Below are 57,054 nucleotides of genomic sequence, written 5' to 3'. Positions count from 1 at the left end.
GCTGATCATGGCGGTGATGGTGCTGGTCTGGGGTGCCGACATCGGCGCGTACTTCTCCGGGCGCAAATTTGGCAAACGCAAACTGGCTCCGCACGTCAGTCCCGGCAAAAGCTGGGAAGGTGTCTACGGCGGTCTCGCGCTGAGCCTGGTACTGACCGCTATCGTCGGTGTGTTTCGTGACTGGAGCTTCGGCCAGATCCTCACCGGTCTGATCGGCGCCGCGATTATCGTGTTCATCTCGGTGGTTGGCGATTTGACTGAAAGCATGTTCAAGCGTCAGTCCGGCATCAAGGACAGCAGTAATCTGCTGCCCGGTCACGGCGGCGTACTGGATCGCATTGATAGCCTGACGGCTGCGATTCCGGTCTTCGCTGTGTTGTTGTGGATGGCGGCGCCGTGAGTCGCCCTCAGCAGGTTACGGTTCTTGGCGCCACCGGTTCGATTGGTCTGAACACGCTCGATGTCATTGCCAGGCATCCCGATCGTTACCAAGTGTTTGCTGTGAGTGGCTTCACTCGCCTCAGTGAGTTGCTGGCATTGTGCGTGCGCCATGCGCCGCGCTTTGCGGTGGTGCCGGAGTTGGCTGCTGCTCGTACTCTTCAAGACGATTTGCGCGTTGCCGGCCTCCCCACCCGGGTGTTGGTTGGAGAGGCAGGTCTGTGTCAGGTGGCGTCTGATCCTGAAGTCGATACGGTAATGGCGGCCATCGTCGGTGCGGCGGGTTTGCGTCCGACATTGGCTGCGGTCGAGGCCGGAAAGAAAATCCTGCTGGCCAATAAAGAAGCACTGGTCATGTCCGGTGCCTTGTTCATGCAGGCCGTGCGCAAAAGCGGCTCGGTATTGCTGCCGATCGACAGCGAGCACAACGCAATTTTTCAATGCATGCCGCCGGACTTTTCCCGCGGTCTTGGCGCGGTGGGTGTCCGGCGGATTTTGCTGACAGCCTCGGGCGGTCCGTTCCGGCAGACGCCCTTGGCCGACCTGGAGCATGTTTCCCCCGAGCAGGCCTGCGCGCACCCGACCTGGTCGATGGGCCGCAAGATTTCGGTCGATTCGGCGAGCATGATGAACAAGGGCCTGGAACTCATCGAAGCCTGCTGGCTGTTCGATGCAAAACCGTCGCAGGTCGAGGTTGTGATTCATCCGCAGAGCGTGATTCATTCGCTGGTCGACTATATCGACGGCTCGGTTCTGGCGCAGTTGGGTAACCCCGACATGCGCACACCTATATCAAATGCGCTGGCCTGGCCGGAGCGTATTGATTCGGGGGTGGCGCCGCTGGATCTGTTTGCCATCGCCCGTCTGGATTTTCAGGCGCCGGACGAGCAGCGTTTTCCTTGCTTGCGCCTGGCGCGGCAAGCAGCCGAGGCGGGCGACAGTGCCCCGGCAATGCTCAATGCCGCCAATGAAGTGGCGGTCGCCGCGTTTCTCGACGGGCGGGTTCGCTACCTGGAAATCGCGAGTATCATCGAAGAAGTCTTGAATCTCGAGCCGGTGGTTGCGGTGGATGACCTCGAGGCAGTGTTTACGGCCGACGCGAAAGCGCGGGTTCTTGCCGGACAATGGTTGAGTCGCCACGGGCGATAGCATGCAGCACTCGACAAGAATGCGGAGAAAGTAAATGAGCGCGCTCTATATGATTGTCGGCACCCTGATAGCCTTGGGTGTGCTGGTTACCTTCCACGAGTTCGGCCATTTTTGGGTCGCGCGTCGCTGCGGGGTCAAGGTGTTGCGTTTCTCCGTAGGTTTCGGCATGCCGTTGCTGCGCTGGCACGACAAGCAAGGCACCGAGTTCGTGGTCGCCGCCATCCCGCTGGGCGGCTACGTGAAGATGCTCGACGAGCGCGAGGGTGAAGTCCCGCTCGATCAGCTCGACCAGTCTTTCAATCGCAAGTCGGTGCGCCAACGCATCGCCATTGTCGCGGCCGGCCCGATTGCCAACTTTTTACTGGCACTGATTTTTTTCTGGGTTTTGGCGATGCTCGGCAGCGAGCAGGTGCGTCCTGTCATTGGTGCCGTCGAGTCCGGCAGCATTGCCGCCAAGGCCGGTTTGAATGCCGGCCAGGAAATCGTTGCCATCGACGGCGAAGCGACCACTGGCTGGAGTGCGGTCAACCTGCAGTTGGTTCGTCGGCTTGGTGAGAGTGGTTCGCTGCAAGTGTTGGTGCGCGAACAAGGCTCCACGGCAGACACGCCTCGAGAGCTGGTGTTGAATGAATGGCTCAAAGGCGCCGACGAGCCGGATCCGATTCGCTCGCTGGGGATTCGCCCGTGGCGTCCGGCATTGCCGCCGGTGCTTGCAGAGCTCGACCCGAAAGGTCCGGCCCAGGCTGCTGGCCTGAAAACCGGTGATCGCTTGCTCGCGCTCGACGGCAAGGCCGTGGATGATTGGCAGCAAGTGGTCGACACGGTGCGGATGCATCCCGATACCAAAATCATGCTGCGAGTCGAGCGCGACAGTGCTCAAATCGACGTCCCTGTGATGTTGGCTGCTCGTGGCGAGAGCAAAGCGCCGAGCGGTTACCTGGGCGCTGGCGTAAAAGCGATCGACTGGCCGCCGGAGATGATTCGCGAGGTCAGTTACGGTCCGTTGGCTGCAATTGGCGAAGGGGCTCGACGCACTTGGACCATGAGCATCCTGACCCTCGATTCGCTCAAGAAAATGTTGTTCGGCGAGCTCTCGGTAAAAAACTTGAGTGGACCGATAACCATTGCTAAAGTGGCGGGCGCTTCTGCCCAGTCGGGTGTCGCTGATTTCCTGAATTTCCTTGCTTATCTGAGTATTAGCCTGGGTGTTCTGAATTTGCTGCCCATTCCAGTACTGGATGGGGGGCATTTGTTGTTTTATCTGATCGAATGGGCGCGTGGTCGTCCCTTGTCGGATCGGGTGCAGGGTTGGGGGATACAGATCGGTATCAGTTTGGTGGTCGGGGTGATGTTGCTTGCTCTGGTCAATGATCTGGGTCGACTGTAACGCTTCGCCGAATTGCGAATCTGCCGCATTTTGCGGCAGTTTGTTTATTGCCAGTTGGAATAAGAAAGGACTTCATGAAACGTCTGCTGCTAACTGCGGTTCTCACCGTATTGATGATCGCCGAAGTTCACGCCGAGTCCTTCACTATCTCTGATATTCGCGTCAATGGCCTCCAGCGGGTCTCCGCGGGTAGCGTCTTTGGTGCCTTGCCGTTGAACGTCGGTGAACAGGCGGATGATCGTCGCCTGGTGGAATCCACTCGTGCGTTGTTCAAAACCGGTTTCTTTCAAGATATCCAGCTGGGCCGTGATGGCAACGTCCTGGTCATCACGGTGGTCGAGCGCCCATCCGTTGCCAGTATCGAGATCGAGGGTAACAAGGCGATCTCTACTGAAGACTTGATGAAGGGTCTCAAACAATCCGGTCTTGCCGAAGGCGAGATCTTCCAGCGCGCCACGCTCGAAGGCGTGCGTAACGAACTGCAGCGTCAGTACGTCGCTCAGGGCCGTTACTCGGCGACCGTCGATACCGAAGTGGTATCGCAGCCGCGTAACCGCGTGGCGCTCAAGGTCAACATCAACGAAGGCACGGTTGCCGCTATCCAGCACATCAACGTGGTGGGCAACACGGTTTTCCCGGATGACGACCTGATCGATCTGTTCGAACTGAAAACCACCAACTGGTTGTCGTTCTTCAAGAACGATGACAAGTATGCGCGTGAAAAGCTGTCCGGTGACCTGGAGCGTCTGCGCTCCTACTACCTGGACCGTGGCTATATCAACATGGATATCGCTTCGACCCAGGTCTCAATCACCCCGGACAAGAAACACGTCTATATCACTGTCAACGTCAACGAAGGCGAGAAGTACACCGTTCGCGACGTCAAACTCAGTGGTGACCTGAAAGTCCCTGAGGACCAGGTCAAATCGTTGCTGCTGGTGCAGAAAGGCCAGGTGTTCTCGCGCAAGCTGATGACGACTACGTCCGAACTGATCACCCGTCGTCTGGGTAACGAAGGCTACACCTTTGCCAACGTCAACGGCGTGCCTCAGCCTCATGATGAAGACAACACCGTCGATATCACGTTCGCTGTCGATCCGGGCAAACGTGCTTACGTAAACCGTATCAACTTCCGTGGCAACACCAAGTCGGAAGACGAAGTGCTGCGCCGTGAAATGCGTCAGATGGAAGGGGGTTGGGCGTCGACCTACTTGATCGACCAGTCCAAGACCCGTCTTGAGCGTTTGGGCTTCTTCAAGGAAGTCAACGTCGAAACGCCAGCAGTGCCGGGTGTCGACGACCAGGTTGATGTGAACTACAGCGTAGAAGAGCAGGCGTCCGGCTCGATCACTGCGAGTGTCGGTTTTGCCCAGAGCGCCGGTCTGATTCTTGGTGGCTCGATCACTCAGAACAACTTCCTCGGTACCGGTAACAAGGTCAGCATCGGCCTGACCCGCAGTGAATACCAGACTCGGTATAACTTCGGTTATGTGGACCCGTATTGGACTGCTGATGGCGTCAGCCTCGGTTACAACGCGTTCTATCGCACCACTGACTATGACGAGCTTGAAACCGATCTCGCCAGCTATGCAGTGGACAGTCTGGGTGCCGGCGTCAACGTGGGTTATCCGATCAGCGAAACGTCGCGCCTGACCTTCGGCCTGACAGCGCAACAGGACACGATCAAGACGGGCGTTTACACCGTCGACGAGATTTTCGATTTCGTGAACAAGGAAGGCGACAAGTACCTGAACTTCAAGGCCTCGGCCGGTTGGTCCGAGTCGACATTGAACAAAGGCGTGCTGGCCACTCGCGGTCGCTCTCAGAGCCTGGTGCTGGAAACCACGACGCCGGGCAGCGACCTGTCGTTCTTCAAGCTTGATTACCGTGGCCAGTTGTTCCAGCCATTGTCCGAAAACTACACCATGCGCCTGCACACCGAGCTGGGTTACGGTGACGGATACGGTTCGACCGACGGCTTGCCGTTCTACGAGAACTACTACGCAGGTGGTTTCAACTCGGTACGTGGCTTCAAGGACAGCACGCTGGGTCCACGCAGTACGCCGAGTACCGGTCGTAACCCGGGTACATCGGTTGACCCGGACCAGGATCCACTGCCATTCGGTGGTAACGTCCTGATCCAGGGTGGTGTAGAGCTGCTGTTCCCTCTGCCGTTCGTGAAAGATCAACGTTCCCTGCGCACTTCGGTCTTCTGGGATGTGGGTAACGTGTTCGACTCGTCTTGCTCGGATACCACCAACGCCGATGGCACGAAGTCCAACACCAAGTGCAACGAAATCAGCCTGAGCAACATGGCAAGCTCCGTCGGTGTCGGTGTGACATGGGTCACCGCCCTGGGTCCATTGAGTTTCGCGTTGGCCATGCCAATCAAAAAACCGGATGAGGCTGAAACACAAGTGTTCCAATTCTCCCTCGGCCAGACGTTCTAAGCGTCTGACCCAAGATAACGACAATGGATTTTGTAGGAGTGCATCGTGCGTAAGTTGACTCAATTGGTTCTCCTGGCAACCGTACTGGTAGCAGGTCCGGCTTTTGCCGACATGAAAATCGCCGTTCTGAACTATCAAATGGCCCTGCTGGAATCTGACGCGGCGAAGAAATACGCCGTGGATGCCGAGAAAAAGTTCGGCCCTCAGCTGAGCAAGCTCAAAACACTGGAAAGCAGTGCCAAAGGCATTCAGGATCGTCTGATGGCCGGCGGTGACAAAATGCAGCAAGGCGAGCGCGAGCGTCTGGAGCTTGAATTCAAGCAAAAGGCTCGTGACTTTCAGTTTCAGTCCAAGGAACTGAACGAAGCAAAAGCCGTTGCCGACCGTGAAATGCTGAAGCAGCTGAAGCCGAAACTGGACAGCGCTGTGGAAGAAGTCATCAAGAAAGGTGCTTTTGACCTGGTCTTCGAGCGTGGCGCAGTGATTGATGTCAAACCTCAGTACGACATCACCCGCCAGGTCATCGAGCGCATGAATCAGCTGAAGTAATCCATGACAGCGACCATGAAACTCGGCCAGTTGGCCGAGTTCCTCGGCGCCACCCTACGTGGCGACGCGGAGAAAGAAATTACTGGGCTAGCCACTTTGCAAGAGGCTGGCCCAGCTCAGTTGAGCTTCCTGGCAAATCCCCAATACCGTAAATACCTGGTGGACTGCCGGGCCGCTGCCTTGTTGCTGAAGGCCGCCGATGCCGACGGGTGTAAGAGTGATGTGCTGATCGTTCCCGATCCGTACCTTGCGTACGCACGCATCTCCCATCTGTTCGATCCCAAACCCAAGGCAGCTCCCGGCATCCACCCGACTGCGGTGGTGGCGGACAACGCCGTGATTGATCCTGCGGCGAGTATCGGTGCCTTTGCGGTTATTGAATGCGGAGCGCGTATCGGCGCAGGCGTGACAATTGGCGCGCACTGCTTTATTGGTGCGCGCAGCGAGATCGGCGAGGGCGGGTGGCTGGCCCCGAGAGTCACGTTGTATCACGATGTGCGCATCGGCAAGCGGGTGGTGATCCAATCCGGTGCAGTGCTCGGTGGTGAAGGCTTCGGCTTTGCCAACGAGAAAGGCATCTGGCAGAAAATCGCCCAGATCGGCGGTGTGCTGGTCGGCGACGATGTGGAGATTGGCGTCAATACCGCCATCGACCGCGGTGCGCTGGCGGATACCGTCATCGGTAATGGCGTCAAGCTCGACAATCAGATCCAGATTGCCCATAACGTGCAGATCGGTGATCACACCGCCATGGCTGCTTGTGTGGGTATCTCTGGCAGCACCAAAATCGGCAAGCATTGCATGCTCGCCGGTGGTGTCGGGCTGGTGGGGCACATCGAGATTTGCGACAAGGTTTTCATCACCGGGATGACCATGGTTACCCACTCGATTACCGAGCCAGGTTCCTATTCTTCCGGCACGGCCATGCAGCCGGCTGCCGAATGGCGCAAAAGCGCGGCACGTCTGCGTCAGCTCGATGACATTGCTCGACGGTTACGACAGCTGGAAAAGCGAGTAGGGGAAGTGACCCCTGACGGTAATGCTTCATCAGATGGCTGATACCATTTCCATATCAAGTGTGCACAGCCGTTAGACTGCCCCCTTGATTTGCTAGAGGGGCGCGCGTCAGTCGCGCGCTCCCAATCTTTACATAGGCTTCCCCCCGAAATGATGGACATCAACGAGATTCGCGAATACCTGCCTCACCGTTACCCGTTCCTGCTGGTGGATCGGGTCGTGGATCTGGATGTGGAAGGCAAGCGCATTCGCGCGTACAAGAATGTCAGCATCAACGAGCCGTTCTTCAATGGTCACTTCCCTGCGCATCCAATCATGCCGGGCGTATTGATCATCGAAGCGATGGCTCAGGCTGCCGGGATCCTTGGTTTCAAAATGCTCGACGTGAAGCCCGCCGATGGCACGCTTTACTATTTCGTCGGCTCCGACAAGCTGCGCTTCCGCCAGCCGGTCCTCCCGGGCGATCAGTTGATCCTTGAAGCCAAGTTCCTGAGCTGCAAGCGTCAGATCTGGAAATTCGAATGCCAGGCTTCGGTCGACGGCAAGCCAGTCTGCTCGGCTGAAATCATCTGCGCGGAACGCAAACTATGAGTTTGATTGACCCTCGCGCAATCATCGATCCGACGGCCGTTCTGGCCGCCGACGTCGAGGTCGGCCCATGGTCGATCGTCGGCGCAGGTGTGGAAATCGGCGAGGGAACAGTGATCGGGCCGCATGTAATTCTCAAGGGCCCGACACGGATTGGTAAGCACAATCGCATCTACCAGTTTTCTTCGATCGGCGAAGATACGCCGGACCTCAAATACAAAGGCGAAGAAACCCGGCTGGTCATTGGTGACCACAACGTCATTCGCGAAGGCGTGACGATTCATCGTGGGACTGTTCAGGACCGTTCGGAAACGACCCTGGGGGATCACAACCTCATTATGGCGTACGCGCACATCGGGCACGACAGCGTCATCGGCGACCACTGCATCCTGGTCAACAACACTGCGTTGGCCGGGCATGTGCACGTTGCCGACTGGGCGATCCTGTCGGGTTTCACTCTGGTTCATCAGTATTGCCATATAGGCGCCCACAGCTTTTCCGGCATGGGCACAGCCATTGGCAAGGACGTCCCAGCGTACGTTACGGTATTCGGCAACCCGGCCGAAGCGCGCAGCATGAACTTCGAAGGCATGCGCCGCCGGGGTTTCAGCGAAGAAGCAATCCATGCGTTACGTCGAGCTTATAAGGTGGTTTACCGCCACGGACTGACGGTTGAACAAGCGCTCGGCGAGCTGGCCGAGTCGTCGGCGCAGTTCCCGGAAGTTGCGATATTTCGCGACTCCATCCAGTCTTCGACCCGCGGCATCACGCGTTAATCATGGCTAATCTGCGTATTGCGCTGGTGGCGGGTGAGGCTTCCGGTGACATTCTGGGCGCCGGTCTCATGCGCGCGCTCAAGACACGGCATCCGGCTGTCGACTTCATCGGGGTAGGTGGCCCATTGATGCAGGCCGAAGGCCTGACCTCGTATTTCCCGATGGAGCGTCTTTCGGTCATGGGCCTGGTCGAAGTGCTCGGTCGGCTGCGCGAGTTGCTCAAGCGCCGCAAGACGCTCATTGCAGACCTGATCGCCGAGAAACCGGACGTGTTCATCGGCATCGATGCACCGGACTTCACCCTCAACATCGAACTCAAACTGCGTCAGGCCGGTATCAAGACCGTGCATTACGTCAGCCCGTCCGTCTGGGCATGGCGGCAGAAGCGAGTGCTGAAGATCCGCGAAGGCTGCGACCTGATGCTGACGCTGTTTCCGTTTGAAGCCAAATTTTATGAAGACAAGGGCGTGCCGGTGCGGTTTGTCGGGCACTCCCTCGCGGACGCGATTCCACTGCAGGCTGATCGCGCCGCCGCGCGCGCTGAACTCGGTTTGCCTGACGGGCCGCTGGTCGCCCTGATGCCCGGCAGTCGCGGCGGTGAAGTCGGGCGTCTCGGTGCTCTGTTCCTCGATACCGCCCAACGTTTGCGCGCCATGCGTCCCGGGGTCCGGTTCGTCATGCCGTGCGCCAGTCCCGAGCGTCGTAAACAGCTTGAAGAATTGCTCGCCGGTCGCGATCTGCCACTGACCCTGCTGGATGGCAAATCGCATCTGGCGCTCGCCGCGTGCGATGCGGTGCTGATTGCTTCCGGAACAGCTACGCTTGAAGCGTTGTTGTACAAGCGGCCGATGGTAGTGGCCTATCGTCTGGCGCCGCTGACGTTCTGGATTCTCAAGCGCATGGTCAAGAGCCCATACGTGTCGCTGCCGAACCTGCTGGCCCAGCGTCTGTTGGTACCGGAATTGTTGCAGGACGATGCGACGGTCGAGGCGCTGGCACAGACGTTGTCCCCCCTGATCGAAGGCGGCGAGGAACAGACTCGCGGCTTCGATGAAATTCACCGGACCTTGCGTCTGGATGCCTCCAATCAGGCGGCGGACGCGGTGTTGAAGTTGATTGGCGAAACAAAATGATAAAAAACAGCGTTCAGATGGGGCTGGATTTCACCTTGGTCGCCGAGCTCGAAGACATGGTTGCCGGTGTCGACGAAGTCGGCCGCGGCCCGCTCTGTGGTGCAGTGGTCACGGCGGCGGTCATTCTCGATCCGAAGCGGCCTATTTTAGGCCTGAATGATTCGAAGAAGCTCACCGAAGCCCGCCGTGAAAAGCTTTATGACGAAATTTGCGAAAAAGCGCTGAGCTGGAGCATTGCTCGTGCGGAAGTCGATGAAATCGATCAACTGAATATCCTGCACGCCACCATGCTGGCCATGCAGCGCGCGATCGAAGGCCTGCATATTCAGCCGAAACTGGCGATGATCGACGGCAATCGTTGTCCGAAATTATCCATGCGCGCCGAGGCGGTGATTCAGGGCGATGGCAAGGTTCCAGCCATCGCCGCGGCGTCGATTCTGGCCAAGGTCAGTCGCGACCGCGAGATGGCTGCCTTCGAACTGATTTACCCGGGCTACGGCATCGGTGGCCACAAGGGTTACCCGACCCCCGCGCATCTCGAGGCATTGGCTCGGCTGGGCCCGACCCCGATTCACCGGCGTTCGTTTGCGCCTGTTCGCATGGCGTATGAAGCGCGGGAAATCCTGATCGAGGGTTAGTCGCAAGGCTGATGTTTTCGCCAAGGCCCGGTACAATCCGGGCCTTGTTGTTTTCATGCTCACAGACAGGATCACCATGCCGGCTTCATTCGTTCATCTACGCCTGCACTCTGAATACTCCCTGGTCGACGGTCTGGTGCGGATCAAGCCGCTGGTCAAGACCCTGGTCGGCATGAACATGCCTGCCGTGGCGGTCACTGACCAGAACAACATGTGTTCTCTGGTCAAATTTTATAAAGCGGCGATGGGCGCGGGGATCAAACCGATCTGCGGCGCCGACCTGTGGCTGTCGAACAAAGACCCGGACAATGCGCTGAGCCGGATCAGCCTGCTGGCGATGAACGCCGTGGGTTATCGCAACCTGACCGAACTGATATCCCGCGGTTTCATCGACGGCCAACGCAATGGCTCGATCATCATCGAGCGCGAGTGGGTAGCCGAGGCCAGTGAAGGCCTGATCATGTTGTCGGCGGCGAAGGAAGGCGAAGTCGGCCAGGCCCTGCTTGGCGGCAATCCTGCCGAAGCGGAAACCCTCGCCCGCGAATGGATGGCCGTGTTCCCGGACCGCTTCTATCTGGAAATCCAGCGTACCAGCCGCCCGAATGATGAAGAACAACTGCACGCTGCCGTGGCCTTGGCCGATAAAATCGGCGCGCCGCTGGTGGCGACCAACGATGTGCGCTTCATCAAACAGGAAGATTTCGAGGCGCACGAGACCCGCGTCTGCATCGGTGAAGGCCGCGCCCTCGACGATCCGCGGCGCTCGAAGAATTACAGCGATCAGCAATACCTCAAGAGCGCTGAGGAAATGGCCGAGCTGTTCAGCGACATTCCCGAGGCGCTGCAGAACACCGTCGAAATCGCCAAGCGATGCAATATCGAAGTGAAGTTGGGCAAGCACTTTCTGCCTAACTTCCCGATTCCGGATGGCATGACCATCGACGAGTATTTCCGCAAGGTGTCGTTCGACGGTCTGGAAGATCGCCTCAGCGTCCTGCTGCCCAAGGACACGACCGAAGACTACGAAGCCAAGCGACAGGTGTACGTCGATCGACTGAATTTCGAGCTGGACATCATTATCCAGATGGGCTTCCCGGGTTACTTCCTGATCGTGATGGACTTTATCCAGTGGGCCAAGAGCAATGGCGTACCAGTTGGTCCTGGCCGGGGGTCGGGTGCCGGTTCGTTGGTAGCCTATGTGCAGAAGATCACCGACCTCGATCCGCTGGAATATGACCTGCTGTTCGAACGTTTCCTCAACCCGGAACGGGTCTCCATGCCCGACTTCGACGTCGACTTTTGCATGGACGGCCGCGACCGGGTGATCGACTACGTGGCCGAGAAATACGGCCGTAACGCGGTGAGCCAGATCATCACCTTCGGTTCCATGGCGGCCAAAGCTGTGGTGCGTGACGTGGCGCGGGTGCAGGGCAAGTCTTACGGTTTGGCCGATCGTCTGTCGAAGATGATTCCGTTCGAAGTCGGCATGACCCTGGAAAAGGCTTACGAGCAGGAAGAAATCCTGCGTGACTTCATCAAGGTCGATGAAGAAGCTGCGGAAATCTGGGAAATGGCGCGCAAGCTCGAAGGCGTGGTGCGTAACGTCGGCAAGCACGCCGGTGGCGTGGTAATCGCCCCGACCAAACTGACCGACTTTTCGCCGATCTATTGCGATGAAGCCGGCGATGGCCTGGTCACCCAGTTCGACAAGGATGACGTTGAAGCCGCGGGTCTGGTGAAGTTCGACTTCCTCGGTCTGCGCACCCTGACGGTCATTGACTGGGCGCTGAAAACCATCAACCGCGACCGCGCCAAGGTCGATGAGCCGCCGCTCGACATCGCCTTTATTCCGCTCGACGACAAACCGACCTATCAGCTGCTGCAGAAAGCCGAAACCACGGCGGTGTTCCAGCTCGAGTCCCGGGGCATGAAGGAGCTGATCAAAAAGCTCAAGCCCGACTGTCTGGAAGACCTGATCGCACTGGTAGCACTGTTCCGTCCCGGCCCGCTGCAGTCGGGCATGGTTGACGACTTTATCAATCGCAAGCACGGGCGTGCCGAACTGGCGTACCCGCACTCGGACTATCAATACGAAGGCCTCAAGCCAGTATTGGCACCGACCTACGGCATCATCCTGTATCAGGAACAGGTGATGCAGATTGCCCAGGTCATGGCCGGCTACACCCTTGGCGGTGCGGACATGCTGCGTCGAGCCATGGGCAAGAAAAAACCCGAAGAAATGGCCAAGCAGCGCGGGGGGTTCATTGAAGGTTGCGCGACCAATAATATTGATGCCGACCTGGCCGGTAACATTTTCGACCTGGTGGAAAAATTCGCCGGCTACGGCTTCAACAAGTCTCACTCCGCCGCTTACGGACTGGTGTCGTACCAGACTGCATGGCTGAAGACACACTACCCGGCGCCGTTCATGGCGGCGGTGTTGTCGGCGGACATGCACAACACCGACAAGGTCGTGACCTTGATCGAAGAAATTCGCACCATGAAGCTGCGTCTCGACGCACCGGATGTGAATACCTCCGAATTCAAGTTCACGGTGAACGACGAAGGCCGGATCATCTACGGCCTCGGCGCGATCAAGGGTGTCGGTGAAGGGCCGGTCGAAGCCATTACCGAAGCGCGCCAGGACGGACCGTTCAAGGACCTGTTCGACTTCTGCGCGCGGGTCGACCTCAAACGGATCAACAAGCGCACCCTCGACGGTTTGATCCGCAGCGGCGCTCTGGATCGTCTGGGACCTTGTTTCCATGACGAACCGAAAGCCTATCAAGCGAGTATCGACCAGAATCGCGCGATCCTGCTCAATGCGATGGAAGGGGCGATCAAGGCCGCCGAGCAAACCGCGCGCACCCACGACAGTGGGCATGCCGACCTGTTTGGCGGACTGTTCGTCGAGGAAGACGCGGACGTCTACGCCAACCACCGCAAGGCGAAAGAGCTGACGCTCAAGGAACGCCTGAAAGGCGAGAAAGACACGCTGGGTCTGTACCTGACCGGGCACCCGATTGACGAATACGAAGGCGAAATTCGCCGCTTTGCCCGTCAGCGCATCATTGATCTCAAGCCCGCTCGCGATACACAGACCGTCGCCGGCATGATCATCGCGCTGCGGGTGATGAAGAATAAAAAGGGCGACAAGATGGGGTTCATCACCCTGGACGATCGCTCCGGCCGCATCGAAGCTTCGCTGTTCGCCGAGGCGTTCCATTCGGCGCAGTCGCTGCTGCAGACCGACGCGATGGTGGTGGTCGAAGGCGAGGTCAGCAACGACGATTTTTCCGGCGGTTTGCGCTTGCGGGTCAAGCGCGTCATGAGCATGGAAGATGCGCGCACCAATCTTGCCGAGAGCCTGCGTCTGAAATTGCAGACCAAAGACCTCAAGGGCGATCAGCTACGCTGGCTGGGTGAGTTGTTCAAACGCCACCGCGGCGCGTGCCCGATTACCATGGAGTACACGAGCCCCGATGCGAAAGCCTTGCTGCAGTTCGGCGAGACCTGGCGGATCGACCCGGCGGATGCGTTGATTCAAGCCCTGCGTGACCAGTTCGGGCGAGACAACGTCTTCCTCCAATACCGTTGACGGTCAGGCTTCATTCTTTGCCATGAAGAGCGGAAGCTGATCTCGACCACATTTTTTAATCTCGACCTGAACGCGCCTGTCCCTTAAGGTAGGGCGCGAATAGACAACCGGCCGGCCCAAGCTCTCTTGGACGTCGACCCTAGACGGACGCCTATGAACCCGAATTTTCTAGATTTCGAACAGCCGATCGCCGACCTGCAAGCCAAGATCGAAGAGTTGCGCTTGGTCGGTAATGACAATTCGCTGAATATCGGCGAAGAGATCTCCCGCCTGCAGGAAAAAAGCAGCACGCTGACCGAAGACATCTTCGGCAAGCTGACCAGCTGGCAGATCGCGCGTCTGGCGCGTCATCCGAAACGTCCTTATACCCTGGACTACATCGAACACATCTTCACCGAGTTCGACGAGTTGCACGGTGACCGTCACTTCTCCGACGACGCTGCGATCGTCGGTGGCGTCGCCCGTCTCGACGACCAGCCGGTGATGATCATCGGTCACCAGAAAGGCCGCGAAGTACGCGAGAAAGTTCGTCGCAACTTTGGCATGCCACGTCCTGAAGGCTACCGCAAAGCGTGCCGCCTCATGGAAATGGCCGAACGCTTCAAGATGCCGATCCTGACCTTCATTGATACCCCGGGCGCTTACCCTGGTATCGATGCCGAAGAACGCAACCAGAGCGAAGCCATCGCCTGGAACCTGCGCGTCATGGCTCGCCTGAAAACGCCAATCATCGCCACCGTGATTGGTGAGGGTGGTTCTGGCGGCGCACTGGCGATTGGCGTGTGCGATCAGCTGAACATGCTCCAGTACTCGACGTACGCGGTGATTTCGCCGGAAGGCTGTGCCTCGATTCTGTGGAAGACCGCCGAGAAAGCGCCGGATGCCGCTGAAGCCATGGGCATCACCGCCGAGCGCCTGAAAGGCCTGGGTATCGTTGACAAGGTGATCGGCGAACCACTGGGCGGCGCTCATCGCAATCCGGCCGTTGCCGCCGCTTCGATCCGCGCGGAATTGAGTTCGCAATTGGCGATGCTCAAGGAATTCGATACCGAAGCGCTGTTGACCCGTCGTTACGAGCGCCTGATGAGCTACGGTCTCTGATCTGACCTCGGCTTCAATGTGGGAGCGAGCCTGCTCGCGATGGCGGTTCAACATTCAACTGATCGGTTGAGTGTGTGACTGCAATCGCGAGCAAGCCCGCTCCCACATTTGATTTGTGCAAAGGGAAAGATATGGATCGGGCCACGATTGATTTGCCTTCCCGGCTTTTGATGAGTCTGAAGCTATGGCGCAACGTCAAAACCTGGCGCGTCGCGTTCTCCGGTGGCCTTGATTCCACCGTCCTGTTGCATCTGCTTGTACACCTCGCAAAAACCACATCCCTCCCAGAACTCAGAGCCATCCACGTTCACCATGGTCTTCAGGCGGCGGCGGATGCGTGGCCGCAACACTGTCTGTCGGTCTGTGACGCATGGGGCGTACCGTTGCAGGTAATCCGCGTGCAGGTTCGGCCTGGCGCCAGCCTCGAACGGGCAGCACGGGATGCGCGGTATGACGCCTTCGATGCAGCAACTCAGGCCGGTGACGTACTGCTCACCGGTCAACACCGGGACGATCAGGCGGAAACCTTGTTGTTCCGGTTGCTGCGCGGGGCAGGGGTGCGTGGGATGGCAGGCATGCCGGGTCAGCGCTCGTTGGGCCGCGGGCATTTGCTGCGTCCGTTGCTGGATGTCACACGCGCGGAGCTGGAAGCCTACGCCGCGGAGCACGGGTTGAGCTGGATCGAAGACCCGACAAATGAAGATCGGCGCTTCTCGCGCAATTACCTAAGGCATCAAATCTTTCCTGAACTGACCGAGCGCTGGCCGCAAGCCACCGCCAACATGGCTCGCAGTGCGGCGCATTTGCGGGAGGCACAAGGGTTGCTCGATGAATTGGCGCTGATCGACCTGAGCGCTGCACAGACCGTCAGTGATCTCCCTTGGCTCGGCGTGCCGTCCCTCGAACTGGCGCCGCTCGCACTATTGTCCGCCGCTCGACAGCGCAATGCGCTCAGTCACTGGCTCTCGCCAGTGACCAGCCTGCCCGACAGCGACCATTGGTCGGGGTGGGATGATCTGCGTGATGCCTCGGGCGACGCCCGGCCAATCTGGCGTCTGGCCGATGGCGAACTGCATCGGGCCGGGGGGCGAATCTGGTGGTTGTCCGGCGCCTGGTTGCGCGATCCGCTGGCATCGAACGAATGGCTGGAGCAAGCGAAAGCTCTGACGTTGCCGGATAATGGCGTGCTGACGATCAGCGGCAGCGTCCCAAATGGACCGCTGCAGGTGCGCTATCGTGAAGGTGGCGAAGTCATGTATCTGCCTGGGCGTGGGCATCGCGATCTCAAGCGCCTGCTCAATGAAAGTGCCGTTCCCGCGTTCGTCCGTGGCAGATTGCCGCTGCTGTATCAGGGCGAGCAATTGCTGGCGGTCGCCAATCTGCGGGGCTTGAATGGCAGTGATCCGCATGGCTGGCATTTGCATTGGCAGCCGCCAACCGAAGATCAAGGTTTGAGCTGATAGGGGCTTTCCGGTAGACTACGCTCCCTTCTTGATACAACTTCTGTGGATTCGCCTGAATTGCAGCAGTTGCCGATTACCAAGCAGTCTTTGCTGGGCGATTCCAAAAAATGTGTAGCGAGCAACGTACCGGTGTTTCATTTCCCGGTCTGTCCCAACGCGGCGGTTTTTTCGAAGGTTGCACTGTGATTAATGCAGGTGATCGGGGGCTTCGGCCTTCCTTCGCTTTCCCCGGCGGCTCGTACCGCTTTAACGCAGACTTCTAGGGTTTTTCATGACGCGCTACATATTCGTCACGGGCGGTGTTGTTTCTTCATTGGGGAAAGGCATTGCCTCGGCTTCATTGGCGGCCATCCTGGAGGCGCGGGGACTTAAGGTCACCATGCTGAAGCTGGACCCGTACATCAACGTCGATCCGGGCACCATGAGCCCGTTCCAGCACGGTGAAGTGTTCGTCACCCACGACGGCGCCGAGACCGACCTGGACCTGGGTCACTACGAGCGGTTCATCCGCACGACCATGACCCAGAACAACAACTTCACCACCGGCCGTGTCTACGAGCACGTGCTGCGCAAAGAGCGCCGTGGTGATTACCTGGGCGCGACCATTCAGGTCATTCCGCACATCACCGACGAGATCAAGCGCCGGATCATCAAGGGCGCCGGCGATGCCGACGTGGCCATGGTCGAGATCGGTGGCACGGTAGGCGACATCGAGTCGCAACCGTTCCTCGAAGCGATTCGTCAATTGCGTTTCGAAGTCGGCGCCAAGCGCGCGATGCTGATGCACCTGACCCTGGTGCCATACATCGCCACCGCCGGCGAAACCAAGACCAAGCCAACCCAGCACTCGGTCAAGGAACTGCGTTCCATCGGCCTGCAGCCTGACGTGCTGGTGTGCCGCTCTGATCACCCGATCGACATTTCCTCGCGTCGCAAAATCGCGCAATTCACCAACGTTGAAGAACGTGCGGTGATTGCGCTGGAAGACGCCGACACCATCTACAAGATCCCGGGCATCCTGCATTCGCAGGGTCTGGACGATTTTGTCGTCGAGCGTTTCGGCCTGCAATGCGGCGGCGCCGATCTCTCCGAGTGGGAAGCCGTGGTGGACGCCAAGCTCAACCCTGAGCACGAAGTCACCATCGCCATGGTCGGCAAGTACATGGAGCTGCTGGACGCTTACAAGTCGCTGATCGAAGCGATGAGTCACGCCGGCATCAGCAACCGCACCAAGGTCAACCTGCGCTACATCGATTCCGAAGACATCGAAAACCAGGGCACTGCGCTGCTGGAAGGCGTCGATGCGATTCTGGTGCCGGGCGGCTTCGGTCTGCGTGGCGTGGAAGGCAAGATTACTGCCGTGCAGTACGCTCGCGAAAACAAGGTGCCGTACCTCGGTATCTGCCTGGGCATGCAAGTGGCCGTGATCGAGTTCGCTCGTAACGTCATGGGCTGGAAAGACGCCAACTCCACCGAGTTCGATCGTGCAAGCGGTCACCCGGTCGTGGGCCTGATTACCGAGTGGGAAGATGCCACCGGCGCGGTCGAAACCCGTACCGAAACCTCCGACCTCGGCGGCACCATGCGCCTCGGCGCGCAGGATTGTCTGCTGGAGCCGGGTTCGCTGGTTCACGACTGCTACGGCAAGGACGTGATCGTCGAGCGTCACCGTCATCGCTACGAAGTGAACAACAACCTGCTGCCGCAGATCATGGAAGCCGGCCTGAAAATCTCCGGTCGGTCCGGCGATGGCGCGCTGGTTGAAGTGGTCGAAGCGCCGGATCATCCATGGTTCGTCGCGTGCCAGTTCCACCCTGAGTTCACTTCGACGCCGCGCGACGGTCACCCGTTGTTCAGCGGTTTCGTTAAAGCAGCTTTGGTCCAACACCAGAAGAAGGCGTAATTCCAATGGCGCAGAAGATCATCCGCGTAGGCGACATCGAGATTGCCAACGACAAGCCGATGGTGCTGTTCGGTGGCATGAACGTGCTGGAAAGCCGCGACATGGCGATGCAGGTCTGCGAAGAGTACGTCAAGGTGACCGCGAAGCTCGGCATCCCTTACGTGTTCAAGGCCAGCTTCGACAAGGCCAATCGTTCCTCCGTGACCTCTTACCGTGGCCCTGGCCTGGAAGAAGGCATGCGGATTTTCCAGGACATCAAGCAAGCCTTTGGCGTGCCGATCATTACTGACGTCCACGAGCCGGATCAGGCTGCGGTCGTTGCTGAAGTCTGCGACATCATCCAGCTGCCTGCTTTCCTGTCGCGCCAGACCGACCTCGTGGTCGCGATGGCCAAGACCGGCGCGGTCATCAACATCAAGAAAGCCCAGTTTCTCGCTCCTCAGGAAATGAAGCACATCCTGAGCAAATGCGTTGAAGCGGGTAACGATCAGTTGATCCTCTGCGAGCGCGGTTCAAGCTTTGGCTACAACAACCTGGTCGTCGACATGCTCGGCTTCGGCATCATGAAGCAGTTCGAATACCCGGTGTTTTTCGACGTGACCCACGCCCTGCAAATGCCCGGAGGTCGTGCCGATTCCGCTGGCGGTCGTCGCGCCCAGGTCCTCGATCTGGCCAAGGCCGGCATGAGCCAGTCGCTGGCCGGCCTGTTCCTTGAAGCGCACCCGGATCCGGACAATGCCAAATGCGATGGTCCTTGCGCGCTGCGTCTGGACAAACTGGAGCCATTCCTGGCCCAGCTCAAAGCCCTGGACGAGTTGGTGAAAAGTTTTCCTGCCGTGGAAACCGCGTAACTGCGGATTTCCACCGTAGGAGCCGGCTTGCTGGCGATAGCGATCCTGAACACGCTACCGCCAGCAAGGCGGCTCCTACAGGATTTGATCCAAAAGTATAAATCGATCGGTAAAGCGTCTTCGTCAACTTTGGAGTGTTTACAACAATGGCAAAAATAGTCGACATCAAAGGTCGTGAAGTTCTCGACTCCCGGGGCAATCCCACCGTGGAAGCGGACGTGCTTCTCGATAACGGCATCATCGGCAGTGCTTGCGCGCCGTCCGGTGCTTCCACTGGCTCGCGTGAAGCACTCGAGCTGCGTGATGGCGACAAGAGCCGTTACCTGGGCAAGGGCGTTCTGAAAGCGGTCGCCAACATCAACGGTCCGATCCGCGACCTGCTGTTGGGCACTGACCCAAGCGACCAGAAAGCGCTCGATCACGCGATGATCAAGCTGGACGGCACTGAAAACAAAGCCACCCTGGGTGCCAACGCCATCCTCGCCGTTTCCCTCGCCGCCGCCAAGGCAGCTGCTCAGGATCAGGATCTGCCGCTGTACGCGCACATCGCCAACCTGAACGGTACGCCGGGTGTCTACTCGATGCCGGTGCCGATGATGAACATCATCAACGGTGGCGAGCATGCCGATAACAACGTCGACATCCAGGAATTCATGGTGCAGCCGGTTGGCGCTAAGTCCTTCTCGGAAGGTCTGCGCATGGGCACCGAGATTTTTCATCACCTCAAAGCCGTACTGAAGGCCCGTGGACTGAGCACTGCTGTAGGTGACGAAGGTGGTTTCGCGCCAAACCTGGCTTCCAACGAAGACGCTTTGAAAGTGATCTCCGAAGCCGTGGCCAACGCCGGTTACAAGCTGGGTACTGATGTGACTCTGGCACTGGACTGCGCCGCCAGCGAATTCTACGAAGACGGCAAGTACAACCTCTCCGGCGAAGGCCAGGTGTTCACGGCTGAAGGGTTTGCCGACTACCTGAAAGGCCTGACAGAGCGTTACCCGATCATCTCGATCGAAGACGGTCTGGACGAGTCCGACTGGGCTGGCTGGAAAATCCTCACGGACAAGATCGGCGAGAAAACCCAGCTGGTGGGCGACGACCTGTTCGTAACCAACACCAAGATCCTCAAAGAAGGCATCGATAAAAAGATCGCCAACTCGATCCTGATCAAGTTCAACCAGATCGGCACCCTGACCGAAACCCTGGAAGCCATCCAGATGGCCAAGGCCGCTGGTTACACCGCCGTGATCTCGCACCGCTCCGGCGAAACCGAAGACTCGACCATTGCCGACCTGGCAGTGGGTACGGCGGCTGGCCAGATCAAGACCGGCTCTCTGTGCCGCTCGGATCGCGTGTCCAAGTACAACCAACTGCTGCGTATCGAAGAGCAGTTGAACGGCAAAGCCAAGTACAACGGCCGTAGCGAGTTCCGCGGTTAAGCGTTGACTGTTTAAAAGTCAGCGGATAGTGTCGGCAAAATCGCGACAGCGATGGATTTGCCAAATCTGATGCCTTATCAGCACAAGCCTGGGTCTTCCAGGCTTCGTGCTATCAGATGCTAAGTTTTGGCATGGCTGTCTTTTTTCCACTGGATACCTGATATTCGATGCGCAGTCCCAATTGGTTGTTCCTCGTTCTGCTCCTGTTGCTGGCAGGTCTGCAATACCGCCTCTGGGTCGGTAATGGCAGCCTTGCGCAAGTGGCGGAGTTGAGTCAGCAGATTGCCGATCAGCACGCTGAGAACGAAGGTTTGCTGGAACGCAATCGAGTGATGGGGGCCGAAGTCAGCGAGCTCAAAAAAGGCATGGAGACCGTGGAAGAGCGGGCTCGTCACGAGTTGGGTATGGTCAAGGACGGTGAAACCCTTTACCAGCTTGCACAATGAATTCCTCGATACCGGCCTTTTGGGCCGTGATCCCCGCCGCAGGCGTCGGTGCCCGGATGGCCGCAGACCGTCCCAAGCAGTACTTGCAACTGGGCGGACGCACTATTCTTGAACACAGCCTCGGCTGTTTCCTTGATCATCCTGCCCTGAAGGGTTTGGTGGTCAGTCTTGCGGTTGATGATCCTTACTGGCCGAATCTGGCGTGCGCCGGCGATTCGCGTATTCAACGCGTTGACGGCGGTGAGGAGCGTTCCGGGTCGGTGCTCAATGCCTTGCTGCATCTGCATGCGCTGGGTGCGGACGATGAAGATTGGGTATTGGTGCACGATGCTGCGCGGCCCAATCTGAGCCGTGATGATCTGGACAAGTTGCTGAGTGAGTTGGCGGACGACACGGTCGGTGGACTGCTGGCCGTTCCGGCTCGCGATACGCTTAAACGAGTCGACAAGCACGGTCGCGTACTCGAAACCGTGGATCGCAGCGTGATCTGGCAAGCTTATACGCCGCAGATGTTTCGCCTCGGCGCCTTGCATCGGGCCTTGGCCGATAGCCTGGTGGGTGACGCAGTCATCACCGATGAGGCTTCCGCTATGGAGTGGGCAGGGCTGGCGCCACGTCTGATCGAGGGGCGATCAGATAACCTCAAGGTCACTCGGCCTGAGGATCTTGAATGGCTGCGTCTGCGTTGGGCTAATCGCCGCTAAAGATCGCAGCCTCGTTGCACTCGACAGCTCCTACCTTGTCGGTTTGCACCGTAAGGCACCTGTAGGAGCTGTCGAGTGCAACGAGGCTGCGATCTTTTGATCTTCAAACCTCAAACCCTGTACTCCGGCCTGGACGCCAACCCTTCCTTCAAATAATCCACCAACTTTCTCACCTTCGGTGACAAATGCCGTTGTTGCGGATACAACGCCCATACCGCCGTGTTGGGCGGCTGATGCGCCTCCAGCAAAGAAATCAGTTCCCCGCTTTTCAGATGTCCCAGCACGTAATAATCCGGCAGCTGACACAATCCGACGCCTTGCAACGCCGCATCCAGTACCGCTTGCCCACTGTTGCACCGCCAGTTTCCCTGCACCCGTTGGGAAAATTCCTTGCCGTTCTGTTCCAGCTGCCAAACATCCGTGCTGCCGATCAGGCAATTGTGCTGGCTCAATTCCGACAGACTGTGTGGCCGACCGTACCGCTCAACGTAGGACGGTGACGCGCACAGGTACATCCGTCGTGGTGCCAGGCGTGTCGCGACCAGTCTTGAGTCCTGCAAGCGGCCTAAGCGAATCGCCAGGTCCAGGCCTTCGTGCACCAGATCCAGCTGACGATTGCTCAGTTCGATATCAATGCGAAGCTGCGGGTAAAGCCCCATGAAACGCGTCACCAACGGCACGATAAAGCGTTCGCCATACGCCACGGCACAGGTCATGCGCAGCATGCCTTTCGGTTCGCTCGTCAGGTCACCCACTGCGCGCAATGCTTCTTCACGACCATCCTGTAAACGCTGACAGTGCTGCAGAAATGTTTGCCCTGCTTCCGTGAGCGTGACCCGCCGGGTGCTCCGATAGAGCAATCGTGTCTGAAGACGCTCTTCGAGGCGTACGATCTGACGACTGATGTGCGAGGAAGAAACACCAAGTCGGTCTGCGGCTGCGGTGAACTGGCTGCATTCAGCCACGGCGACGAACTCGTCGATGCCTTCCCAGCGGTTCTCTGACATAAGTGATTATCCCTGTGCAGCAATAATGTTTTGCTTTCCTCCGGATTATTCATCGTTAAGCGCTGTATTACACTCACTGTCTTGTTTATATCCACTGGAGATACCCATGATCAAGTCGCGCGCTGCCGTTGCCTTCGAGGCTAAAAAACCGCTCGAGATCGTTGAAGTCGATGTCGCCATGCCCAAGGCCGGTGAAGTGTTGTTGCGTGTGATCGCCTCCGGTGTCTGCCATACCGATGCCTACACGCTGTCGGGCGCGGATCCGGAAGGCATCTTCCCGTCGATTCTCGGTCACGAAGGTGGCGCGGTGGTTGAGGCGATCGGTGAAGGTGTGACCTCGGTTGCCGTCGGCGATCACGTTATCCCGCTTTACACCCCGGAATGCCGCCAGTGCAAGTTCTGCCTGTCGGGCAAGACCAACCTCTGCCAGGCGATTCGTTCGACCCAGGGTAAAGGCCTGATGCCAGACGGCACTTCGCGCTTTTCCTACAAGGGGCAGCCGATCTTCCACTACATGGGTACTTCGACTTTCTCCGAATACACCGTGCTGCCGGAAATTTCCGTGGCCAGAATTCAGAAAGAGGCGCCACTGGAAAAAGTCTGCCTGCTGGGCTGCGGTGTCACTACCGGTATCGGCGCAGTGCTGAATACCGCCAAGGTGAAACCGGGTGATACCGTGGCCATTTTCGGCCTCGGCGGTATCGGTCTGTCGGCAGTCATCGGTGCAGTCAAAGCCAAGGCTGGACGGATCATCGCCGTGGACATCAATCCGGCGAAATTCGAGATTGCCAAGCAATTGGGTGCAACCGACTGTGTCAACCCGAAAGACTTCGATCGCCCGATCCAGGAAGTGATCGTCGACATGACCGATGGCGGCGTCGACTTTTCCTTTGAATGCATTGGCAACGTCCAGCTGATGCGGGCCGCACTCGAGTGCTGCCACAAAGGTTGGGGCGAATCGGTAATCATCGGCGTCGCCGGTGCCGGTCAGGAAATTGCCACCCGCCCATTCCAGTTGGTCACCGGTCGCGTCTGGCGTGGTTCGGCGTTCGGCGGGGTGCGCGGTCGTACCGAGCTGCCAAGCTACGTCGACATGGCCGAAAGTGGTGAAATCCCGCTCGATACCTTCATCACACACACCATGGGTCTGGAAGACATCAATAGGGCATTCGATCTGATGCACGAAGGCAAGAGCATCCGTTCCGTCATTCATTTCTAAGAGAAAGCTGCAAGCTGCAAGCGACAAGCTGCAAGGGGCACGGTACTTCTCTTGCAGCTTGAAGCTTGGGGCTTGTAGCTGAGGAAGCCCATGATCCTGGAAAATATCTCCTGCCAGAAAAGCTTCGGCGGCTGGCACAAACGCTACAAGCACCGTTCCGACGTGCTCGGATGCGACATGGTGTTCGCCGTGTACCTGCCGCCGCAAGCAGAGCAGGGCGGCAAATTGCCGGTGTTGTACTGGCTGTCCGGTCTGACCTGCACCGACGAAAACTTCATGCACAAGGCTGGCGCGATGCGCATGGCCGCCGAGCTCGGGTTGATTATCGTTGCGCCGGACACCAGCCCGCGCGGGCCTGATGTGCCGGATGATCCGGAGGACGCCTGGGACTTCGGCCTCGGCGCTGGTTTCTATCTGAATGCCACGCAGGAACCGTGGTCGCGGCACTATCGCATGCATGACTATGTGGTGCAGGAATTGCCGGCCTTGGTCGAAGCCCATTTCCCTGCGTCCGACAAACGTGGCATCAGCGGCCATTCCATGGGCGGCCATGGCGCGCTTGTCTGTGCATTGCGCAATCCGGGCCGTTATCAGTCGGTGTCGGCATTCTCGCCGATCAACAATCCGATGGATTGCCCTTGGGGTCAGAAGGCCTTTTCCCGTTACCTGGGTGAAGACCGCTCGAAGTGGCGTGAATGGGATGCCTGCGCGTTGATCGCCGAGGCAGAGGAGAAGTTGCCGCTGCTGGTCGATCAAGGTGATCGCGATGACTTCCTCGCTACCCAGCTCAAGCCCGAAGCCTTGCAGCAAGCCGCGAAACAGGCCGGCCATCCGCTGACGTTGCGCCTGCAACCCGGCTACGACCACAGCTATTTCTTCATCGCCAGTTTCATTGACGAACACTTGCAGCATCACGGACGCGCCCTAGGCCTCTAATGCAGGTAGAATCACGCCCTGACAAAAATCGGGGCGTTTTTTTATGCGTATTGGCCACGGCTATGATGTGCACCGTTTCGCTGAAGGCGATTTCATTACTCTGGGCGGCGTGCGTATCGCACACGGCTTCGGGCTGCTCGCTCACTCCGACGGTGACGTCCTGCTGCACGCCTTGAGCGATGCCTTGCTTGGCGCGGCCGCGCTGGGTGATATCGGCAAACACTTCCCGGACACCGACCCGACATTCAAGGGGGCAGACAGCCGCGTGCTGTTACGCCATGTTGTCGCGCTGATCCACGGCAAAGGCTGGATAATCGGCAACGTCGATAACACCATCGTTGCCCAGGCGCCAAAAATGGCCCCGCATATCGAATCGATGCGCGCTCTGATTGCCGCGGATCTTCAAGTTGAGTTGGATCAAGTGAACGTGAAAGCTACCACCACCGAAAAGCTTGGTTTTGTCGGGCGCGAAGAAGGCATTGCGGTGCACTCCGTTGCCTTGTTGCTGCGCGCATGAATGAGGCGCAACTGCTTGGCCCGCGCGCATACGGTGAGGCACTCGGCACTGCGGTATTAAAAGCGACCGCAGAGGATTTTCAGGTCGACGAAGTACTCGATATTCCCCTCAGTGGTGATGGCGAGCACCTGTGGATCTGGGTGGAAAAACGCGGGCTTAATACTGAGGAAGCGGCCCGGCGGATAGCCAAGGCGGCGGGCGTGCCGCTGCGCACGGTCAGCTACGCCGGGCTGAAGGATCGCCAGGCACTCACGCGGCAGTGGTTCAGTGTGCAACTGCCAGGCAAGGCGGATCCCGATCTGTCGGCGGCGGAAAACGAAACGCTGAAAATCCTCAAGACCGGTCGGCACAGACGCAAGCTGCAGCGCGGGGCTCATTCGGCGAACGGTTTCACCCTGCGGCTGACACAATTTTCGGGCGATACGGCCGCAATCGAAGAACGCCTGCAACTGATCGCTAAACAAGGTATTCCGAATTATTTCGGCGCTCAACGTTTTGGCTTTGACGGCGGGAACGTCGTCGATGCCCGCGGGTGGGCGGCGCGCAAGGCGTTGCCGGAGCAGCGCAATGTGCGCTCGCGGCTGCTGTCCACGGCGCGCAGTTTCCTGTTCAACCAGGTATTGGCGGCGCGGGTTGCCGATGGCACCTGGCAGCGTGCGCAAGTGGGTGACCTGCTGGCTTTCACTGACAGTCGCAGCTTTTTCCCGGCCGGCGAAGCCGAGTGCAGCGATCCGCGCCTGGCGATTCTCGACCTGCACCCGACCGGACCGCAGTGGGGCGAAGGTGACTCGCCGACCACGGGCGCTGTCCATGTACTGGAGCAGGCAATCGCCGCGCGCGAAGCAGACTTGCGCGACTGGTTGATTAACGCCGGTATGAGCCACGAACGTCGCATCCTGCGACTGCCCATTGCCGGGTTGACGTGGCATTATCCCGAGCCTGACATTCTGCAACTGGAATTCGTCCTGCCGGCCGGATGCTTTGCCACCGTACTGGTGCGCGAACTTGTCGATCTGGTGCCGGTGGGGCAGACGGACAGCCCATGCGTATTCTGATTTCGAACGACGATGGGGTAGCCGCACCCGGTCTCGCCGCGCTTCATGCTGCGCTGGCGGATTACACCGAGTGCGTGGTTATCGCCCCTGACCAGGACAAAAGTGGCGCCAGCAGCTCGCTGACGCTTGACCGTCCGTTGCACCCGCAAACTCTTGCCAACGGTTTCATCAGCCTCAATGGCACGCCAACCGATTGCGTGCACCTGGGGCTTAACGGCTTGCTGGAAGTGGTGCCGGACATGGTGGTTTCCGGGATCAACCTGGGCGCCAATCTGGGCGACGACGTGCTGTATTCCGGTACGGTGGCAGCGGCGCTCGAAGGGCGTTTTCTCGAGCGGCCCTCGTTTGCTTTTTCGCTGGTCTCACGGCAGGTCGACAACCTCTCCACGGCCGCCCATTTTGCGCGCAAACTGGTGGAGGCTCACGCCGCCCTCGATCTGCCACCGCGCACGGTGCTGAACGTGAACATTCCCAATTTGCCGCTTGACCATATCCGCGGTATTCAGCTGACCCGCCTGGGGCACCGCGCCCGTGCGGCGGCACCGATGAAGGTGGTCGACCCTCGGGGCAAATCCGGTTACTGGATCGCAGCTGCCGGTGATGCCGAAGACGGCGGCCCGGGCACCGATTTCCATGCTGTGATGCAGGGTTATGTGTCAATCACGGCATTGCAGCTGGACCGCACCTTCAATGATGCTTTCAGAAGTCTCGATGGCTGGCTGGAGGGACTTCGATAATGGCCCGTGAACAAGACCACATGCTGCATCGCGGCATCGGGATGACTTCTCAAAGAACCCGTGAACGACTGATCCAGCGGTTGTACGAGGAAGGCATTTCCAACGCCAAGGTATTGGAAGTGATCCGCCGGACGCCGCGTCATCTGTTCGTCGACGAGGCGCTTGCGCATCGCGCCTACGAAGATACGGCTTTGCCGATCGGCAATAACCAGACGATTTCCCAGCCTTACATGGTGGCCCGCATGAGCGAGCTGCTACTGGAGGCGGGACCGCTGGACAAAGTGATGGAAATTGGCACCGGTTCCGGTTATCAGACCGCAATCCTTTCGCAACTGGTGGAGCGGGTGTTTTCGGTAGAGCGCATCAAGGTCTTGCAGGACCGGGCCAAGGAACGGCTGATCGATCTGAACCTGCGCAACGTGGTGTTTCGCTGGGGAGATGGCTGGGAAGGGTGGCCGGCGCTGGCGCCTTATAACGGCATCATCGTGACCGCAGTAGCGACCGACGTGCCGCAGGCATTACTCGATCAACTGGCGCCAGGCGGGCGCCTGGTGATCCCGGTCGGGTCAGGGGAGGTCCAGCAACTGATGCTGATCATTCGTGAAGAGCACGGTTTTTCCAGGCGCGTACTTGGCTCCGTGCGATTCGTCCCTTTACTGAATGGGCCTCTGGCCTGAGCTTTTGTTGCAACGCGCTGAATTCTCATCGATCAGCTTTGTCTTACAGCGACGTCAGGCAGTTAAACGGATTGTATCGCTGGCGCAAACCTGCGCCCTGCTCGATTAAAAGTAGAGGCTGCACGGCCCGTTATACTTGCGACACTTCATGCCGAATTTCGGCAAGCCAATTTTAGCCACCACAAAGGGAGCGGCGGGTGAGTCTCACAGTCATTGCGCAGCGAATGGGTACAACGAGCTTTCAGCGCCTGGTGACTGGCCTTGTCTTGAGCGCCTTGCTGGTTGGTTGTTCCAGCAACAAATCCAGCGATGTGCGCGTTGTTGACCGCAACAAGGCCGCGGCCCAGCGCCCGGCAGTCACCACGGGGCAATACGTGGTTCGACCAAAAGACACCCTGTTCTCAATTGCTTTCCGTTACGGCTGGGACTACAAAGCCCTGGCGGCAAGAAACAATATCCCGGCGCCTTACACCATCCGTCCGGGTCAGACGATTCGCTTCGACGGGCGCACCGGTTCAACGCCGACTACAGTGACCAGTTCAACGACTTCAACGCCTTCATCTTCGAGTAAAACCACCGTATTTCGTCGCCCGGCATCGGGTGCGAGCGGAGCCACCACGGTGGTTGTACCGTCCGTCGCAAACAAATCCTCTACCGCACCGATGCCTCCCGCCGGGCCAGCCCCGACCGGCTGGGGATGGCCTTCTAATGGCATTCTTATTGGAAAATTCTCTTCAAACGGCAGTTTGAATAAAGGAATTGATATCGCCGGAGATTTGGGACAGCCTGTTTTAGCTGCGTCTGATGGGACGGTGGTATACGCCGGGAGTGGCTTAAGGGGCTACGGCGAGTTAGTCATCATCAAACACAGCGATACCTACGTCAGTGCCTACGGACATAACCGCAGGCTGTTGGTTCGGGAGGGGCAGCAGGTCAAGGTCGGGCAAACAATTGCCGAAATGGGGTCAACGGGTACAGACCGGGTGAAACTGCATTTTGAGATTCGCCGACAAGGTAAACCTGTAGATCCGCTGCAATTCCTGCCGCGTCGTTGATTGCTTTCCAGCCTGTTCCGTCGCGTAGAGGGGACAGGCTCCAGCGTTGCCAAGGATAAAGGCGTCGCTTGAGCTTGAGGTCGAACTCACCAAAGGACTATAACAATGGCTCTCAGTAAAGAAGTGCCGGAGTTTGACATCGACGATGAGGTTCTCCTGATGGAGACCGGTATCGGTACGGATTCGATGTCGAATGATGAAGGGGCTGCTCCACCTTCCGTTCGCGCCAAATCCAAAAACTCCACGTCGTTGAAACAACACAAATACATTGATTACACACGTGCGCTCGACGCTACGCAGTTGTATCTCAATGAAATCGGCTTTTCCCCGCTGCTGTCCCCCGAAGAAGAAGTTCACTTTGCGCGTTTGTCGCAAAGTGGTGATCCGGCCGGGCGCAAACGCATGATTGAAAGCAACCTGCGGCTGGTGGTGAAAATCGCCAGGCGCTATGTCAATCGCGGACTGTCGCTGCTGGATCTGATCGAGGAAGGGAACCTCGGACTGATTCGGGCGGTGGAAAAATTCGATCCTGAACGTGGGTTCCGTTTCTCGACTTACGCGACATGGTGGATTCGTCAGACCATCGAGCGCGCGATCATGAATCAGACCCGGACGATCCGGTTGCCGATCCATGTGGTCAAGGAGCTCAACGTGTACCTGCGCGCCGCGCGCGAGCTCACACAGAAGCTGGATCACGAACCTTCACCGGAAGAAATCGCCAACCTGCTGGAAAAACCGGTAGCCGAGGTCAAGCGCATGCTCGGCCTGAATGAGCGGGTTTCTTCAGTCGACGTCTCGCTGGGGCCGGATTCGGATAAAACCCTGCTGGACACCCTCACTGATGATCGTCCGACCGATCCATGTGAGCTGCTGCAGGACGACGACCTGTCGCAGAGCATCGATCAATGGCTTTCGGAGCTGACCGACAAGCAACGCGAGGTGGTGGTGCGCCGCTTCGGCCTGCGCGGGCACGAGAGCAGCACGCTTGAGGATGTGGGCCTGGAAATCGGCCTGACCCGTGAGCGGGTCAGACAGATCCAGGTTGAGGGGCTTAAACGTCTTCGGGAAATTCTCGAGAAGAATGGCCTGTCGAGCGAGTCATTGTTCCAGTAAGAACACGCGCCAAACAACAAAAAGCCCCGACTGGTTCGGGGCTTTTTGTTGCCGGAAATAGCACCGAGTGAACTTTGTCATTTGGAGTCTGAAGATGTAAGCCTCAGCCTACTCTTGTGTAAGTGTTCGCTATTTCTCCACATCGGAGCACTGCTATTTACCCTCGGCGAATTAGTTCAACCTTCTGATTACACTCTATATTTTCGTGCGGACCCGATTTCATGGACTGCCTGCTGCAGTCTTCGTGATCGATTGCTCTTGCCTGAAAACCCACTAGTATCCGGGGTGTGTCGACGGACAGACACAACCTTCAGGGATGAGGGATAAGGACATGGCAGGAAGCGATTCATCAGGAGGATGAAAAGGAACACAGGGATAGGGAAAAATGTGGGCGGGTCAAACCGCCCCTTTTTTTGTCTGCAGAAAAGTAAAAAGGCCCGCAAGGGGCCTTTTTGGAACGCGGGGAAGATCAGCGTTCGAGGTGCTCGAGCTTGCCGGGTTTACCGTCCCAGGCGGCGGACTCAGGCAACGGGTCTTTACGTTCAGTAATGTTCGGCCAGATTTCAGCCAGCTCGACGTTCAACTGAATGAAATTCTCCATACCGGCAGGCACTTCATCTTCCGAGAAGATAGCCACGGCAGGGCATTCCGGTTCGCACAGTGCGCAGTCGATGCACTCATCCGGGTGAATCACCAGGAAGTTCGGGCCTTCGTAAAAGCAGTCCACCGGACAGACTTCTACGCAGTCGGTGTACTTGCACTTGATGCAGTTGTCGGTGACGACGAAGGTCATTTCTAATTCTCTCCTCAGGCGGCTGCAGCGGAGCCCCTTCACGTTGGGGTCGCCGGGTTTGGGAGCGATAGTCTGCAAGCCAGGCTGTAGCTTGCAGCATCCCAAACCGCGCGAGATTCTAACAGCTTGCAGGCAAGTGCGTTAGATCCGTGTCTTCAGTGTATAGAGCATTTCCAGCGCGCGGCGCGGCGTCATGTCATCCAGGTCGAGTCTGGCCAGGTCATCCAGCACCGGATGGGGCAGGCTGGCAAACATGTCGCTCTGCTGCGGCGCGGCCGGTTTGCCTTTGACTGGCTTTGGCACGTCATGTGGCAGCGCCGTAGCTTCCAGCCGACCGAGGTGCTCTCGGGCACGCACGATCACTTCGCTGGGTACGCCGGCCAGTTGCGCAACCGCCAAGCCATAACTCTGGCTGGCCGGTCCCGGCAATACGTGGTGAAGGAAGACAATGCGCTCGTTGTGCTCCGTAGCGTTGAGGTGCACGTTGGCCACCAACGGCTGGGCTTCCGGCAATACCGTCAGCTCGAAATAATGGGTGGCGAACAACGTATAGGCGCGTAGATGCGCCAGCCGCTCCGCCGCTGCCCATGCCAGGGACAGACCGTCGAATGTGCTGGTACCGCGCCCGACCTCGTCCATCAACACCAGACTGCGCTCGGTAGCATTGTGCAGGATGTTCGCGGTTTCGCTCATCTCGACCATGAACGTCGAGCGCCCGCCCGCCAGATCGTCACTGGAGCCGATCCGGGTGAAAATCCGGTCGACCAGCGACAGTTCGCAACTCGCCGCCGGCACGAAGCTGCCGATGTGCGCGAGCAGCACGATCAACGCGGTCTGCCGCATATAGGTGGATTTACCGCCCATGTTAGGTCCGGTAATGATCAGCATTCGGGTGTTGTCGTCGAGGCTCAGATCATTAGCCACGAACGGTGTGGTCAGCACTTGCTCGACCACCGGGTGGCGACCCTGGCTGATGCGCATGCACGGTTCATCGACAAAGCGTGGGCAGTTCAGGTCGAGGTTCAGTGCGCGCTCGGCGAGGTTACTCAAAACATCCAGTTCGGCAAGTGCAGCCGCGGTGTCCTGTAGCGGAGGCAACTGGGCGATCAGGTCTTCGAGGAGCGCCTCATAGAGCATTTTTTCGCGGGCCAGTGCCCGGCTTTTCGCCGACAGGGCCTTGTCTTCGAACGCTTTCAGCTCCGGCGTAATGAAACGCTCGGCACCTTTAAGCGTTTGCCGACGGATGTAATCGGCCGGCGCCGATTCGGCCTGTTTGCTCGGTAGCTCGATGAAGTAACCGTGAATGCGGTTGTAACCGACTTTCAAATGCGACAGGCCGGTGCGTGCCTTCTCGCGCGCTTCCAGGTCGATGAGGAATTGCCCGGCGTTTTCGCTCAACGATTGCAGATCATCGAGTTCGCTGTCGTAACCGGTTTTCAACACGCCGCCATCGCGGATCACCGCTGGCGGGTTGTCGATGATGGCTTTTGCCAGCAGTGCTGCCAGTTCCGGATAGGTGCTGGTGGTCGCTGCCAGTTGAATGATGTGCGGCGCTTCCAGCTCGGTCATTGCCTGTTGCAACTCGGGCAGTGCGCCCAGGGCATCGCGTAGCCTTGCCAGGTCACGGGGGCGGGCATTGCGCAGACCAATCCGCGCCAGAATCCGCTCGATGTCGCCGATTTCCTTGAGCTGCGGTTGCAGTTTTTCGAACCGATAGCGGTCGAGCAGGCAGGTGATCGACGTCTGTCGTGCCAGCAGCACCGTCAGATCCCGCAGTGGCCGGTTCAGCCAGCGCGTCAACAAGCGGCTGCCCATGGCGGTCTGGCAGCGATCGACCACCGATTGCAAGGTGTTGTCGCGGCCACCGGCGAGGTTGGTGTCCAGCTCCAGGTTGCGACGACTCGCACCGTCCAGAACTACGGTGTCGTCCAGGCGCTCATGGCGCAGACTGCGCAAATGCGGCAGGGCGGTGCGCTGGGTTTCCTTGGCGTAACTGAGCAGGCAACCGGCTGCACCGATGGCCAGCGTCAGATTCTCGCAGCCGAAACCTTTGAGGTCCTGAGTCGAGAATTGCTGGCAGAGACTTTTCAATGCCGAGTCGCGCTCGAAATCCCACGGCGCACGACGCCGAACCCCACGGCGTTTCTCCGCGGGAAGATCTTTTGGCCAGTCATCCGGGATCATGAGCTCCACCGGATTGACCCGCTCCAGTTCCGCCAGCAGGTTTTCCCAGCCCTTGATCTCCAGCACCGTGAAGTTGCCACTGGTGATGTCCAGCACCGCAAGACCGAACAGGCGCTCATCACCCAGGACCGCCGCAATCAGGTTGTCGCGGCGTTCGTCGAGCAATGCCTCGTCACTGACCGTACCCGGGGTGATGATCCGTACCACCTGACGATCGACCGGCCCCTTACTGGTCGCCGGATCGCCGACCTGTTCGCAGATCACCACCGACTCGCCGAGCTTGACCAGTTTCGCCAGATAACCTTCCGCTGCGTGGTAAGGAATCCCACACATCGGAATCGCCTGACCGGCAGATTGCCCACGGGCGGTCAGGGTGATGTCGAGCAACTTGGCGGCTTTCTTCGCATCTTCGTAGAAGATCTCGTAGAAGTCGCCCATGCGATAGAACATGAGCTGGTCGGGGTGCTGGTTCTTCAGGCGCCAATATTGCTGCATCATTGGCGTGTGAGAGGACAGGTCGGAGGAGAGTGCTTTATTCATCGGGTATCAGGCAATTCGTTGAAAGGTGTAGGGCAAAGGAGGGACGTTGGCCCGGCTTTTCCGCGATGGGCGCAAGGTTACCATGGGCAGTCGAAGTGACGCAGGCATCAAAGCCTGCCAAGCGCAAAGGCTTGGCTGAAGTAAGACGTGATGATGCGGCTGGTCGGTCAGAATTCCCGGTTTCTGCGCTTCGTGCACTCTGCGTTTTCCCGCTAACATTTTGATCGACCCTGTGCCTTGCAAGCGCGATTTGCTCGTGTACGGTAGATCGCATTCCGCACGCTCTGGAGATGACCGTGAAAGAAATCACTCAGCTCGCCGCTGAACTTGGCAGACGCCTGCAGGTTCTCAATGCTCATGTCACCGCAGCGGAGTCCTGTACCGGGGGCGGAATCTCGGAGGCGATTACCCGCATCCCGGGGAGCTCGGCGTGGTTTGAGGCTGGCTATGTCACCTATTCCAATCGGCAGAAAACCGAGCAATTGCAGGTCCCGCCCGAATTGTTTGCGACGGTGGGAGCGGTCAGTTGCGAGGTGGTAGAGGCCATGGTTCGAGGCGCCCAGGAGAAAAGCCGTGCACATTTCGCCGTTGCCGTCAGCGGTGTCGCCGGCCCGGATGGAGGCTCGCCGAACAAACCGGTGGGCACCGTATGGCTGGCCTGGGGCGTGGGCGAGCGGGTATTCAGCGAGGTTCAGCATTTCCCCGGTAACCGTGACGAAGTTCGCCGACAAACGGTGAAGGCCGCGCTAGAGGGGCTGCTGCGGCACGCGGCGGGAGAAATCTCAAATCAGGGGTAGGCGATCTTGAAGTGCTGTGGAATAATACTGTCTACTTATACAGGTGTTGGCCGTCAGGCCTTATTGATTACGTGAGGACTTTAATGGACGACAACAAGAAGAAAGCCTTGGCTGCGGCCCTGGGTCAGATCGAACGTCAATTCGGCAAGGGTGCCGTAATGCGTATGGGCGATCAGGACCGTCAGGCGATCCCATCCATTTCTACTGGCTCTCTGGGTCTGGACATTGCGCTGGGCATTGGCGGCCTCCCAAAAGGCCGTATCGTTGAAATCTACGGTCCAGAATCCTCCGGTAAAACCACACTGACATTGTCCGTGATTGCCCAGGCTCAAAAAGCCGGCGCGACCTGCGCATTCGTCGATGCTGAACACGCCCTCGACCCGGAATACGCTCTCAAGCTTGGCGTCAACGTTGATGACTTGCTGGTTTCTCAGCCCGACACTGGCGAGCAAGCCTTGGAAATCACCGACATGCTGGTGCGTTCCAACGCGGTTGACGTGATCATTGTCGACTCCGTAGCAGCGCTGGTGCCAAAGGCTGAAATCGAAGGCGAAATGGGTGACATGCACGTGGGCCTGCAGGCTCGTCTGATGTCTCAGGCGCTGCGTAAAATCACCGGTAACATCAAGAACGCCAACTGCCTGGTTATTTTCATCAACCAGATCCGTATGAAAATCGGCGTGATGTTTGGCAGCCCTGAAACCACCACCGGTGGTAACGCGCTGAAGTTCTATGCATCGGTTCGTCTGGATATTCGCCGTACTGGCGCGGTGAAAGAAGGTGACGAAGTTGTCGGTAGCGAAACCCGCGTCAAGGTTGTAAAGAACAAGGTCGCTTCGCCGTTCCGTCAGGCAGAATTCCAGATTCTTTATGGCAAGGGCATCTACCTCAATGGCGAGATGATCGACCTTGGGGTTCTGCATGGTTTCGTCGAGAAGTCCGGTGCCTGGTATGCCTATGAAGGCACCAAGATCGGTCAGGGCAAGGCCAATTCGGCCAAGTTCCTGGCAGACAATCCGGAAATCGCCACCAAGCTTGAGAAGCAGTTGCGCGACAAGCTTCTGACACCTGCGCCGGACGTTAAAGCCTCGGCAGACCGAGTCAAAGCAGATGATCTGGTTGATGTGGATGTCTGATTGATCCGATGACCGCCGTACTCGATACACCCGTCGCAGTGCGGCGGACCGCAATGGACCTGCTCGCGCGACGCGAGCACGGTCGAGTCGAACTGACGCGTAAACTGCGTCAGCGCGGTGCACTCCCCGAGATGATCGACGCAGCACTCGACCGGTTGACGGAAGAGGGTTTGCTGTCCGAATCCCGTTACCTCGAAAGCTTTGTTTCCTATCGGGCGCGCTCCGGCCACGGCCCTTTGCGTATTCGCGAAGAGTTAAGTCAGCGCGGTCTGCAGCGTGCAGATATCGAACTCGCTATTCGCGAGAGCAGTATCAACTGGCAGGAGCAACTGGAGGATACCTGGCGACGCAAGTTCTCCGGGCATCTACCCATAGACGCACGGGAACGCGCCAAGCAAGGCCGCTTTCTGAGTTATCGGGGTTATTCCATGGAAATGATCAGCCGCTTGTTCAGTGGTCGAGGGATGGATGATTAATCAAAAACGGCCCGCTATTTGAATAGCGGGCCGTTTTTTTCTGCTTCACGAAACGTGTATCGGATCCCGCGAAAGCTGGTGGGCAATGGGTTGGGCCGTCGCCCAGTTCTCGGGCAGATTGATAAAGTCCACCAATTCGCGCAGGCGTCCATGATTACGGGCGTTAAAGGTGAAGGCCAAACGCGCCAAATGACTGAACTGCTGCTCGTCGTGTTCTTCACCGTCGTAGGCATGCTGATGAAAGTGATCGCTCAGGCACAGGTCGGCAAAACTCTCCTGCATCTGCTCAAGCGCATCGTCGCTTAGCTTATGGTTCATCCGGATCACGAATTGATGCTTGAGCCAGCGGCTCGAGTGAAAGTTGCTGTAGAACTGATTGATCTGCTCAACCGCCTCTTCGGCGCTGTAAACCAGGCTGACAAGCTTCATGTCGGTCGGCAGGATGTAGCGGTTTTCTTCCAGTTGATTGCGAATGAAATCCAGCGCGCTTTGCCAGAAATTACCGCCAGGTGAATCCAGCAGCACCACCGGTACCAGCGGACTTTTCCCTGTTTGAATCAGTGTCAGAACTTCCAGCGCTTCATCCAGCGTGCCAAAGCCGCCGGGGCACAGAACCAATGCGTCGGCTTCCTTCACGAAGAACAGCTTACGGGTGAAGAAGAAGTGGAAGGGCAGCAGGTTGCTGGTGCCATTGACGGTCGGATTGGCGTGTTGCTCGAACGGTAGAGTGATATTGAACCCTAGGCTGTGTTCGCGGCCGGCACCTTCGTGGGCCGCAGCCATGATGCCGCCTCCGGCCCCGGTGATGACCATCAGGTCGGAGCGCGCCAGTGCAGCGCCGAGTTCTCGGGCCATTGCATACAGAGGATGCTCGATCGGTGTTCGGGCCGAACCAAAAACCGTGACCTTGCGTCGTCCGCGAAACTTTTCGAGCACGCGGAATGCTTGCTCGAGTTCGCGCAAGGCCTGCAGGGTGATTTTGGCGTTCCAGCGGTTGTGATCTTCCTGGGCCATGCGCAGCACGGTGAGGATCATGTCGCGGTAGATCGGGATGTTCTGGCTGTTGGGTGAAACAAGCTTGAGTTGATCTTCAACCTTGCTGATGAGGTCGTGGCCGCTTTCTTCGAAATGACGGCTGAGGAGGTCATTCGGTTGGTAAGGCATTCAACTTCTCCTTCTGCACAAAGCCCTTGGCTACGACGAGGCAGTCGTCGGCGCCGCAATACCTCGTGTGTCACTGACAGCCCAGGCTGGCGCCTGGACGGTCCAACTGAGTCGTAATCCGGACCCTCATGTGTTGATCGTCGCTGCGATGATCATTGCGCCGCAAAGTCTTTCCTGGCAACTGCTTATTGACGATTTAAGGCGGGTTTCACCGCTCGTCTGAAGGCATACCGCAAGCCCCACACTCTGATTTACTGAATCACAGGCGTTACACCACATATTTGAGTCCCGCGGGACGCACGGACAAGCAGGTAAAGGATTTTTTTTCGCTCAAGCGAGGGCGACGAGCAGGGAGCCGAAGCAATGGCCAGAGTCATTCTGGAGATCGATACGCAACTGTATCGATTGCTCAAATCATCCGCCGAGACCAATAACCTGAGTCTTGAAGAAGAGTGCTGCCGACGTCTCGAGGGTGCCGATCGGCGCTCCAGATATTTGCAGGCTTTGTTGGCAGAGCTGCGCGCCGAGGATGAACAGCGACGCGCGAATGCTCAGTCGCGTTGATTACTTCTTTTTTGCGGGCGTTGCCTTGGGGCAATCCGATTCCTGATAGCTGGCAGAACCGACCGAGCGGTTGGTTTTCACTTCAGTGAAGTCATAACGCATGACTGCTCCCTTGGCCATCAGCTTGCGGAAGGAAGGATTGTTGCAAACAGAGGCGCCAAGCTGGAAATACACGGCTTTGGGATCGGCGCGCATTTTGTCGGCATGACTGCTCTGCACGCTCAGGTGATTGATCAGCACGTTGCCTTCGGCTGTATAGCCTTGATCAAGAATGTCTTCGTTGATGGCCCGTGGAGTGCCAGCGCTGCTTTGTGCGGCGACGTTTCGCAGTTCCCGATTCAGATTCTGCTCACTCAAGGAAGCAGCCTGAGCGCTGAAAGACGATGCGAGCAAAATGGCCGCGGTGGGAACGATAAGGCGCAGCATGAAACTCTCCTGATTCAGTGACGGGTGCTCAGTGACAGGTGGTTCGACCCCTCACATGACTGTGCGTTCAGTGGCGGCAAATTATAGGGGACGGGGCCTGTACGGTACAGGCTTGCGCCGGCTGCTCTGATAAACTGCCGATACTTTCTACCCTACCGAGTGTTGTTCGTGTCGATTTTCCTTCCCCGCAGGATGTGCCTGCGATGAGCCAGTCCTTTGCATCGAACGCCGTCGCCCGCCTGCGCGATCAGCGCGAAGAAGAGGGTATCAAGCCCATTCAGGCCCGTGGCTGGCGTGCACCGCGATGCCGCGCTTGTCGTGTGATCGAGAGCCACTGCCTGTGCGCCTGGCGTCCACAGGTTGAGGCTCGCGCCGGCGTGTGTCTGATCATGACCAACAAGGAAGTGTTCAAACCCAGCAACACCGGTTGGTTGATTGCCGATGTGGTGCGCGATAATCACGCGTTCATCTGGTCGCGCACTGAAACAGATCCGCAACTGTTGGCGTTGCTCGCGGACCCGCAGTGGCAACCTTACCTGGTATTTCCCGGCGAATACGTTGAGCCAGAGCGTGTAACCCACAGCGTTGACACCGCCAGCACCAAGCGGCCGCTGTTTATCCTGCTGGACGCCACCTGGACCGAGGCACGCAAGATTTTTCGCAAGAGTCCTTATCTGGACAAATTGCCGATTCTCAGCCTGCTGCCGGAAAAACTGTCCCGCTATCGATTACGCCGGTCGACCCGCAGCGAGCATCTGTGCACTGCAGAAGTGGCCGCGTTATGCCTCGATCTTGCCGGCGATAGCGCGGCGGCGTCGGCACTGGACGCGTATTTCGATGTGTTCAGCCAGCACTACCTGGACGCCAAACATCAGCTCGATATGAACGTGTCCACTGCGGCGCATGCCGAGCTTGAGCCTTTCCTGCAAAACACGGCTGTCGTCATCTGCTGATTGTCGCCCATACTGCAAAAGTGTCTACCGAGCACGTCGCTTGACCACCCTGACTTCGCTGGGCATGCTTGGCGCCGATTAGGGCGCGGCCGCAGTTTGAAACGCCGTTTTTTGACGTGATTGGCGTTGATCGTGCTCTGTTGGCGCAGTTGCGTGGCTGCACCTCCAGTTGTTTGAAAAACAGGATCAATAGAACAATGGCCACATACGAAATCCTGATTGCCGATGACCATCCGCTGTTTCGTTCCGCTTTGCATCAGGCGCTAACCCTGGGCCTCGGCCCTGACGTTCGTTTGGTGGAAGTGGCGAGCATTGCCGAGCTGGAGACCCGTCTGGATGAGAAGGCCGACTGGGATCTGGTCTTGCTCGATTTGAACATGCCCGGCGCCTACGGCTTTTCCGGGCTGGTGCTGCTACGCGGGCAGTATCCGCAGATTCCGGTGGTGATGATTTCCGCTCAGGAAGAAGCGACGATCATGGTGAAGTCCCGCGAGTTCGGGGCCAGCGGATTCATTCCCAAGTCGAGCGACCTGACTGTCATTCAAAAAGCCGTGCGGGCCGTGCTCGATGGCGATGTGTTCTGGCCGCCTCAGGCGTTCGAAGCCGTCATTGTTTCCGCCGAAGCGAAAGCCGCCAGTGAAGGCCTTGCCAGCCTGACGCCGCAACAGTTTCGAGTACTGACCATGGTCTGTGAGGGCTTGCTGAACAAGCAGATCGCATACGAGCTGAGCGTTTCCGAAGCGACCATCAAAGCTCATGTCACGGCGATATTCCGCAAGCTGAATGTGCGCACCCGTACCCAGGCTGCTTTACTGCTGCAACAGCTTGAGTCAATTTCCAGCCACTAGGGTTTGGCGTCTTCACGCTTTTTTGACTTTGATTGATCTAGCTTTCCCACTTTCTTTTGGTCAGTTGCCCACTCTATGTCTCCTTTCAAAGGCCAGACCGGCCTGAAACGCATCCTCAATGCCTCCGGTTATTCGCTGGATGGTCTGCGCGCCGCCTTCACCGGTGAAGCCGCTTTTCGGCAGTTGGTGTTGCTCAACGTCGTTTTGATTCCGCTGTCGTTTTTTCTGGATGTCAGCCGCGTCGAGCAGGCGCTGCTGATCGCCGTGTGTCTTCTGGCGCTGATTGTGGAGTTGCTCAACTCTGCGGTCGAAGCGGCGATTGACCGTATCTCGCTCGAGTTGCACCCTCTGTCGAAAAACGCCAAGGACATGGGCAGCGCTGCTCAGTTTGTGGCGCTGACCATGATCGGTCTGGTGTGGGCAGTGATTCTGCTTTAAGCAATATTAGGCAATACGATCTCGTCGCTGCGCTGAACCCCAGCGGTAAAAGCGCGGCACAGGTCGAGGAATTCGCGCATCGCCGAGGTCTGATATTTCTGTTTGTGCCAGATGAAGTAGAACTGCCGGGCGAGATCCAGGTCCGGTGTTTCCACCGGCACCAGGCTGCCACGGCGAAACGCGTCGCGTAGCGCCAGGCGCGATATGCAGCCAATCCCCAAACCTGATTCCACCGCGCGTTTGATCGCTTCGGTGTGCTCCAGCTCAAGACGAATGTTCAATCCGCTGCGATGATGACGCATGGCCTGATCAAAGGTCAGCCGAGTACCTGAGCCCTGTTCACGCAAGATCCAGGCTTCCTGACTGAGTTCGTCCATCGTTGCCGCACCGCGGCTGGCCAGCGGATGTTGCGGTGCGCAGAACACTACCAGCTCATCTTCCACCCAGCTCTGCACCTCGATGTCCGGGTGGCTGCAATCGCCTTCAATCAGACCCAGATCAATTTCATAGTGAGCGACTTGTTGCACGATGTTGGCGGTATTTTGCACGTGCAGCTTCACCTGGCTTTCCGGGTGACGTTGCATGAAGCTGCCGATCAGCAAGGTCGCCAGATAATTGCCGATGGTCAAGGTGGCGCCGACCGCCAGCGAGCCGAAACCTGACTTGCCGTTTAGCAAGTCTTCGATCTCCTTGGCCTGATCGAGCAGTGCCACCGCTTGCGGCAGTAACTGTTTACCGAGGGCGTTGAGGCTCAGCCGTTTGCCGGCGCGATCAAACAGCTGGCAGCTGGATTGGCGCTCGAGTTCGGTGATCGAGGTGCTCGCCGCCGATTGTGAGAGGTTGAGCGTCAGCGCGGCACGGGATACGCTTTCCTGCTGGGCGACGGCGACGAATACTTGAAGTTGACGGAGAGTAAATCGCATATCTATATAACCGATAACCCTTATCTTAATAATCCATTTAACAGATATTGTTACTGCTATTAGAATGCGATGCAATTGCGCACAACTGTTTTTTTCAAGCAGCAGGCGCCAAGCACGCGCAGACCAAATTCCCAGGAGTCCCACGTACATGAGCAACATGAACCACGAGCGTGTCCTCAGTGTTCATCACTGGAATGACACTCTGTTCAGCTTCAAGTGCACCCGCGATCCGGGCCTGCGCTTCGAGAACGGTCAGTTCGTGATGATCGGCCTGCAACAACCCAACGGCCGGCCGCTCATGCGGGCTTACTCGATTGCCAGCCCGAACTGGGAAGAGCATCTCGAGTTTTTCAGCATCAAGGTGCCTGACGGTCCGCTGACTTCCCAGTTGCAGCATCTGAAGGAAGGCGACGAGATCATCATCAGCAAGAAGCCTACCGGCACGCTGGTTCTGGATGACTTGAAGCCTGGCAAACATTTGTACCTGCTCAGTACAGGTACCGGTCTGGCGCCGTTCATGAGCGTCATCCAGGACCCGGAAACCTACGAGCGTTTCGAGAAAGTGATCCTTTGCCACGGCGTGCGTTACGTCAACGAAGTCGCTTACCGCGAGTTCATCACCGAGCACCTGCCGCAGAACGAATTTTTCGGCGAGTCCCTGCGTGACAAGTTGATCTACTACCCGACCGTGACCCGCGAACCGTTCGAGAACGAAGGCCGTTTGACCGACCTGATGCGCAGCGGCAAGCTATTCAGCGACATCGGTCTGCCACCGATCAACCCGCAGGACGACCGCGCCATGCTGTGCGGTAGCCCGAGCATGCTCGACGAAACCAGCGAAGTCTTGAACAGCTTCGGCCTGAAGGTTTCGCCGCGTATGCGCGAGCCGGGTGATTACCTGATCGAGCGAGCATTTGTCGAGAAGTAAGAAACCACTGCACTGCTCTACTTGTGGGAGCGAACCTGCTCGCGATAGCGGACTGTCCGTCAACGTCATCGTTGAATGTTACGCCGCCATCGCGAGCAGACTCGCTCCCACATGGGTTTGATGGTGACCATCGAAAAGCCCGCGTTGCCTTCAGAGGTAGCGCGGGCTTTTGCGTTTTTGGCGTTCAACCCTTAACGGTAATAACTTCCAGGACCCGGATCAGACCCACCTCGGGGTAATGCCAACGCACATCCACATCCCACAATTGCGCGCCGTATTCACGCTCCGGGACCGTGGTTTGATACGCCGGGCGCGGATCCTGCGCCAGACATTGCTCAATCAGGGCAACCAAGGGCTCGTCAAGGCGCTGAGCATGCTCGTGAGCCTGGATCAGCGCCGTATCCGTCCACTGCACAGCAATCAGCTGCGGCGCTGCGCTGGCGATGGTGTTGGAGGCCGAGTCGATGATGTCGGCGTACGGCACGTAGGGCTTGATGTCGAGAATGGGTGTGCCATCCAGCAGATCAATGCCGGATATCCACAGGCGATCGGCCTCCACCTTATCCAGCTTGACCACGGATTGACCGATGCCATTCGGCCGGTGCGTGGCTCGGGTGGCAAAAACGCCCATGGATTTGTTGCCACCCAGGCGAGGAGGGCGGACTTTCAAGCGCGGCTTGTCCTCCAGCGCCTGATGAAACAGAAACAGTAGCCAGACGTGGCTGACCTGCTCCAGACCTTGCACGGCTTCGCCCTGATTGAAGGGTGCGACCAGTTCCAGTACACCGCGAGCGGCCGGGGCCAGTTGTGGCTGGCGCGGGATGGCGAACTTCTCCTTGAAGCAGGAGCGCACGAAGCCGATCGGGGAAACGCTGTAGGTCATGGTCTGGGGTCGAGGCGGGAATCTGGGCGGGCATGATAACCCGATCAAACTGAATTCAGGGGTGCTTGTGCCGGCCACTTCGCGAGCAGGCTCGCTCCCACAGGTGATCTATGGTGCACAGGAGATCCAGTGTGGGAGCGAGCCTGCTCGCGATGGCCGCAACGCGGATTACAGACTGAACCCACCATCCAGAGGAATAATATTCCCGGTCATATACGCTCCCGCCGTACTCGCCAGACTGATCGCCAGCGCCGCCATTTCTTCCTCACGCCCCCAACGTTTCATCGGAATCAACGCCGTATCCTCCGCCAGCGCCTGCTCATCGTTCCCGATATGCTGGGTCATCTTGCTCGGAAACCGTCCTGGTGCAATCACGTTGACGTTGATGTGCTGACCCACCAGTTCTCGCGCCAGAATCCGCGACAATTGATGCAGCGCTGCCTTGCTCGGCCCATAGGCGTAAGCCTGTTCGCCGAAGGACGAAAATACCCGCCACTGAGCCGATGTTGATGATGCGCGCCGGATTTGCGGCCGAGCCGGCTTTGCGCAGCAGGGGCAGAAACTGCTGGATGCAGTTGAACACTGAGGTCACGTTGAGCTGCATGACTTTTTCCCAGCCCTTCACCGGATAGCTTTCCAGCGGGGCACCCCATGTGGTGCCCGCGTTGTTGACCAGGATGTCCAGATGCGTGATCTGTTGTCCCAACCGCGTCGCCAGTTGCTGTACGCCCGCTTCAGTGGCGAGGTTTGCTGCGACCCCGTGGCATCGGCCAAGCGCACTGAGTTCGTCAGCCGTTTGCTGGCAGGCTTCGGCATCGCGGGAGCAGACGTAGACGGTGGCGCCGGCCTCGACATAAGCCTTGGCAATCATTTTGCCAATACCACGGGTGCCGCCGGTCACCAGAGCGGTGCGGCCTTGCAGGGAAAAGTATGGGTGCATGGCAAATCCTGAGAGCTGAGGGTGATTACACCCTAGTCGTCAGCCGCATGAAGCGGAGCCACTATTTTTGCGAGGAATGGGGGGCCATTCGGCCCAGATACAAGCTGCAAGCTGCAAGCTGCAAGAGGATCGGGTTCCGCTTCAAGCTTGCAGCTTGCAGCTTGCAGCTTTTTTACGCTCTCACTCGCAGAGTGAGCCCCTTGAGGAAGTTGCGCAGCAACTGGTCGCCGCACGGGCGATAGTTGGTGTGGCCGAACTTGCGGAACAGTGCGCTCAGTTCCGGCTTGGAGACCGGGAACTCGGAAGCTTTGAGAATGGCGTGCATGTCGTCTTCCTTCAGTTCGAAGGCCACACGCAGTTTCTTCAGGATGATGTTGTTGGTCACTGGCGTTTCGATCGGCTGCGGCGGACGGCTTTCGTCCTTGCCGCGTTTGAAGGTCACCAGGCCATCAAGGAAATGCGCCATGACCTCGTCCGGGCAACGTACGAAGCCTTCTTCGTCCTCCTCTTTCTTGTCGAGGTACGTCTGCAAATCCTCGAGGCTCACGTCCATGCCGCCGAGCTTGATGATCTCGATGACTTTCTTGTCGCTGATGTCGAGCATGTAGCGCACGCTGCGCAGTACGTCGTTATGAATCATGGTGTGCAATCCTGATATTCAGCAGTGGGCGCCGCTTACACAGCGACGCCGAAAAAGTGGGGCGGCGTGACAAGTCTTAAAACTTTTCTTTGCCGGACAGGTAGCGCCATTGGCCCAGCGGTACTTTGCCGATGGACACGCCGCCTATGCGGATGCGCCGAATCGCAACGACCTTGAGGCCTACGGCCTGGCAGAACAGGGCGATGACCCCCGGTTGCGGGTTCTTCATCGCAAAGCGCAGACGGTTTTCGTTCTGCCAGCTGGCTTTCACCGCCGGCAGTTCCTTGCCCTTGTACGTCAGGCCGTGATTCAGACGGTTGAGGCCGTGAGCCACCATCTCGCCTTCAACCTCGACCACATACTCCTGCTCGATTTTTGCGGCATCGGCGGTCAGCTTGCGCAGGATCTTCCAGTCCTGAGTGAACACCAACAGACCGCTGGCGTTGGCCTGCAGATCAGTGCTGGCGGTCAGGCGCAGGAAGTGGCCCTTGAGCGGGCGTTTGCTGAAGCGATGTTCTTCGCTCAGGGTTTCGGCGCTGATGGTAGCCATGGCCGTTTCCGCGTCCATGTCAGCAGGAACGTTGAACAGAATAGTCACCGGCTCTGGCGCAGTAGCCTGGGCTTGCGGATCGAGCTCGACCTTCTGCGTGTCGACCTTGAATTGCGGCTCGTCGATGACCTCACCGTCCACGGTGACCCAGCCGCCCTCAATGAACAGCTCAGCCTCCCGACGGGAACAGCCGACGAGTTCGATGAGGCGTTTGGAGAGACGAATCGGGTCAGTCATGACAGGGCCGTAACAAAAAAGGGGTAGGCATTGTACCTGCCTGGCGCCGGTTAATCGCGGGTCCATTTCAGTACGGCTGAATTTCCTGTGGGAGCTGGCCTGCCAGCGATTGCATCACCTCGGTGTATCTGACAAACCGTAGCGTCTGCATCGCTGGCAGGCCAGCTCCCACAGGGGTTCTATGGCGTCAGGCATGTTGTGAACGCTGCTGGTTTTGGCGCAACCGCATGTGCAGCAACGGATAAGGCTGATCCATCCCGTCCACCTCCGAGCGGCCGACCACCTCGAAACCCTGCTTGAGGTAAAACGCCAGCGCCTGGGTATTCTGCTCGTTGACGTCCAGCTGATCGGCGTTGAACTGCTCCATGGCGTAACGCAGCAACTGCTTGCCCAAACCCTGACCCCGATGGGCCGGATCGATGAACAGCATTTCAATCTTGCCCACCGCGACCCCGGCAAAACCGGTGATGCGTTGCCGCGAATCTTTGGTGCAGACCAGCATCACCGCATCCAGGTAGCGGGTCAGTACCAGATTTTTCAGCAGTTCAATGTAGCTGTCGGGCAGAAAATCATGGGTGGCGCGCACCGAGGCTTCCCATACCCGCGTGAGTTCCACGTAGTCGCGCTGTCTCGGCGTGTGAATGACCGAATGTTGGCCCATGGCCGGGGCTCCTTGAGTCGTTGGTGTCATGCGTCCTTTTCACCCTCAAACGATAGACCTAAAAAAGCCCCGCATCTCGCCAGGAGAGCAGGGCTTTCGTATTTTTTGCTTTTAGATCTGTTCAGCCCACAGGTCGTATTCGTCGGCATCGGTCACTTTGCACCAGACTTTATCGCCCGGTTTCAGGTTGCTGCCGTTGTCGATGAACACGTTGCCGTCGATTTCCGGGGCATCGAAGAAGCAGCGGCCGACCGCGCCTTGCTCGTCGACTTCATCGACCAGCACTTCGATTTCACGGCCAACGCGCATTTGCAGACGTGCCGAGCTGATCGCTTGCTGATGCGCCATGAAGCGGTCCCAGCGATCCTGCTTGACGTCGTCCGGCACGATCTCCAGGTCCAGCAGGTTGGCCGGCGCGCCTTCAACCGGCGAGTACTGGAAGCAGCCGACGCGGTCGAGTTGGGCCTCGGTCAGCCAGTTAAGCAAATACTGGAAGTCTTCTTCGGTCTCGCCAGGGAAGCCGACGATGAAGGTCGACCGGATGATCAGGTCCGGGCAGATCTCGCGCCAGTTCTTGATGCGCGCCAGGGTCTTGTCTTCAAACGCCGGGCGTTTCATTGACTTGAGGACTTTCGGGCTGGCGTGCTGGAACGGGATGTCCAGGTACGGCAGGATTTTCCCGGCAGCCATCAGCGGAATCAGCTCGTCGACGTGCGGATACGGGTAAACATAGTGCAAGCGCACCCATACGCCGAGGCTGCTCAGGGCTTCGCAGAGTTCGGTCATGCGGGTTTTCACCGGCGCGCCGTTCCAGAAACCGGTGCGGTATTTCACGTCGACGCCGTAGGCGCTGGTGTCTTGCGAAATCACCAGCAACTCTTTGACGCCGGCCTTGACCAGGCGCTGGGCCTCGTCGAGCACGTCGCCGACCGGACGGCTGACCAGTTTGCCGCGCATCGAGGGGATGATGCAGAAGCTGCAGCTGTGGTTGCAGCCTTCGGAAATCTTCAGGTACGCGTAGTGACGCGGCGTCAGCTTGATCCCTTGCGGTGGCACCAGATCGATCAGCGGGTTGTGATCCTGGCGCGGCGGCACGGCGTCATGCACGGCATTGACCACTTGCTCGTACTGCTGCGGACCGGTCACGGACAGCACGCTTGGGTGAATCTTGCGAATGTTGCCTTCTTCCACGCCCATGCAGCCGGTAACGATGACCTTGCCGTTTTCCTTGATCGCTTCGCCGATCACTTCCAAAGATTCAGCCTTGGCCGAATCGATGAAGCCGCAGGTGTTCACCACCACGACGTCTGCGTCCTGATACGTGGACACCACGTCATAGCCTTCCATGCGCAGCTGGGTAAGGATGCGCTCGGAGTCGACCAGTGCTTTGGGGCAACCCAGGGATACGAAACCAACCTTTGGATTGGCCGGCGCAGGAGCTGTGGACATGTCTAACCTCGGTATTTGTGACGCCTGATGCCGAGGGCGGCAAGGCGGCTGACGGGCACTTGGTATGCCTCTGATCAAAAAGTGCGCAATTCTAGCGATGGGACGCGCACTTGACCAGCTTTATGCGGGGAAATACGACGAGTGCTGCGCTATGCTTCGCGGTTTTGAGCTTTATCGATTTTTCGCAGTCAACAAAACGTCTGTAACAGTTAGTAAAACAGCGCATGCTGCGCAGCTAAGCATAGTGCTTTTTCCGAAGAAGTCCGGTCTGGGTATCAGGAGTGTGGGATGGGTCAGGCAAGTAGTCAGACGGCGGGCGCGGAACATTCGGCGGCGAAGCCGATCGGCATGTTGGTCGCAGCGGTCGGGGTAGTTTATGGCGACATCGGCACAAGCCCTCTGTACACCCTCAAGGAAGTGTTCTCAGGAGGTTACGGCGTGCCCGTCAATCATGACGGCGTGCTGGGGATTCTGGCACTGATCTTCTGGTCGCTGATTTGGGTGGTCTCGATCAAATACATGATGTTCGTGCTGCGGGCCGACAACCAGGGCGAGGGCGGCATCATGGCCTTGACCGCGCTGGCTCGGCGCGCGGCGGCAGGGCATGCGAAGTTGCGTAGCCTGCTGGTGGTTTGCGGTCTGATCGGCGCGGCGCTTTTTTACGGTGACAGCATGATCACCCCGGCGATTTCCGTACTGTCGGCGGTAGAGGGCCTGGGCCTTGCGTTCGATGGCATCGACCATTGGGTGGTGCCATTGTCTTTGATCGTGCTGGTCGCGCTCTTTTTGATTCAACGTCACGGCACTGCGCGAATCGGCATTTTGTTCGGCCCGATCATGGTCACCTGGTTTTTGGTGCTGGGCGCGTTGGGCGTCTACGGCATCCTGCAACACCCCGAAGTGTTGCAAGCGATGAACCCGGCCTGGGCCGTGCGCTTTTTTGTCGTGCATCCGGGCATGGGCGTAGCGATCCTTGGCGCCGTGGTGCTGGCCTTGACCGGCGCCGAGGCACTGTACGCCGACATGGGCCACTTCGGCCGCAAGCCGATTGCCCGCGCTTGGTTCATCCTCGTGTTGCCGGCGCTGATGCTGAATTACTTCGGGCAGGGCGCACTGCTGCTCGGCGACCCGGAAGCAGCACGCAACCCGTTCTATCTGCTGGCGCCAAGCTGGGCGCTGATTCCGCTGGTTGGTTTGTCGACCATGGCCACGGTGATTGCCTCGCAAGCGGTGATCTCCGGTGCGTTTTCCCTGACCCGTCAGGCGATCCAGCTCGGCTATATTCCGCGCATGCACATCCAGCACACCTCCAGCGCCGAACAGGGTCAGATCTACATTGGCGCGGTTAACTGGTCGCTGATGGTCGGCGTGATCCTGCTGGTGCTGGGTTTCGAGTCTTCCGGCGCGCTGGCTTCGGCTTACGGCGTGGCCGTGACCGGCACCATGCTGATGACCACCATCCTGGTGTCGGCGGTGATCCTGCTGCTGTGGAAGTGGCCGCCTATTCTGGCGGTTCCGCTGTTGCTCGGTTTCCTGCTGGTGGACGGTCTGTACTTCGCCGCCAATGTGCCGAAAATCATTCAGGGCGGCGCGTTCCCGGTGATCGCCGGTATCGCACTGTTCGTCCTGATGACCACCTGGAAGCGCGGCAAGCAGCTGCTGGTCGAGCGCATGGACGAGGGCGGGCTGCCGCTGCCGATTTTCATCAGCAGTATTGCCGTGCAACCGCCGCATCGGGTTCAGGGTACCGCCGTGTTCCTCACCGCGCGCCCGGACGCTGTGCCCCACGCGTTGCTGCACAACCTGTTGCATAACCAGGTGTTGCACGAACAAGTGGTGCTGCTGACGGTGGTATACGAAGACATCCCGCGCGTACCTCCGACCCGTCGCTTCGAGGTCGAGTCCCACGGTGAAGGCTTCTTCCGGGTGATCCTGCACTTCGGCTTCGTCGACGAGCCGGATGTGCCGCAAGCGCTGACATTGTGTCACCTGAGCGACCTCGATTTCAGCCCGATGCGTACCACCTACTTCCTCAGCCGCGAGACGGTCATTGCCTCCAAACTGGAAGGCATGGCCCGCTGGCGCGAGGCGTTGTTCGCGTTCATGTTGAAGAACGCCAATGGCAATTTGCGTTTCTTCAATCTGCCGCTGAATCGGGTGATTGAGTTGGGGACGCAGGTGGAGATGTAAGGCTGCGGCATCAAAAAGCCCCCGTTGCCGTGAAGGTGGCGGGGGCTTTCTTGTACGCGGGCGAGGACAGTTGGTCGCTCTTGCTCGATTGGCGGTTGATAGATGTCTAATTCAACGCAATACTTTGCGTAGAACTGTGTGTTCAATTTGCATGTTGGTGTAGAGAGGTGAGTATGACGGCATTACTAGAGCGTGCTGACCAAGCGATATCTGTAACAGCGATGGTCAGGGGCTTCAGCGCGAGGCTTAAGGAGATTTCCAGTCGCGCCACTGAGCGATTGGTCATTTTCAAAGACAATCAACCAGCAGCGGTGATCATCAATGTCGATGCCTATCAGGAAATGCTCGACGAGCTGGATGACCTTCGGATTGAAGTCGCCGCTCGGGAACGCTTGACCGGTTTTGATGAGGCTCAGGCAGTCAGCCATGACGATATGCGGGCACGGTACGCCAGAAAAGACTAAAGGAGCTGGGGATGGTGTGGGGCGTTATCTATCACCCGGATGTCCAAAAGGATCTGGACCTACTGGGAGCTGTTGCGGCAAATCGCATTCTGGATGTGATCGAAGAGCGGATTATCAACGGTGAGCCAGACAAGAGCGGTAAACCACTGAGAGCGAGCCTCGCAGGTTGTAGACGAATTCGAACTGGCGACACGCGGATTGTTTATCGAGTTAACGGGAAGGCGATCCAGGTATTGATTGTTGCGGTCGGTGCTCGACGTGACGCAGAGGTTTATGACGCCGCAGAGCGTCGATTGTAAGCAAAAGCCCTCGTTGCCTTCACGGTAGCGGGGGCTTTTTGTTTGCGGCTCAGATTACTCTTGAGCGACTTTGCCCTGCCGCTTCTCGATCACGTCCACCAGCCGCTTGGCCAGCGCCGGGTAGTTCTCGTCGAAGTGATGACCGCCCGGCAGCTTGATCGCTTCACCAACAGCCGTCTTGTCGGTGCAGCCGCTTTCATCGGCTTCTTCTTCACCGTAGATGCACGCGACCTTAGCGGCGGGCAATCTGGCCATTTCCGGGCCGGTGGCGGCTTCTTTGCCGGCGTTGCCCAGCCAGCCCTCGACTTCGATTTCGAAGCTGCCGGTGCGGGCGAAGGCGAGCAGGATGATGGCGTCGATGCGTTGCTGTTCGGACGGTTCCAGACGGTTGTAGATTGCCGGCAGGACATCGGCTCCGAAGGAGTAGCCGGTGAGGATGAAGCGTTTGGTGCCCCATTTCTGCCGGTAGTGCTGCATCAACTCGGTCAGGTCGAGCGCACTTTGCTCGGGACTTTTGTGCTGCCAGTAGTAGCGCAGGGTGTCGATGCCGACCACCGGATAGCCGATCTTGGCCATTTCTCCAGCGACGTCTTTATCTAGATCCCGCCAGCCACCGTCGCCGGAGAGGAACAGGGTGACGGTGTCCTTGGCCTGACCCGCCGGCACTTCCACGACCGGGATCTGCAAGCCGCCAGCGGCCTTGTCACCACCGACGAGAATTTTGCGCAGTTCGTTGTTCAGCACCTGCGGCAGATTGATGTCGTAGTCGCTGATGCTGGTCTCGGCGTTTGGTTGATCGCGTACGAAACCGGCGCTGGTGTCGTCCGGGTTGTCATTCCAGGCAACCAGCCAATGGCCGTGGGTTGCGCTTTTTGGCAGCAAGTGGGTGCAGCCGGGTTTTTCCAGGGCCAGGTCGACCGAGACAGCCTGAGCCTTGTTGTCCTTTTGCTCCGACAACCAGCGCCAGGCCAGCACGGCGCCCGGACCAATACCGCTGACCAGCGTCGCCGGGCCGTTCAGCGCTCTCAATCCGGTTTGCAGGGCGCGAGTTTGCAGCAGGCAATCCGTCGGCAGGATCACCTGGACGATCTGCGCCGAGCCTGAGCGGCTCAACGTCATCAACTGTTTATCGCTAAGTTTCTGCTCGGCATTCACTGCCACCAGCACTTGCGCGCGCGGTGCGTTACCTGGAATGACGCGGGTCATGGCAGGGCCGTCGGCCGCCGTCAGCGTTTCGAGTGTCGGTTCGGGCGCAGGGCGGTTCATATACCAATAAGCGCCACCGACAATCACGGCCAGCACTAGTAGCGTGGCCAATACATAGCGCAAGGAGCGTCGAATCATCAGCGTTTCACCAGTCCAGTCAGGCCGCCGGCAATCAGGGCGGCGGTGTCGGCCAGCGCAACCAGCGGATCGAGTCCGGCGGGCACGGCCATATAACGGGGTTCCCAGTCTGGCTGGAACTTGTCTTTGAAGCGGCGCAAGCCTTGGAAGTTGTACAGCTGCTCACCACGGCGGAACACCATCGAACCCAGGCGCTGAGTCAACGGTGCGCCACGCCGGGGCTGCAAGCCCGACAGCGGCACCATGCCCAGGCTGAAGCGCGCGTAGCCATGACTCTTATAATGTTGAAGAAGGCCGACCATCATGAATTCCATGGTCAGCTTGGGGGCTTGCGGGTGCGCGCGCATCAGGTCAAGGCTGGCCAGATCGTGACTGTAAGTCTCGAGCAGGTTGGCGAACGCCACCGGTCGCCCTTCGAAACGAATCACCGCGATGCGGAAGTGTTTAAGGTAGTCGTCGCTGAAACGGCCGAGCGAGAAGCCTTTCTCGCGCACATTCTTGCCCGTCAGCCAGGCATCGGAAATCACCTTGAGCTCATCCATCGGCGCCTGCCCGGGTTCATGGATCTCCAGCGACAGGCCATCGCGAGTGCCACGATTCCAGGTGTATCGCAGGTCTTTCATCTCTTTGCCTTTGGCTTCGAGATCAAAACGCAGCAAATCGACCCGTGCCTCTTCGCCGAGCTTGATCGCCGTGAGACCGATGTCCATGTAGTAAGGCAGGTTCTCGGCGCGCACTTGATAGAACACGGGGCGGGCGTGATGCAGATCGCAGAGGTCACGGAACTGCCAGATCATTTCCGCGCGTTGCAGGCCGGGACCGATCGGGTCGTACAGGGCCACCAGGCTACGGCCCCGCCGCGCGTACATCAGAAAGGCTTCGTCATTGGGATGAAACAGCAACGCCTTGTCGCCGGTCAGGGCCAGGCCGCCGTCCGGTTGCGCAGAAGCCATGAGGATTTTTGCCGCGCGATCCAGTTCATCCGGTGTCGGCAGGTGGATGACCGGGCGTGCAGTGCGCAGCAGCCAGGTCAGCGAGACCACCAGCAACAGCACGGCCGCGCCCAGTAGCGAGCGCAAACCGCGCGGCGCATCGGCGTCCAGGGTGAACTGCCACCACAGCTGATGGCTATAAGGAACATCTTGATAAGCGAACAGCAACAGCCAGATCGATGCCCCCAGTACGCACAGGCTCGACACCAGATACAGCGGCGAAAAAGGCAGTTCAGTCAGGCGGCTGGGGCGATAGAACGAACGCCGAAAAACCCCGAGCAAACTCGCGGTCAGCGTCATCAGGCAGGCTTCTTCCCAGTCGAACCCTTTGAGCAGCGAGAGCAGGGCGCCGACCAGCAGTAAAATGGTGGTCAGCATCCACGCGGCTGACAAACGCCGACGCAAGCCCTGAGCCAGCAACAAGCACAGCACACCGACCAGGCTGGCGCCGAAGTGCGAAGCGTCGACCAGGCGATGCGGGATCAGAAAACCGATGTGTTCCAGGCGGGTGTCAATCTCCGGGGTCACGCCGGAAAACAGCAGCACCACGCCGGACAGAAATACCAGCAACGCAAGAATCGGCGCCGCCATACCCGACGCCGCACGCAGGCTTTGACGTGTCTGAAACAGGCGCTGGCCTTCGTTGATCAGCAGCAGCAAGCAAGCGACCAGCAATGGCAGCACGACATAAATCAGCCGATAGAGCAGAAGCGCAGCAGCCAGCGGAGCGGCGCCCAGTTTATCGGCGAAAGCGGCCAGCAGAATGGCTTCGAAGACGCCCACTCCGCCGGGCACATGGCTGAGTACGCCCGCGGCCAGGGCCAGCAGATACACGAGCAGGAACGCACCGAACGGTGGCGCTTCTGGCAGCAACAGATAAAGCACGGTGGCTGCGGCGGCAACGTCGAGGGCGGTAATGATCAGTTGCAGAAAAGTCAGGCGGCGACCCGGAAGACGCAAGGTGCGGCGCCCGGCCTTGACCAGCAGGTTGTCCGGGTAAGGCTGCTCCGGCAGGCGGCGACGGTAGATGCCGATGGCCAACGCGGCGAACAACACCAATACAGCGGCAGCGACTGTCCCCAGCAATGTTTCCGAAAAACCCAGCGCAGCGGAAGCCGCGGGCAGGTTGCTCAATGTTGCGAGCGCCGCCAGCGGGGGCAGGGCGCAACCGAGCGAGAGGCTGGCAAACAGGGTCATGTGAGCGACTTCCGACGCTCCCAGGCCGTGACGCGCATATAGCCGGTAACGAACCGAGCCGCCCGACAGCATCGAGAGACCGATGGCATTGCCGATCGCGTAGGCCGTGAAGCCGCCCAGTGCGAGAGTACGCGGTGCTAGGCTCACGCGGGCATAGCGGCTGGCGGACCATTCGTATCCGAGCAGGATGATGAAGCCGACAATGGTCGCCGCCACCGCACCGAGCAATGCCGGCTTTGGCACATTGAGAATCGAGTCGTGCAGCGCGTACAGGTCGAGTTCGCTGAGCAGATGACGACAGGCAATAAGCGCGATGGCGAACAATAGAAGCGTCACCGTCAGGCCGATGGGCTGACGGTATTTGCTCACACGATCGAGCAAGCGCAAACGCTCGGCTTTGATCGGTTGTGTCGCGGTGACGGAGTCTTGTGAATCAGACGAGTTGGCGCGCATCAATCACCTCTTGGATTGTGCGCGACAGGATGGGGGTATCCAGCCGAGTTACCAATCCCTGCAAGAAAAAATAATTCCAAATATTACGCCGCATGCTGTTTATCGGCGATGGCGATGCAGTCTCGAGCGGTCCAGAGTTCAGGTCTGAGCGTGGTTCTGTCTCGAAAATTGCTGGCCGAGACCATGTGTCAAAGCGAGGCATGTCATTGTTGCGAAGAGGTTTTTTAGCGGACACAAAAAAGGCCACTCTTTCGAGTAGCCTTTCTTGATGTTTGGTTGCGGGAGCCGGATTTGAACCGACGACCTTCGGGTTATGAGCCCGACGAGCTACCAGACTGCTCCATCCCGCGTCTGTGTGGCGGCATTCTACAGGCGAACGGCGGGGTGTCAACCGCTAATATTTAATAAGCGTCAATTACTTACGTATCGCGTCAAACGGTCGCAGGGGAGGGGCAGGTTTCCGGATCAGCGCGGATTCTCGTTCGTAACGGCAGAATCTTTGATCGCTTCTTCTGTAAAACAGGCGCGCACAAAAAAGGCCACTCTGTCGAGTAGCCTTTTTTGATGTTTGGTTGCGGGAGCCGGATTTGAACCGACGACCTTCGGGTTATGAGCCCGACGAGCTACCAGACTGCTCCATCCCGCGTCTGTGTGGCGGCATTCTACAGGCGAACGGCGGGGTGTCAACCGCTAATATTTAATAAGCGTCAATTACTTACGTATCGCGTCAAACGGTCGCAGGGGAGGGGCAGGTTTCCGGATCAGCGCGGATTCTCGTTCGTAACGGCAGAATCTTTGATCGCTTCTTCTGTAAAACAGGCGCGCACAAAAAAGGCCACTCTGTCGAGTAGCCTTTTTTGATGTTTGGTTGCGGGAGCCGGATTTGAACCGACGACCTTCGGGTTATGAGCCCGACGAGCTACCAGACTGCTCCATCCCGCGTCTGTGTGGCGGCATTCTACAGGCGAACGGCGGGGTGTCAACCGCTAATATTTAATAAGCGTCAATTACTTACGTATCGCGTCAAACGGTCGCAGGGGAGGGGCAGGTTTCCGGATCAGCGCGGATTCTCGTTCGTAACGGCAGAATCTTTGATCGCTTCTTCTGTAAAACAGGCGCGCACAAAAAAGGCCACTCTGTCGAGTAGCCTTTTTTGATGTTTGGTTGCGGGAGCCGGATTTGAACCGACGACCTTCGGGTTATGAGCCCGACGAGCTACCAGACTGCTCCATCCCGCGTCTGTGTGTCGGCATTCTACAGAGGATCGCCAGCGTGTCAACCTTCGATACAGATAAAACTGTTCAGGTTCAATCGCTTAGCAGGACACAAGGCTCGGCGACCCGGCTGAAAGCCACGTATGGCAAGGGCTCCAGCTCTATTAGCCAGTGAGTGTCGATTGAGAAAATAAATTCATCGGTTACTCTTCCTACACAGTACAAAGAAGATTCGCGGTACTGGTGCTATATACAGTTGTCAGTGAGATACTGCGCGTCCTACGCACTTTGACTTCGTTTCTGCCTGATGAACGCCGCTTTTATATGACACAGCGAAAAATCATCCACGTCGACTGCGACTGCTTTTATGCGGCCATCGAAATGCGTGACGATCCTCAACTGGCCGGAAAACCGCTGGCGGTAGGTGGCTCGGCAGACCGCCGAGGGGTTATCGCTACCTGTAACTATGAAGCTCGGGCTTATGGCGTGCGCTCCGCGATGTCGTCGGGGCATGCCCTGAAGCTGTGCCCGGACCTGACCATCGTCAAGCCGCGCATGGACGCTTATAGAGAAGCGTCAAAGGAAATCCACACGATCTTCCGCGATTACACCGAGTTGATTGAGCCGCTCTCCCTCGATGAAGCATACCTCGATGTTTCCGACAGCGCGCATTTCGGCGGCAGCGCCACGCGCATCGCTCAGGAAATTCGAAGACGCGTGTCCAACCAGTTGCACATCACCGTTTCAGCCGGCGTCGCGCCGAACAAGTTTCTCGCCAAGATCGCCAGCGACTGGAAGAAGCCTAACGGCCTGTTCGTCATCACGCCCGATCAGGTCGAAGATTTCGTCAGCGCGCTGCCGGTCAGCAAGCTGCACGGCGTCGGCAAAGTCACAGCGGACAAATTGAACAGGCTCGGTATCGTCGACTGCTCGCATCTGCGTGATTGGAACAAGCTGGCGCTGGTGCGGGAATTCGGCAGTTTTGGCGAAAGACTGTGGAGCCTGGCCCGCGGGATTGATGACCGGCTGGTGCACAACGACAGTCGTCGGCAGTCGATCAGCGTCGAAAACACTTACGACGTCGATTTGCCGGATCTGGTCAGTTGCCTGGATAAATTGCCGGAGTTGCTGCAAACACTGGCGGGGCGCATGGCGCGTATTGACAGCAGCTACCGGCCGGGCAAGCCGTTCGTCAAAGTGAAGTTTCACGACTTTACCCAGACCACGCTGGAGCAGGCTGGGGCAGGGCGGGATTTAGGCAGTTACCAGTTGCTGTTGACTCAGGCGTTCAATCGCGGCGGGAAACCGGTGAGGTTGCTCGGGGTCGGGGTGAGGCTGGAGGATTTGCGCGGTGGGTTTGAGCAGATGGAGTTGTTTGAGCGGTGACAGCCAGAAACTAAAGATCGCAGCCTGCGGCAGCTCCTACGG

At 58.4% G+C, this 57,054-nt stretch carries 51 protein-coding genes, 4 tRNA genes and 1 pseudogene (1 of these 56 only partly in view); 38 read left to right on the top strand and 18 right to left on the bottom strand.

Features of this window, described 5'->3' with window-relative positions:
• The 18 genes from F8N12_RS19650 to ispD form a co-directional block, all read left to right on the top strand.
• Nucleotides 1-400, top strand: the final stretch of a protein-coding gene (locus F8N12_RS19650) for a phosphatidate cytidylyltransferase (protein WP_150580095.1). Its footprint begins 407 nt before the window's first position; 400 of the gene's 807 nt are visible here — the last part of the coding sequence; its start codon lies off the left edge, out of view; the stop codon is at nt 398-400.
• On the top strand, nt 397-1,587 hold the full coding sequence (gene ispC, locus F8N12_RS19645) for a 1-deoxy-D-xylulose-5-phosphate reductoisomerase (RefSeq protein ID WP_150580094.1): 1,191 nt from the start codon (nt 397-399) through the stop codon (nt 1,585-1,587). Before F8N12_RS19650 ends, ispC begins: the two co-directional genes overlap by 4 nt.
• A 34-nt stretch (nt 1,588-1,621) precedes the next feature.
• Entirely contained in the window at nt 1,622-2,974 is a 1,353-nt protein-coding gene (gene rseP, locus F8N12_RS19640) for a sigma E protease regulator RseP (RefSeq protein WP_150580093.1), read from the top strand.
• Between the two features lie 74 nt (nt 2,975-3,048).
• Entirely contained in the window at nt 3,049-5,424 is a 2,376-nt protein-coding gene (gene bamA, locus F8N12_RS19635; protein WP_150580092.1) for an outer membrane protein assembly factor BamA, read from the top strand.
• A gap of 45 nt (nt 5,425-5,469) precedes the next feature.
• The gene (locus F8N12_RS19630) at nt 5,470-5,973 is read left to right on the top strand and encodes an OmpH family outer membrane protein (RefSeq protein WP_010462812.1); all 504 of its coding nucleotides are present in this window, start codon (nt 5,470-5,472) and stop codon (nt 5,971-5,973) included.
• 3 nt (nt 5,974-5,976) lie between these two features.
• On the top strand, nt 5,977-7,032 hold the full coding sequence (lpxD, locus tag F8N12_RS19625) for a UDP-3-O-(3-hydroxymyristoyl)glucosamine N-acyltransferase (protein ID WP_150580091.1): 1,056 nt from the start codon (nt 5,977-5,979) through the stop codon (nt 7,030-7,032).
• A gap of 108 nt (nt 7,033-7,140) precedes the next feature.
• Nucleotides 7,141-7,581: a 3-hydroxyacyl-ACP dehydratase FabZ gene (gene fabZ / locus F8N12_RS19620; protein WP_007907157.1), complete on the top strand. Its 441-nt coding sequence runs from the start codon at nt 7,141-7,143 to the stop codon at nt 7,579-7,581.
• Entirely contained in the window at nt 7,578-8,354 is a 777-nt protein-coding gene (gene lpxA, locus F8N12_RS19615; RefSeq protein WP_150580090.1) for an acyl-ACP--UDP-N-acetylglucosamine O-acyltransferase, read from the top strand. The genes fabZ and lpxA overlap by 4 nt, the downstream gene beginning before the upstream one ends.
• A 2-nt stretch (nt 8,355-8,356) precedes the next feature.
• Nucleotides 8,357-9,487 (top strand): lipid-A-disaccharide synthase, encoded by a 1,131-nt coding sequence (lpxB, locus tag F8N12_RS19610; RefSeq protein WP_150580089.1) that lies wholly within the window; start codon nt 8,357-8,359, stop codon nt 9,485-9,487.
• A complete protein-coding gene (rnhB, locus tag F8N12_RS19605) occupies nt 9,484-10,125 on the top strand; it encodes a ribonuclease HII (protein WP_150580088.1) in 642 nt (213 codons plus the stop codon). Before lpxB ends, rnhB begins: the two co-directional genes overlap by 4 nt.
• Before the next feature lie 76 nt (nt 10,126-10,201).
• The gene (gene dnaE / locus F8N12_RS19600) at nt 10,202-13,723 is read left to right on the top strand and encodes a DNA polymerase III subunit alpha (RefSeq protein ID WP_150580087.1); all 3,522 of its coding nucleotides are present in this window, start codon (nt 10,202-10,204) and stop codon (nt 13,721-13,723) included.
• A 153-nt stretch (nt 13,724-13,876) separates the two neighbouring features.
• The gene (locus F8N12_RS19595) at nt 13,877-14,824 is read left to right on the top strand and encodes an acetyl-CoA carboxylase carboxyltransferase subunit alpha (RefSeq protein ID WP_150580086.1); all 948 of its coding nucleotides are present in this window, start codon (nt 13,877-13,879) and stop codon (nt 14,822-14,824) included.
• A gap of 131 nt (nt 14,825-14,955) precedes the next feature.
• A complete protein-coding gene (gene tilS, locus F8N12_RS19590) occupies nt 14,956-16,284 on the top strand; it encodes a tRNA lysidine(34) synthetase TilS (RefSeq protein ID WP_150580085.1) in 1,329 nt (442 codons plus the stop codon).
• A 274-nt stretch (nt 16,285-16,558) separates the two neighbouring features.
• Nucleotides 16,559-18,190: a CTP synthase gene (locus F8N12_RS19585; RefSeq protein ID WP_150580084.1), complete on the top strand. Its 1,632-nt coding sequence runs from the start codon at nt 16,559-16,561 to the stop codon at nt 18,188-18,190.
• Between the two features lie 5 nt (nt 18,191-18,195).
• Nucleotides 18,196-19,041 carry a 3-deoxy-8-phosphooctulonate synthase gene (gene kdsA / locus F8N12_RS19580; protein ID WP_150580083.1) on the top strand — a complete coding sequence of 282 codons (846 nt, stop codon included), beginning with the start codon at nt 18,196-18,198 and terminating at the stop codon, nt 19,039-19,041.
• A 146-nt stretch (nt 19,042-19,187) separates the two neighbouring features.
• A complete protein-coding gene (gene eno, locus F8N12_RS19575) occupies nt 19,188-20,477 on the top strand; it encodes a phosphopyruvate hydratase (RefSeq protein ID WP_008072676.1) in 1,290 nt (429 codons plus the stop codon).
• A 167-nt stretch (nt 20,478-20,644) separates the two neighbouring features.
• A complete protein-coding gene (gene ftsB / locus F8N12_RS19570; protein WP_150580082.1) occupies nt 20,645-20,923 on the top strand; it encodes a cell division protein FtsB in 279 nt (92 codons plus the stop codon).
• Nucleotides 20,920-21,627 carry a 2-C-methyl-D-erythritol 4-phosphate cytidylyltransferase gene (ispD, locus tag F8N12_RS19565; RefSeq protein ID WP_150580081.1) on the top strand — a complete coding sequence of 236 codons (708 nt, stop codon included), beginning with the start codon at nt 20,920-20,922 and terminating at the stop codon, nt 21,625-21,627. Before ftsB ends, ispD begins: the two co-directional genes overlap by 4 nt.
• A gap of 110 nt (nt 21,628-21,737) precedes the next feature.
• Here the strand turns inward: ispD and F8N12_RS19560 are convergent, their stop codons facing one another.
• Entirely contained in the window at nt 21,738-22,634 is an 897-nt protein-coding gene (locus tag F8N12_RS19560; protein WP_150580080.1) for a LysR substrate-binding domain-containing protein, read from the bottom strand.
• Nucleotides 22,635-22,740: 106 nt separating this feature from the next.
• On the opposite strand from F8N12_RS19560, the gene F8N12_RS19555 reads away from it, so the two are divergent.
• The 8 genes from F8N12_RS19555 (at nt 22,741) to rpoS (ending at nt 29,943) form a co-directional block, all read left to right on the top strand.
• Nucleotides 22,741-23,853 (top strand): S-(hydroxymethyl)glutathione dehydrogenase/class III alcohol dehydrogenase, encoded by a 1,113-nt coding sequence (locus tag F8N12_RS19555; RefSeq protein ID WP_150580079.1) that lies wholly within the window; start codon nt 22,741-22,743, stop codon nt 23,851-23,853.
• Nucleotides 23,854-23,943: 90 nt separating this feature from the next.
• Nucleotides 23,944-24,789 (top strand): S-formylglutathione hydrolase, encoded by an 846-nt coding sequence (gene fghA, locus F8N12_RS19550; protein WP_150580078.1) that lies wholly within the window; start codon nt 23,944-23,946, stop codon nt 24,787-24,789.
• Nucleotides 24,790-24,832: 43 nt separating this feature from the next.
• Complete coding sequence (gene ispF, locus F8N12_RS19545; RefSeq protein ID WP_150580077.1) at nt 24,833-25,306, top strand: 2-C-methyl-D-erythritol 2,4-cyclodiphosphate synthase; 474 nt, start codon at nt 24,833-24,835, stop codon at nt 25,304-25,306.
• Complete coding sequence (gene truD, locus F8N12_RS19540) at nt 25,303-26,361, top strand: tRNA pseudouridine(13) synthase TruD (protein WP_150580076.1); 1,059 nt, start codon at nt 25,303-25,305, stop codon at nt 26,359-26,361. The genes ispF and truD overlap by 4 nt, the downstream gene beginning before the upstream one ends.
• Entirely contained in the window at nt 26,349-27,098 is a 750-nt protein-coding gene (surE, locus tag F8N12_RS19535; protein ID WP_150580075.1) for a 5'/3'-nucleotidase SurE, read from the top strand. Before truD ends, surE begins: the two co-directional genes overlap by 13 nt.
• 41 nt (nt 27,099-27,139) lie before the next feature.
• Nucleotides 27,140-27,775 carry a protein-L-isoaspartate(D-aspartate) O-methyltransferase gene (locus F8N12_RS19530; RefSeq protein WP_177326966.1) on the top strand — a complete coding sequence of 212 codons (636 nt, stop codon included), beginning with the start codon at nt 27,140-27,142 and terminating at the stop codon, nt 27,773-27,775.
• A 197-nt stretch (nt 27,776-27,972) separates the two neighbouring features.
• Entirely contained in the window at nt 27,973-28,830 is an 858-nt protein-coding gene (locus F8N12_RS19525) for a peptidoglycan DD-metalloendopeptidase family protein (protein ID WP_150580074.1), read from the top strand.
• Between the two features lie 105 nt (nt 28,831-28,935).
• On the top strand, nt 28,936-29,943 hold the full coding sequence (gene rpoS / locus F8N12_RS19520) for an RNA polymerase sigma factor RpoS (RefSeq protein ID WP_150580073.1): 1,008 nt from the start codon (nt 28,936-28,938) through the stop codon (nt 29,941-29,943).
• Between the two features lie 469 nt (nt 29,944-30,412).
• Here rpoS and fdxA read toward each other — a convergent pair whose 3' ends face one another.
• Together fdxA and mutS are read right to left on the bottom strand one after the other, a co-directional pair.
• Nucleotides 30,413-30,736: a ferredoxin FdxA gene (gene fdxA, locus F8N12_RS19515; protein WP_150580072.1), complete on the bottom strand. Its 324-nt coding sequence runs from the start codon at nt 30,734-30,736 to the stop codon at nt 30,413-30,415.
• Between the two features lie 141 nt (nt 30,737-30,877).
• Entirely contained in the window at nt 30,878-33,460 is a 2,583-nt protein-coding gene (gene mutS / locus F8N12_RS19510) for a DNA mismatch repair protein MutS (RefSeq protein ID WP_150580071.1), read from the bottom strand.
• 296 nt (nt 33,461-33,756) lie between these two features.
• Here mutS and F8N12_RS19505 point away from each other — a divergent pair, with 296 nt between their 5' ends.
• The 3 genes from F8N12_RS19505 (at nt 33,757) to recX (ending at nt 35,869) form a co-directional block, all read left to right on the top strand.
• Nucleotides 33,757-34,257 carry a CinA family protein gene (locus F8N12_RS19505; RefSeq protein WP_150580070.1) on the top strand — a complete coding sequence of 167 codons (501 nt, stop codon included), beginning with the start codon at nt 33,757-33,759 and terminating at the stop codon, nt 34,255-34,257.
• Nucleotides 34,258-34,340: 83 nt separating this feature from the next.
• Nucleotides 34,341-35,393, top strand: a complete 1,053-nt coding sequence (gene recA / locus F8N12_RS19500) for a recombinase RecA (protein ID WP_150580069.1) — start codon at nt 34,341-34,343, stop codon at nt 35,391-35,393.
• A gap of 8 nt (nt 35,394-35,401) precedes the next feature.
• Nucleotides 35,402-35,869, top strand: coding sequence for a recombination regulator RecX (gene recX / locus F8N12_RS19495; protein WP_150580068.1), 468 nt, complete (start codon nt 35,402-35,404; stop codon nt 35,867-35,869).
• A 45-nt stretch (nt 35,870-35,914) separates the two neighbouring features.
• Here recX and F8N12_RS19490 read toward each other — a convergent pair whose 3' ends face one another.
• On the bottom strand, nt 35,915-37,033 hold the full coding sequence (locus F8N12_RS19490; RefSeq protein ID WP_150580067.1) for an LOG family protein: 1,119 nt from the start codon (nt 37,031-37,033) through the stop codon (nt 35,915-35,917).
• A gap of 363 nt (nt 37,034-37,396) precedes the next feature.
• On the opposite strand from F8N12_RS19490, the gene F8N12_RS19485 reads away from it, so the two are divergent.
• Entirely contained in the window at nt 37,397-37,597 is a 201-nt protein-coding gene (locus F8N12_RS19485; protein ID WP_150580066.1) for a hypothetical protein, read from the top strand.
• Here F8N12_RS19485 and F8N12_RS19480 read toward each other — a convergent pair whose 3' ends face one another.
• The gene (locus F8N12_RS19480; RefSeq protein WP_028622520.1) at nt 37,598-38,023 is read right to left on the bottom strand and encodes a PA3611 family quorum-sensing-regulated virulence factor; all 426 of its coding nucleotides are present in this window, start codon (nt 38,021-38,023) and stop codon (nt 37,598-37,600) included.
• 203 nt (nt 38,024-38,226) lie between these two features.
• Here F8N12_RS19480 and F8N12_RS19475 point away from each other — a divergent pair, with 203 nt between their 5' ends.
• The 3 genes from F8N12_RS19475 (at nt 38,227) to F8N12_RS19465 (ending at nt 40,262) form a co-directional block, all read left to right on the top strand.
• The gene (locus tag F8N12_RS19475; protein ID WP_150580065.1) at nt 38,227-38,976 is read left to right on the top strand and encodes a tRNA-uridine aminocarboxypropyltransferase; all 750 of its coding nucleotides are present in this window, start codon (nt 38,227-38,229) and stop codon (nt 38,974-38,976) included.
• 197 nt (nt 38,977-39,173) lie between these two features.
• On the top strand, nt 39,174-39,824 hold the full coding sequence (erdR, locus tag F8N12_RS19470; protein ID WP_150580064.1) for a response regulator transcription factor ErdR: 651 nt from the start codon (nt 39,174-39,176) through the stop codon (nt 39,822-39,824).
• A gap of 75 nt (nt 39,825-39,899) precedes the next feature.
• Entirely contained in the window at nt 39,900-40,262 is a 363-nt protein-coding gene (locus F8N12_RS19465) for a diacylglycerol kinase (protein ID WP_150580063.1), read from the top strand.
• Here the strand turns inward: F8N12_RS19465 and F8N12_RS19460 are convergent.
• Nucleotides 40,259-41,185: a LysR family transcriptional regulator gene (locus F8N12_RS19460; RefSeq protein WP_150580062.1), complete on the bottom strand. Its 927-nt coding sequence runs from the start codon at nt 41,183-41,185 to the stop codon at nt 40,259-40,261. The two genes, F8N12_RS19465 and F8N12_RS19460, sit on opposite strands and share 4 nt — an antisense overlap.
• A 148-nt stretch (nt 41,186-41,333) precedes the next feature.
• Here F8N12_RS19460 and fpr point away from each other — a divergent pair, with 148 nt between their 5' ends.
• Nucleotides 41,334-42,113: a ferredoxin-NADP reductase gene (gene fpr / locus F8N12_RS19455; RefSeq protein WP_007947184.1), complete on the top strand. Its 780-nt coding sequence runs from the start codon at nt 41,334-41,336 to the stop codon at nt 42,111-42,113.
• Nucleotides 42,114-42,297: 184 nt separating this feature from the next.
• Here fpr and tsaA read toward each other — a convergent pair whose 3' ends face one another.
• The 6 genes and pseudogenes from tsaA to rimO form a co-directional block, all read right to left on the bottom strand.
• Nucleotides 42,298-42,996 (bottom strand): tRNA (N6-threonylcarbamoyladenosine(37)-N6)-methyltransferase TrmO, encoded by a 699-nt coding sequence (tsaA, locus tag F8N12_RS19450; protein ID WP_150580061.1) that lies wholly within the window; start codon nt 42,994-42,996, stop codon nt 42,298-42,300.
• Nucleotides 42,997-43,164: 168 nt separating this feature from the next.
• Nucleotides 43,165-43,936, bottom strand: a pseudogene (locus F8N12_RS19445) (SDR family oxidoreductase).
• A gap of 172 nt (nt 43,937-44,108) precedes the next feature.
• A complete protein-coding gene (locus tag F8N12_RS19440) occupies nt 44,109-44,576 on the bottom strand; it encodes a DUF1456 family protein (RefSeq protein ID WP_150580060.1) in 468 nt (155 codons plus the stop codon).
• Between the two features lie 76 nt (nt 44,577-44,652).
• Entirely contained in the window at nt 44,653-45,363 is a 711-nt protein-coding gene (locus F8N12_RS19435; RefSeq protein ID WP_150580059.1) for an rRNA pseudouridine synthase, read from the bottom strand.
• 187 nt (nt 45,364-45,550) lie between these two features.
• Complete coding sequence (locus F8N12_RS19430; RefSeq protein ID WP_150580058.1) at nt 45,551-46,024, bottom strand: GNAT family N-acetyltransferase; 474 nt, start codon at nt 46,022-46,024, stop codon at nt 45,551-45,553.
• 111 nt (nt 46,025-46,135) lie between these two features.
• Nucleotides 46,136-47,473: a 30S ribosomal protein S12 methylthiotransferase RimO gene (gene rimO, locus F8N12_RS19425; RefSeq protein ID WP_150580057.1), complete on the bottom strand. Its 1,338-nt coding sequence runs from the start codon at nt 47,471-47,473 to the stop codon at nt 46,136-46,138.
• A gap of 288 nt (nt 47,474-47,761) precedes the next feature.
• On the opposite strand from rimO, the gene F8N12_RS19420 reads away from it, so the two are divergent.
• The 3 genes from F8N12_RS19420 (at nt 47,762) to F8N12_RS19410 (ending at nt 50,426) form a co-directional block, all read left to right on the top strand.
• The gene (locus tag F8N12_RS19420) at nt 47,762-49,663 is read left to right on the top strand and encodes a potassium transporter Kup (protein ID WP_150580056.1); all 1,902 of its coding nucleotides are present in this window, start codon (nt 47,762-47,764) and stop codon (nt 49,661-49,663) included.
• Nucleotides 49,664-49,836: 173 nt separating this feature from the next.
• Entirely contained in the window at nt 49,837-50,127 is a 291-nt protein-coding gene (locus tag F8N12_RS19415; protein WP_150580055.1) for a type II toxin-antitoxin system Phd/YefM family antitoxin, read from the top strand.
• An 11-nt stretch (nt 50,128-50,138) separates the two neighbouring features.
• Nucleotides 50,139-50,426 (top strand): type II toxin-antitoxin system RelE family toxin, encoded by a 288-nt coding sequence (locus F8N12_RS19410; RefSeq protein ID WP_150580054.1) that lies wholly within the window; start codon nt 50,139-50,141, stop codon nt 50,424-50,426.
• Between the two features lie 54 nt (nt 50,427-50,480).
• On the opposite strand, the gene F8N12_RS19405 is transcribed toward F8N12_RS19410, so the two are convergent.
• The 6 genes from F8N12_RS19405 to F8N12_RS19380 all read right to left on the bottom strand — a co-directional run bounded on the left by F8N12_RS19405 (nt 50,481) and on the right by F8N12_RS19380 (nt 55,650).
• Nucleotides 50,481-51,770 carry a virulence factor family protein gene (locus F8N12_RS19405; protein ID WP_150580053.1) on the bottom strand — a complete coding sequence of 430 codons (1,290 nt, stop codon included), beginning with the start codon at nt 51,768-51,770 and terminating at the stop codon, nt 50,481-50,483.
• Nucleotides 51,770-54,412, bottom strand: coding sequence for a bifunctional lysylphosphatidylglycerol flippase/synthetase MprF (mprF, locus tag F8N12_RS19400; protein WP_150580052.1), 2,643 nt, complete (start codon nt 54,410-54,412; stop codon nt 51,770-51,772). The genes F8N12_RS19405 and mprF overlap by 1 nt, the downstream gene beginning before the upstream one ends.
• Before the next feature lie 273 nt (nt 54,413-54,685).
• Nucleotides 54,686-54,762 (bottom strand) — tRNA-Met (locus F8N12_RS19395).
• Between the two features lie 219 nt (nt 54,763-54,981).
• A tRNA-Met gene (locus F8N12_RS19390) sits at nt 54,982-55,058 on the bottom strand.
• Between the two features lie 219 nt (nt 55,059-55,277).
• Nucleotides 55,278-55,354: transfer RNA gene (locus tag F8N12_RS19385), tRNA-Met, on the bottom strand.
• Nucleotides 55,355-55,573: 219 nt separating this feature from the next.
• Nucleotides 55,574-55,650: transfer RNA gene (locus F8N12_RS19380), tRNA-Met, on the bottom strand.
• A 300-nt stretch (nt 55,651-55,950) separates the two neighbouring features.
• Between F8N12_RS19380 and dinB the strand changes: the two genes are divergently transcribed.
• Complete coding sequence (gene dinB, locus F8N12_RS19375; protein ID WP_150581268.1) at nt 55,951-57,012, top strand: DNA polymerase IV; 1,062 nt, start codon at nt 55,951-55,953, stop codon at nt 57,010-57,012.
• The last annotated feature ends 42 nt before the right edge of the window (nt 57,013-57,054 follow it).

Source organism: Pseudomonas fluorescens, assembly GCF_902497625.1.
Lineage (GTDB): Bacteria > Pseudomonadota > Gammaproteobacteria > Pseudomonadales > Pseudomonadaceae > Aquipseudomonas > Aquipseudomonas fluorescens_BQ.
Note: the sequence above shows the minus strand (reverse complement) of the source record. Positions and strands in the feature narration are given on the sequence as shown.

Bases quoted from the DNA above. Each gene is read 5' to 3' on its own strand.
- recX (WP_150580068.1), top strand. From the start codon at position 35,402: ATGACCGCCGTACTCGATACACCCGTCGCAGTGCGGCGGACCGCAATG.
- F8N12_RS19475 (WP_150580065.1), top strand. From the start codon at position 38,227: ATGAGCCAGTCCTTTGCATCGAACGCCGTCGCCCGCCTGCGCGATCAG.
- dnaE (WP_150580087.1), top strand. From the start codon at position 10,202: ATGCCGGCTTCATTCGTTCATCTACGCCTGCACTCTGAATACTCCCTG.
- lpxD (WP_150580091.1), top strand. From the start codon at position 5,977: ATGACAGCGACCATGAAACTCGGCCAGTTGGCCGAGTTCCTCGGCGCC.
- F8N12_RS19415 (WP_150580055.1), top strand. From the start codon at position 49,837: ATGACGGCATTACTAGAGCGTGCTGACCAAGCGATATCTGTAACAGCG.
- rseP (WP_150580093.1), top strand. From the start codon at position 1,622: ATGAGCGCGCTCTATATGATTGTCGGCACCCTGATAGCCTTGGGTGTG.
- dinB (WP_150581268.1), top strand. From the start codon at position 55,951: ATGACACAGCGAAAAATCATCCACGTCGACTGCGACTGCTTTTATGCG.
- mutS (WP_150580071.1), bottom strand. From the start codon at position 33,460: ATGAATAAAGCACTCTCCTCCGACCTGTCCTCTCACACGCCAATGATG.
- tilS (WP_150580085.1), top strand. From the start codon at position 14,956: ATGGATCGGGCCACGATTGATTTGCCTTCCCGGCTTTTGATGAGTCTG.
- surE (WP_150580075.1), top strand. From the start codon at position 26,349: ATGCGTATTCTGATTTCGAACGACGATGGGGTAGCCGCACCCGGTCTC.
- rnhB (WP_150580088.1), top strand. From the start codon at position 9,484: ATGATAAAAAACAGCGTTCAGATGGGGCTGGATTTCACCTTGGTCGCC.
- erdR (WP_150580064.1), top strand. From the start codon at position 39,174: ATGGCCACATACGAAATCCTGATTGCCGATGACCATCCGCTGTTTCGT.
- F8N12_RS19530 (WP_177326966.1), top strand. From the start codon at position 27,140: ATGACTTCTCAAAGAACCCGTGAACGACTGATCCAGCGGTTGTACGAG.
- recA (WP_150580069.1), top strand. From the start codon at position 34,341: ATGGACGACAACAAGAAGAAAGCCTTGGCTGCGGCCCTGGGTCAGATC.
- eno (WP_008072676.1), top strand. From the start codon at position 19,188: ATGGCAAAAATAGTCGACATCAAAGGTCGTGAAGTTCTCGACTCCCGG.
- F8N12_RS19405 (WP_150580053.1), bottom strand. From the start codon at position 51,770: ATGATTCGACGCTCCTTGCGCTATGTATTGGCCACGCTACTAGTGCTG.
- F8N12_RS19420 (WP_150580056.1), top strand. From the start codon at position 47,762: ATGGGTCAGGCAAGTAGTCAGACGGCGGGCGCGGAACATTCGGCGGCG.
- F8N12_RS19595 (WP_150580086.1), top strand. From the start codon at position 13,877: ATGAACCCGAATTTTCTAGATTTCGAACAGCCGATCGCCGACCTGCAA.
- fpr (WP_007947184.1), top strand. From the start codon at position 41,334: ATGAGCAACATGAACCACGAGCGTGTCCTCAGTGTTCATCACTGGAAT.
- lpxB (WP_150580089.1), top strand. From the start codon at position 8,357: ATGGCTAATCTGCGTATTGCGCTGGTGGCGGGTGAGGCTTCCGGTGAC.
- F8N12_RS19410 (WP_150580054.1), top strand. From the start codon at position 50,139: ATGGTGTGGGGCGTTATCTATCACCCGGATGTCCAAAAGGATCTGGAC.
- truD (WP_150580076.1), top strand. From the start codon at position 25,303: ATGAATGAGGCGCAACTGCTTGGCCCGCGCGCATACGGTGAGGCACTC.
- rimO (WP_150580057.1), bottom strand. From the start codon at position 47,473: ATGTCCACAGCTCCTGCGCCGGCCAATCCAAAGGTTGGTTTCGTATCC.
- fghA (WP_150580078.1), top strand. From the start codon at position 23,944: ATGATCCTGGAAAATATCTCCTGCCAGAAAAGCTTCGGCGGCTGGCAC.
- fdxA (WP_150580072.1), bottom strand. From the start codon at position 30,736: ATGACCTTCGTCGTCACCGACAACTGCATCAAGTGCAAGTACACCGAC.
- ispD (WP_150580081.1), top strand. From the start codon at position 20,920: ATGAATTCCTCGATACCGGCCTTTTGGGCCGTGATCCCCGCCGCAGGC.
- mprF (WP_150580052.1), bottom strand. From the start codon at position 54,412: ATGCGCGCCAACTCGTCTGATTCACAAGACTCCGTCACCGCGACACAA.
- lpxA (WP_150580090.1), top strand. From the start codon at position 7,578: ATGAGTTTGATTGACCCTCGCGCAATCATCGATCCGACGGCCGTTCTG.
- F8N12_RS19460 (WP_150580062.1), bottom strand. From the start codon at position 41,185: ATGCGATTTACTCTCCGTCAACTTCAAGTATTCGTCGCCGTCGCCCAG.
- F8N12_RS19555 (WP_150580079.1), top strand. From the start codon at position 22,741: ATGATCAAGTCGCGCGCTGCCGTTGCCTTCGAGGCTAAAAAACCGCTC.
- kdsA (WP_150580083.1), top strand. From the start codon at position 18,196: ATGGCGCAGAAGATCATCCGCGTAGGCGACATCGAGATTGCCAACGAC.
- tsaA (WP_150580061.1), bottom strand. From the start codon at position 42,996: ATGACCTACAGCGTTTCCCCGATCGGCTTCGTGCGCTCCTGCTTCAAG.
- F8N12_RS19435 (WP_150580059.1), bottom strand. From the start codon at position 45,363: ATGACTGACCCGATTCGTCTCTCCAAACGCCTCATCGAACTCGTCGGC.
- ispF (WP_150580077.1), top strand. From the start codon at position 24,833: ATGCGTATTGGCCACGGCTATGATGTGCACCGTTTCGCTGAAGGCGAT.
- F8N12_RS19440 (WP_150580060.1), bottom strand. From the start codon at position 44,576: ATGATTCATAACGACGTACTGCGCAGCGTGCGCTACATGCTCGACATC.
- F8N12_RS19465 (WP_150580063.1), top strand. From the start codon at position 39,900: ATGTCTCCTTTCAAAGGCCAGACCGGCCTGAAACGCATCCTCAATGCC.
- F8N12_RS19430 (WP_150580058.1), bottom strand. From the start codon at position 46,024: ATGGGCCAACATTCGGTCATTCACACGCCGAGACAGCGCGACTACGTG.
- ftsB (WP_150580082.1), top strand. From the start codon at position 20,645: ATGCGCAGTCCCAATTGGTTGTTCCTCGTTCTGCTCCTGTTGCTGGCA.
- F8N12_RS19560 (WP_150580080.1), bottom strand. From the start codon at position 22,634: ATGTCAGAGAACCGCTGGGAAGGCATCGACGAGTTCGTCGCCGTGGCT.
- fabZ (WP_007907157.1), top strand. From the start codon at position 7,141: ATGATGGACATCAACGAGATTCGCGAATACCTGCCTCACCGTTACCCG.
- F8N12_RS19485 (WP_150580066.1), top strand. From the start codon at position 37,397: ATGGCCAGAGTCATTCTGGAGATCGATACGCAACTGTATCGATTGCTC.
- F8N12_RS19490 (WP_150580067.1), bottom strand. From the start codon at position 37,033: ATGCCTTACCAACCGAATGACCTCCTCAGCCGTCATTTCGAAGAAAGC.
- F8N12_RS19585 (WP_150580084.1), top strand. From the start codon at position 16,559: ATGACGCGCTACATATTCGTCACGGGCGGTGTTGTTTCTTCATTGGGG.
- rpoS (WP_150580073.1), top strand. From the start codon at position 28,936: ATGGCTCTCAGTAAAGAAGTGCCGGAGTTTGACATCGACGATGAGGTT.
- bamA (WP_150580092.1), top strand. From the start codon at position 3,049: ATGAAACGTCTGCTGCTAACTGCGGTTCTCACCGTATTGATGATCGCC.
- F8N12_RS19480 (WP_028622520.1), bottom strand. From the start codon at position 38,023: ATGCTGCGCCTTATCGTTCCCACCGCGGCCATTTTGCTCGCATCGTCT.